Source organism: Glycomyces tritici, from assembly GCF_030403505.1.
Genome location: NZ_JAUEMJ010000004.1, coordinates 573572 through 631242, shown reverse-complemented (window position 1 = coordinate 631242; position 57671 = coordinate 573572). Strand labels below are relative to the sequence as shown.

Below are 57671 nucleotides of genomic sequence, written 5' to 3'. Positions count from 1 at the left end.
CCGCCGGGTGCCTGGCGCGAGTCGCGCCCATATCCTGCAACCGCCTGGGAGCGGCCAGCCGGCGCCGGGGCCGTCTCGACGCCGAAAGCTGCTGGCACTGTTCAAGAAGCCACTCACCTATGTCGTTGCGGTCGTGTTGGGCGCCGCGCTCGTCGCAGGCATTCAGCAGATCATCACGACTACGACGGCCAAGACGATCGAGCAGGCGTTCACCGATCCGCTGTTCGCCTTCGATGTCAAGATGCTCGAACCCGCCCCCTACGGTCAGTCAGGCCACACGATCCCCGGCACTGTCGCGGACGCCGATCTCGCGGCGTTCACATGGGACCCGATGTATTACGGGCTGCCCACGGCCGCCTGGACCATCGAGCAGGGCGGCTCGTTCGCCGGGTGGGGGCAGTGGGAGGTCGTCCTTGAGGGGAAACGGGATGAGACGGTGACGGTCACCGACCTCTATCCGACCCAGGTCGAGTGCGCAGACCCGGAGGGCGGGACGTACTTCCCCTTCTCGCTCCAGGGAACGGGGGAGAAGATCGGGCTCGCGGTCGAGATCGACGATCCCGGCGCCAAGCTCAAGCAGTTGCCGTTGGACGAGCCGCTGAGCTTCGAGCCCCCCGATCTCGAGGCGCTCCCGGCGTTCTCGGACGCCACCACGATCACATTGGATCGCGGGGAGAAGGAGGTCATCACCTTCACGGCCCATGCCGACGAGCAGTACTGCGAGTTCGCGCTAGCCGTGGAGTACCTCGCCGACGGCGAGCGCCAGACCTCCCGTATCGCCCCTGAACAGCCCGGGCACTTCGCCGTCGCCCCGGTCCTGGAAGTCGCCGACTACGCCACGATGGTACTGCCCTGGATGGCCTGCACCGACGAGCAGCCGCACGCGGTGACCGGCACGGAGGCGGCCGCAATCTACGCAGAACTGGACCGCAACCCTGGTGTCCCGGTCGACTGCGTCTGACAGTGACCACCACTTGGGCGCGCCGCCGCAGCTTTCGGCGAGACGGTCAGCCCTCTATGGCCTCGTGGCTTCACGACGGGCACGACGGCAGACCTGGTCTGTCATGCTTGCTTGGTGCCCTACCTGGGATTGGAACCCAGACGGTGCGGGTTTTGAGTCGGGTTGGAAACCTCGCGCCGGCTTACGCGTTGTTGGGTCCTCGGCTCTTGGAGTTCGCTTCCGCGCGGCAGGCCCCGCTCGGTGGGGATGCTCGATATGGTCGCAATAGGACCGGCCCGGCTCGGGTCGCGCGTGGGCAGGGGGCCTCAGTCATGGGAAACGGTTACTTCGTCGCCTGGTGGAATGTGGAGAACCTTTTCGATGAGGAACATTCGCCCAGGCGGAGCGAGAAACTGCAGCGTGCGCTGGGCGAGTCGTTGGTGGGTTGGACGGCGGCGCTGCGGGACCGGAAGGTCGCCCAGCTGGCATCGGTGATCGCGCTGATGAACGGCGGCGCGGGCCCGGATCTGCTGGGGGTGTGCGAGGTCGAGAACGAGTTTGTCATGGGCCTGCTCACCGATGCCGTGCGAGCGGCGCTGCCGGGGCGCGATTATCGGGTGGTGCATGCCGATACGGTCGACCAGCGCGGCATCGATGTCGCGTTCATCTTCGATGCGGACCTGTTCTCCGTCCCTGCGGGGGAGGTGTTCCAGCATGTGGTGATGCGCCGGACCGGCACTCGTGAACTCCTGCAGGTCAACTTCCAGACCGCCGAGGGGTTGACGTGGGCGGTGTTCGGCAATCACTGGCCCTCCCGGTCAGGCGGGCAGTTCGAATCGGCCGCCTATCGTGCGGTCGCCGGTGAGACCCTCGCCTATTTCCATCAGCGGGCCTTGGAGGTTCATGGTGCGGATACGCCGGTGCTGGTCATGGGCGACTTCAACGACGAACCGTCCGATCTCTCGCTGACGCAGCATGCGCTGTCGACCCGGCAGCGCTCGAAGGTGCTGGGTGCGATCAAGGCGCCGCTGCTGTGGAATCTCATGGGTCCGGTGATCGGTGCCGACGACGGGACGGACGCTGAGGGTATCCCGGTGCCGGCGGGGACGTTCTATTTCCAGAACTTCGCGAATGTGCTCGACCAGTTCCTGGTCGGCAAGAACATGATCGGCCCCGCCGCCCGGCTTCGCGCCCACCCGGCCACGGTCGCGATCGTCACCCGCCCGGCGGCGATGATCGGCACCGGCACCTACCCCGCGCCGGTCCCCTTCGGCGGCATGGGCAAAGACGTCAACCAAGACGGCTACTCCGACCACTACCCGATCACCATGCACGTCGATCACCACGAGCCTGAGTAAGGAGCGATCATCCAGCGTGCGCTGACAGGCGCCGCGCGCGAGCAGGCCTCGCGGCTCGAAGCGGAGGACTCATCGGGCCGCAGCTCGCCGTGACATGAAGATATATATCGGCAACGAGCTAACCGCTCTCCTGCCCATGATCTTCGGCGACCGGATAGCTCGACCGGTCGCTATTTGAGCGGTCTTTGCGGAGGGCGCGATTGTGCACTGGCTCTCTTGTGGTTGTTTCCCGTCGGCCTGTCATGCCCCGAGGCGCAGATCGCCTTGCTGCGCTTGGTGCCCTTCCTGGGATTTGAACCCAGACTGTGCGGGTTTTGAGTCCGCTCTCGCTGCCAGTTGGAGTAGTTGGGCCGGCACCGGGTTCGCCACCACATTCGCTGTCGAATGGACCTTCGACCTCGATCCGACTTCGGTCGACCCTGAGGGCTCGCTGCTGACCCTCCCGGCGGTCGGCATCACCGCGCAGGGCATCGACAGCGGCTGGACCAAGGACCGCCACCAGGAACTCACCCTCGAACTGCTCGACGTCATGGGCGAGGCCGTGACGGCCCAGAAGATGACCTTCGAGGAGTCCTACAACAACGGACGGACCTGGAAGGCGGTCGACGTCGACCACGAGGGGAGCACCGGCACCGTCGACATCGACCACCCCCGGAACGCCCAGTACGTCTCCACCCGCCTGACCGCAACCGACGAAACGGGCACCGAAGTCACCCAGACCACGATCCGCGCCTACGGACTCCACTGAAAGCGAGGCAATGAGCGCTGGACACTCCATGACGACTAGTGGCTTGACCGGATTGGTTGATCGGGTAATTCCTAGCAGGTTGTCTGTTTCGTTGTTGCCGCGAGCCGCGCGTGGAGGCGATACCGGCGGGAAACCGGCAGGCGCGGCGCGAGGGCCCCCGTGATTCGCTCCCGCGCCGTATCGTCTTCATTGTCTCGCGTCCCCGTCTAGTCCCTGTCTCGTCCCCATTGGTCGCTGCGGATCGCTTCGGCCCGGCGACCTAGGTCCGGCATTTCACTGCCGCCCACCGATCCCAGGAGTGCACCCTTGACTGCCCCTCAGTCTTCCCCTTCGACTGCTCCGTCGACCATCCCCTCGAACGGGCCGCGACCTGCGGCGGGCCGAAACCGGAAGCAGATCTTCACCTTCGTGTCCATCGGGCTGGCCCTGGTGGCAGTGGCCGCCGTCTACCTGGTTGTCAGGGGTACCGATGACGACGCACCGAACGACGCAACGAACGACGCCGGGACGACCGGTGCGACGTGCATCGACGATGCGGCGCACGTCATCGACGAGAAGGCTGGTCTCTGCTTCACCCTCCCCGAGGGCTGGACGCGGCTCTCAGAGGAGGAAATGACGGAACAGGAGTTCGAGGTTCCCACCACAGTGGTCAGTTCACCAGGGAGCGAGGCCCGAATGCTCGTCCTCGCGCGGGACGCGGATGAGGACGTTCTCCCGGAGGACGAGGTCGCAGTTACGATCGATGCCTTCGTCGGTGCGGGAACCGACGCTCCGGATATCGAGCCTGTGTCCGGCACCGTCGACGGGTACCCGTCCGCCACGGCTTCGGGTTCGCACGACACCCTCGGGTGGATGTCCACGACGGCCATCAGGGTTGAGGATCGGATCATCTTTACGAGCAGCTTGGTACTCGGTCAGGAGCCGGAGCTGATAGCGCAGATCGAGGCGATCCAGGAGTCGTTCAGCCTCACCTGACGATGGCGATGCTCGCGTCCCCGGTACCAGGGACGCGAGTATGGCCGCCGTCGTCTGGCTGGCGCTCATTCCACTCGCCGGGGTCGTCGCCGCCGAGATCGCGGCCATGCGGCAGGCCCGATCGAGTTGAGCCCGGGCACAGGGCCGGTGCTAGTGGCTTATCCGGGAACGTTGGGTCGGTAATCGGGGTGGCGGATCTTGGAGTTGATCGCGAATCTGGTTTTGGGCCTGGCGTTCTGGTTGCGCCATCTGACGTAGTCGCCGATGGCTTTAGCCTTGCTCGGCATGGGATCGGTGGTCGGTGCCGTTGAGCGCGACCTCGCGTAGCAGCAGGCGGGTGACCACGAGTTTGGCTGCGCTAACGGCGAGCGCGCAGGCGATCGCGGTGAACGTGATGATCAGCCAGGGGGCGGGGGTGGGCATGTCCACAGCGTAGCGTCGAACGCGACTCGTGCTCAGCCCTTGCGATCCCGGGCCCTGGGGATGGCGGAGGACGGGCGGGAAGCGCCCCGCCCTCCACGGGTTCAGTACTTCTGCGAGGCGAGTCGTTTCAGCAGCCACCAACCGACCACTCCCGCGTAAACGGCTCCCACTACGAGATAGGGCCACGGATTGCCGCCGTCCCAGACTTCCCAGAAGGCCTTGGCAGGCCAGTAGGTCGGGATGATGCCGAAGCCGAGCATCGCCGGGTGGTCGGAGAAGAACGGCACCATGGGGAGGCCGAACAGCAGCATGCCGATCGCGCGGACGATCGCGAGCCCTTCGACCTTGTTGCGCGCCAGTGCGGCTAGGCCGAAGCCGACCATCGCTGCATTGAGTCCGCACAGGACGGTGATCGGGACGGACGCGGCGACGATCGCGGCCGGGACTTGCCCGGTCAACGCCATCGCGGCTATGAGCGAGACCGCGGTAGCGGAGACCGTGGTGGCCGCGCGGTAGAGCGGGTAGCCCATCGGCGGCGCGGGCGTCACCCGCAGGGCCGCGAGGGTCCGCTGATCCTTGTCGTCCATCAGCAGCATCCCGCAGACCGCGCCGAGGACGGCGATCGGTCCGACCACGATGAAGGCACTGAGGATGAGCGGGTAGTACGGGACCAGGTCGAAGCCGTGGTCGCGGTCCAGGTAACGGGTGAACATGGGCAGCAGCCACATCGTGGCCGCGTAGATGAACGGTCCGAAGACGATCCCGGCGAGGAGGCTGTCGCGGCGGATGTTCCGCAGGTCGTTGCGGCCGAAGGTCGATACGGCGCTGGGCATGTCACTCACCGCCTTCGCTGGCGGCGATGTGCCGGTCGAACATCTTGCGAGAGAGGAGACCGAGCGCGGCGAGCACGGCGACCGGGTACGCGAGGGCGTAGAGCCACTGCCAGGCGGCCAGGTCGACCCGGCCGAACGAGTGGCCCATCAGCAGCAGCACCCCCTGGGTCGGGATGAGGTAGGTGATCGGGTGTTCCCACAGGCCCGAGTAGTTGATGAGCGGGACATTGAGGACCGCGAGCACCAGTGTGGACGGGATGATCCACTCGCTGATCGAAGTGAACGGCGTCGCGGAGATGAAACTGCACGTCAGGAACAGCAGTGCGCACAGCACCACGCCGGCCGTGAACGAGAACGGCTCGAAGTCGAGGCCGACGCCTGAGAACGCGATGATCAGCGACAGGAGCAGGCTCAGCGCGGCGAGCGCGGTGAGCTTCGCGGTGTAGTAGGCGCGGAAGCGCAAGGGGGAGACCAGGAGTGCGAAGAGTGTGCGCTCGCCGCGTTCGAAGAACACGGCCCCGGCGATGAAGAAGAACCCGACCAGGGCCAGGTCGCCGAAGATGATGTAGGTCATCGAGGCGGCTTTGAGCTGCCCGGGGATGAGGTAGACGACGACCTCCCAGAGGAGCGCCGAGAACGCCGCCGCGTACAGGAACCCGTACCGCCATTGCAGGCGCACCTCGAGCCGCAGGGCCTGGGTGAGGACGCCGGTCATGACAGCTTCCGTCCGGTGACGTCAATGAAGACGTCCTCCAGGTCGGCCTCCTGGGAGTGCACGGATTCGATCGCGGCGTCGTTCAGCAGCGAGCGGAACGCCTCGTCGCCGCCGAGTCCGTCGAGCGGGAAGTCCTTGGTGGCCAGGTCGTCTGAGTCGCTGGCGCGGTAGGTGACGGTGACTTGGCGCCGACTGCGGGAGAGTTTGTGCTCGGTGGGGGAGGCCAAGGCGGCGATGCGCCCGTCGACGACGAACGCGACCCGGTCGCAAAGTTGGTCGGCGGTGGTCATGTCGTGAGTGGTGAGGAAGACGGTGCGGCCCTCGTCGCGCAGTTCGCCCACGATGTCCTTGACGATGCGGGCGTTGGCGGGGTCCATGCCGGAGGTCGGTTCGTCCAGGAACAGCAGTTGCGGGCGGTGCAGGAGGGCGCGGATGAACACCAGGCGCATCTGCATGCCCTTGGAGTACTTGGCGACGCGGGTGTGGGCGGCGTCGGCGAGCCCGACCCGCTCGAGCAGCGCCATGGGGTCCTCGTTGGGGCCCTTATACAGCGAGGCGAAGAACTGGAGGTTCTCCAAGCCGGTGAGCTTGAGGTAGTGGTTGGGCAGCTCGAAGGAGACCCCGATCCGCTCGTAGTACTCCGATTTCCAGACGGCGGGGTCCTTGCCCCACACCGCGACCGAGCCGCCGTGGCCGGTGAGGAGCCCGGTGAGGATCTTCTGCGTGGTGGACTTGCCGGCGCCGGAGGGGCCGAGGAAGCCGAAGACCTCGCCGGCGTCGACGGTGAAGTCGATGCCGCGCACGGCCGGTTCGGGGGACTTGGGGTAGGTGAAGGTGAGGCCTTCGATGTCGATGACGTGGCTCAACGGGGTCACTGCTTTCGCTGTTCGTGCCAGAGGGTTTCGATGCGTTCGTACTGCTCGGCGAGGAAGGTGTACATCTCCTTGGCCTCCTCGAGGCGCTGACGGGACTCGGGAGGCGCGTCGGCCAGGAGGTCGAGCCCGCGGTCGGTCTGCTTGATCCACTCGCGAGCCTGCTTGGCCTTCTCAGCGGCCTCGTCGAGCCAGAAGCCGGGGCGCAGCCGCCAGTGGGTGCGCCGTGAACCGGGGACGGCGTGGCGCACGACGGCCTTGTTGGCCGCCAGCATCTTCATCGCCATGCTCACCGAGCCGCGGCTGATGTCCAGTTCCTCGGCGAGCTCTTCGGCCGTCTGGTGCGGCGGTTCGCAGACCAGGAGCCAGCCGAGGATGCGCCCGGGGATGCGGGGGAGGCCGTAGTTCTCGAAGTAGAGGCCGATCTCGTCGGCGTAATCGTGACGGCCGGTGCGTTCGCCGCTCATGGCGTCTCCTTTCGGCGGATCATCCCGACAGTACGCTGCTCGGTCAGAAATTTCAATAATGATTGAAAAGTTGAACTGCTAGCTGAGGTGCATGGCCAAAGACGGTCCGTTTGGTGAATTGTTGTACTGCGGTAGGGTCGGGGCTGGTGTGCCGGGAAGTCTGGTCGGCGTGGTTTTCCACTGCCCTACGATCGGAGCCCGCTTGCGCACCCTCTACAAATCGAAGGCCGACCGCGAAGTCGTCGCACGGTGGTGCCGGTCCCGGCTCGACGCCTGGGAGGTGCCGCACCGTCGCGAAACGGTCGATGTCGGTGACGCCCAGGTGCATCTGACCCACGTCGGCGTCGGACCCGCCCGGGTCTTGTTCGTACCGGGCACGAACTTCAACGCCGCCAGCAGCCTCACCATCGCCGAGTCCCTCGCGCGCCGCTGGGGCGTCATTCTCGTCGACCTTCCCGGTCAACCGGGCCTGAGCAGCGGCGAGCGCCCCCGCGCGGCGCATCGGGAATGGTACGGGCGCAAGCTCACCGCGGTCCTTGACGCGATCGACGCCGAACCAGTGACCGCTGTGGGCCACTCGCTGGGCGGCTCGGTCCTGTTGTCGTGCGATTCCGACCGGATCACCGGGCGAGTGCTTCTCGCTCCGGCAGGTGTCGTCCCCCTGCACGTGGACCTGCGCATGATGGTGCCCTCGCTGTGGTGGCTGCTCGCCCCGACCCTCGAACGGACCGAGGCGATGCTGGAAGGTTTCACCGCGCCGGGAACCTCACCGCCGGAGGCGATCGCCCATTGGCTGCATCTGGTCGCGGCTCATTGCCGGTCCACGCTCGCGCCGCCGCCGCTGCCGGAAGAAGTCCTGCTTCGGCATCGCGGCGCACCGCTGATCGTCGCGACCGGCGCCCACGACCGGTTCCTGCCCCGCGCGCGCCTGGGACCCGCGGTCCGGGACAAGCTCGGCGTCGACCTGTACGTCATCGACGACGCCGGACACCTCGCCGCCGACGAACAGCCCGCAGCGGTCACCACGCTCGTAGCCCTCATGCTCGCTGACCCCGACGCCCCTCTGGCTCGCTTCACCCGAAAGGACGACCGGTGACCCGGCACCCGAAACGACCGCAATCCGGCTGCGGATCACGGTCAGCCTGCTCATCATCAAATTCGCCTTCACCGTCCCCGCGCAGCAGGGCCTGGTCAAAACGGCGTCTTCGGGGGCTCGCGCTCTTGGCGGCGGCGCACTCCTCGCCCGCCGCTGCCCGACCGCCCTATCCACCGTCGAACGAAACCTGGAGCATCGATGACCGACATCGACCCCGCACCACCCGCTTACACCAGCGGATGCGGCAACGTCACCGTCGTGGACGGCGGCAGTCCGACCCCGATCGTCCGACTCGCCACGGAGGCCGTGCGGATGCCCGCACGCGATCTGGCCGAACTCATCACGTACACCGCGCGGGACGCCGCCGACGCGTCGCGGTCCGCCGCGGACTCGCTCCCAGGTTCGGCCGTCGATGCGTTGGCTGAACTCAAGGACCTGCGCGACGGCCTGCGGGAGAACGGATTGAACGCCGTCATCGAGCGCAATCGGGCCCGGTTCGGCGCCGACGACGATCTGCCCCCTGAGGACCCGCGGGTCCAGTCGCGGTCAGCGCTCAGCTCCGAATACCCGATCGGCAACCTCGACATGGCGATCGCGATGCTTGAACGATTCCAAGGCGCACAGGGAGGCCGGGCACCCGAGGCCGCGCTCGACGAGTCCATCGGCACTGCCACCAGTCCCGAAGGTGACGTGACGGTCGAGTCCGACGGCGAATACCCGATCGCCCGCCTCCTGCTCGGCATCCACGCCCGCGAGCTCGGCCCGGACGCCCTGGCCCGGGAGATCAACGAGACCACCGCGCGCGCCGCCCAGGACCTGGCGGAGCGTCAGCGTGCGGGCATCGACGCCATGGGGCTCCCGTTGACCATGGACCAGGTCGACGGCATGCCCGCCGAGGCCCGGGCATTTGCGCGCAAATCGATCGGTCAGGCGGCGTTCCTGCGCCAAGACCACGATGAACAGATCCGCCGGCTTCGAGGACAGTGAGGACGACATGCCGAAAGTAGACCCCGAGACCATCCGCCAACTGGGCACCAACATCAAGAGCAACGTCACCCCCACCCTGGAGGAGGCCAACGAGCTCCTGCCGAACCTGCGCGGCATCGACCAGGCGCTGTACACGTCCGTCGACCCCTCGCTCGCCATGGTCTACACCACGGCCGTGAGCTACATGAACGAGATGGTCCAGGGCGCCGCCGAGTGCTTCCAGACCATGAACGACAACCTCGAAGGCTGCGCCACCGCCTGGGAGGACGCCGACGCGGCGGGCGCCGCCGACTTCAAGTGACCACCGCATCCCTCTGAACCGTAAGGAACCGCTCGATGTCAATCGGTGCACCCGAACCCGAGTCCTTCCAGGGCATGATGGACACCTTCGCCGTCATGGCCCCGGCCGCGGCGGTCGAGATCGTCCTGCCCGCCTTCACCTTCGGCCCCTGCTGCACGCAGATCGCCCGCATCATCTACATGAACCAGTGCAACCCCGGCCAGATCATGATGGTCGGCGCCTACTGGTTCCAGCTCGCCGAGAAGTACATCACCGCCGCCCAGGCCCTTCAGGACGAGATCGACGCGATGGACGCCGAATCCTGGGACGGGGACGACTGCCAGGCCTTCATCGACCAGGCCGGAAAAGTCCAGACCCAGCTGTGGACCATCGCCACCTTCGCGATCGAGGTCGGCATCGGCCTGTTCTCCATCGCCGCCCTGCTGGCGGTCATGGTCACCGCTTACACGGCCCTCGCGATGATCCTCATGGCCATGGCGCTGGTGTACTGGCCGCTCCAGGCGTTCCCGCTCACCGCGGCCGCCGCCCAGGCGGTCCGGGCGGCGGCGATGACCGTCGCCGCCACCGGTCTCACCATCCTGAAGGCCCTCGACACCGCGCTCACGGTGCTGGGCAAGGGGCTCGCCGCCGGGATCGGGGCGGGCATGGGCCTCTCCTGGACCGTCCTCGCCACCCAGGGCAACGTGGTCAACCCCCTCGAGCTGGTCGGCCCCACCGCGTTCAACATGGCGCAAGGGCTCGCTCAGTTGGGGCTGCGGAACGCGATGGCGCCCTCGGGCGGCAAGCACGTCGCCCCCGGTTTCGCTCACCTGTTCATGGGCGGCCAGGGCGTCTACAACACCGGGCTCAACGTCAATGACATGGCCCAGGACGGCAGCGTCGACGGTAAGAACGACCCGCGGGCGGAGACCGGCCTCGACCCGGGCAACCTCGACTTCATCCCCACGATCGAGGCCCCCGGGTGGGCCGACGACGACGCCCCCGACTGGGGCTGAACGATTGGACCAAGGGAGACCGGTAGCGCATGAGCACTGACGACCTCATTGGGTGGGTCTTCGGACTGCTCGCCATCGCGCTGCTCGTTTGCTGGCCGGTGCTGCCGGGGACGCGACGCTTCACCGCGTTCAAGACCTTCCCGCCGTTCCGCGCCTGGGCCGCCCGGCCGCATCCCGATGCGGCCGTGGCGGTCCAGGCCGGGCGCCGGATCGACCTGTCACCGAGTGACACCGATGCCGCCAACGCCATGGTGGTGGTCCGCACCGCCTGGGGGAACCAGCACTCACGTGAATGGAACCCCTCGCTCCAAGTCTCACGGCCATTGGTCCCGCTCGTGAGCGTCGACGGCGTTCCGGCCTCATGGGGCTGGGGGACGACCAAGCTCACGCTGCCGCCGGGCGAGCACCTGATCGCGGTCACCAGCAGCCATTCACGCTGCTACAAGACCGTGAACCTCGAACGAGGCCAACGGATCGACCTCGACTACACGAGCGTCATCGGCGCCAGCGCCCACCGCCACTACGAGGCCGGCAACCAGGCCTACGACCTCACGCGGTTCCGCGAGCGGCGACGCGGTCCGGGTAGCACCGGCTGGTACTTCCTGATCGTCCTGGGCGGCATGGCGCTCATGGGCGGTGCGACCGCGGCGGCGCTCGCGAACCCGTCCGGGTTCTCGTCCGCCATCGGCAACACGGCCGTCATCGGCGCCATCGCGGTCGGACTCGGCGTGGGCGTCGCCGTCATCGCCGGATCACTGGCGAAGCAGGCGCGACTGCGCAGGGTCATGGTGGCCGATGCGCCTGCGGATCGGGACCCGCAGGGACTCCGCATCCTCGATGCCGATGCGCCCGAACGGATCGCACCCGCACCGGGATGGGCCGGGCTCGGGCTCCACCTGCGATTCATGATCGACGCGTATCCACCGGAGGTGCTGGCGGCGCTCGCAGGAGGCGGGAAGCTGAGCGTGATGCAGCGGTGGCGGGCGATTCGCATCGGCGAACCCGAAGCACCGGGCTGCAGGCCATGGGTCCCCGCTCCCGAGGTGTTCGTCGACGGCAAGGCGGTGCGGGCGAGTTGGACCCGGATGTGGCTGCAGCTCCAGCCCGGCGAGCACGAACTGGTGGTGCGCGTCGCGGTGCCGCATCGGCAGATCGGCCCGCACACGGTCGTCGACCTGGACAGAGCCGTGTTCCGGCGGACGATCCACCTGACCGCGGGGGAGACCCGCGAGGAAGTCCTCACCGCCGAGATCACCGCGGTGCCGCGCCTCGACCGCCTGGAACTCGCTGAATACCGCGCCCGTCTGCGCTGAGGGGCGCCGGAAGCCCGCCAGAAGTGCGTCGTGTTGGCTGGAGCCGGTCAAGAGCCAGCGGATGACGCGGCTCGGCTCGAGGCTGTGCGCAGTCGCGGTTCCTCGGTGACGAGCGGCCCGCGCGTGGGCCGACGAGGTGAGCAAGTAGGGCCTGTTCGTGCCGTTCGCCATCATCTTCGCGATCGTGTGCGTCGCCGGAGCCGCCCGGGTCGTACCGTGTTTCAGCAGGCAGGGCGTCAAGACCGCGTAAGGATTCACCTCGGCTCGTATGGACGCCGTCAAACACTCTAGGCAATCGAAGCGTGCGGGCGTTCACTCGGATTCGCCGACCTCCATCCCCCGAGTCGGCGACGCGGCAACGGCCGCGCCCCCTGCTTGAAAAGTGAAGGATTCGATGCCCGATCTCGCATATCTCGCCCTGACGGTGGTTTGTTTCGTCGTCCTGGGTCTCATCGTGAAGGCGGTGGAGAAGCTGTGAGCGCCGTCAACGCCATCGGTCTCGTCCTCGCCGTGCTCGTCGGCGCCTACCTGGTGTACGCCCTGCTGAAGCCGGAGAAGTTCTGATGAGCGAGACCACCGCGGGCGTCATCTTCATCGCCGCGATGATCGCGGCCCTCGCCGCAACCTACAAGCCGCTCGGCGATTACATGTACCGGGTCGCCACTCGCGAGCACCACCGGAAGGTCGAGCGCGGGATCTACCGCGTCATCGGCGCGCGGCCCGGCATCGAGCAGAACTGGGCCGGGTACGCGCGCAGCGTCCTGGCGTTCTCGGCCGTCAGTATCGTCTTGCTCTACCTGTTCCAGCGCCTCCAGCACTGGCTGCCGCTCGACAACGGGTTCCCCGGGGTTGAGCCGGGCCTGGCCTGGAACACCGCGGTCAGTTTCACCACGAACACCAACTGGCAGGCCTACTCCGGCGAAGCGACCATGGGGATCCTGATCCAGGCCGCGGGCCTGGCGGTGCAGAACTTCGTGTCGGCCGCGGTGGGCATCGCCGTCGCGGTGGTCCTGGTGCGCGGGTTCGCCCGGAAGGCCACGGACAAGCTCGGGAACTTTTGGGTCGACCTGACGCGGATCGTCCTTTGGGTGCTGCTGCCGATCAGCTTCGTCGCCGCGATCGTGCTCATCGCCGGTGGTGTAGTCCAGAACCTCACCGACGTCACCTCCGCGACCACCGCGGCCGGGGACACGCAGTCGCTCACCGGCGGGCTCGTCGCCAGCCAGGAAGCCATCAAGGACCTGGGCACCAACGGCGGCGGGTACTTCAACGCCAATGCGGCGCATCCGTTCGAGAACCCCACCAGCTGGACGAACTTCCTCATCGTTTACCTGCTGCTGGTGATCCCGTTCTCGCTGCCGCGCACGTTCGGGCGCCTGGTCGGCGACAACCGGCAGGGCTACGCCATCGCAGCGGTCATGGGCGTCCTGGCGATTGTCTCGGTGAACCTAGTCGTCGGTTTCGAGAACCTGGCGAACGGCACCGTGCCGCAGGCCGTGTCCGCAGCGATGGAAGGCAAGGAAGTCCGCTTCGGCGTTCCCGACTCCGGGCTGTTCGCGGCCGCGACCACATTGACCTCCACCGGTTCGGTGAACTCGTTCCACGACTCCTACACCGCGTTCGGCGGCGGCGTCCTCATCCTCAACATGATGCTCGGCGAGGTCGCTCCCGGCGGCGTCGGCGCGGGCCTCTACGGGATGCTCGTCCTCGCCGTGATCACGGTGTTCATCGCCGGCCTCATGGTCGGACGCACGCCGGAATACCTGGGCAAGAAGATCGGCGCCCGCGAGATCAAGCTCGCGAGTCTGTACTTCCTGGTGACGCCGGTACTGCTCCTGGCAGGGGTGGCCGCCTCCATCGCGGTCCCGGAAAACCTCGAGTCCATGCAGGAGGCGGGCCCGCACGGGCTCTCCGAGATGCTGTACGCCTTCGCGTCGGCCTCGAACAACAACGGGTCCGCGTTCGCAGGCTTCGGGGCGAATACGCCCTGGTTCAACACCGCGCTGGGTCTGTGCATGGTGTTCGGCCGGTTCCTGCCGATCATCCTGGTGCTCGCCCTCGCCGGATCGTTCGCGAAGCAGAAGCCCGTCCCGGCCACATCGGGCACCTTTCCCACCCACAAGCCCTTGTTCGTCGGCATGGTCGTCGGCGTGACCCTCGTCCTCGTCGCGCTCACGTTCCTGCCCGTCCTCGCCCTCGGCCCGCTGGCCGAAGGCCTGCAATAGGAGTCGTCGCAATGTCATCAATGGCAACCAAGCCATTCAAGACCGTGGCGCCGCGTAAGAAGGCACAGGCCCCCAACGGCCTGCTCGATCCGAAACAGTGGGTCAAGTCCGCCCCGGCCGCGTTCCGCAAGCTCGATCCGCGCCTGATGTGGCGCAACCCGGTCATGCTCATCGTCGAGATCGGCGCCGCGTTCACCACGGTGCTGGCGATCGTCGACCCGGGCGTGTTCGCCTGGACCATCACCGTGTGGCTGTGGCTGACGGTCCTGTTCGCGAACGCTGCCGAGGCGATCGCCGAAGGCCGCGGCAAGGCCCAGGCCGACAGCCTCCGCAAGGCCAAGACTGACACCGTCGCCCGAAGACTGCAAGTGCAGGACCATCAGATCGACTCCCCCGACGTCGCCACAGTCGACGTGCCCGCCACCGAATTGCACCGAGGCGACCTGGTCTTGGTGGTCGCCGGTGAGACGATTCCGGGGGACGGCGACGTCGTCACGGGCATCGCCAGCGTGGATGAGTCGGCGATCACCGGCGAGTCCGCTCCGGTCATCCGCGAATCGGGCGGCGATCGCTCGGCGGTCATGGGCGGCACGAAGGTCCTCTCGGACTGGATCGTCATCAGAGTCACTGCCGAACCCGGGAAGTCCTTCCTGGACCGGATGATCGCACTGGTCGAAGGTGCTGAGCGGCGCAAGACGCCGAACGAGATCGCGTTGAACATCCTGCTCTCGGCGATGACGCTCATCTTCTTGCTGGCCGTGGTCACCATGCAGCCCGTGGCGATCTTCTCCAAGGACTACATGGTCGCCGCCCCGAACTCTGCCGTCCTCAACGAGGATGGCGTTACGGGAATCGTCCTGATATCGCTACTGGTGTGCCTGATCCCCACCACGATTGGCGCGCTCCTGAGCGCGATCGGCATCGCCGGGATGGACCGGCTCGTGCAGCGCAACGTGCTCGCCATGTCCGGCCGGGCCGTCGAGGCCTCCGGCGATGTCGACACGCTATTGCTCGACAAGACCGGCACCATCACGTACGGCAACCGCCGCGCTTCCGCGTTCCTGGCCGTCCCCGGCATCGCCGGCTCGCATCTGGCCGACGCCGCGCAGTTGTCGAGCTTGGCCGACGAGACGCCGGAGGGCCGCTCGATCGTGGTGTACGCCAAGGAGGGTTACGGGCTTCGGGAACGGGACACCGGCGAGCTCGCCGGCGCCGAGTGGATCGAGTTCACCGCCCAGACCCGCATGAGCGGCGTCGACGTCGACGGCACGCAGATCCGGAAGGGCGCTGCCTCCTCCGTCATCGATTGGGTCAGGAACAACGACGGTGACCCGAATCCGCGCATCGAGGACCTCGTCGACCAGGTCTCCCGCGAGGGCGGGACACCGCTCGTAGTCGCCGAACGGCACGAAGGGTTCCCCGCCGAAGTCCTCGGGGTCGTCTATCTCAAGGACGTGGTCAAGGAGGGCATGGCCGAACGCTTCGCGAGGCTGCGCGCCATGGGTATCCGCACGGTCATGGTCACCGGCGACAACCCGCGTACCGCCAAGGCCATCGCGGCCGAGGCGGGCGTGGACGACTTCCTCGCCGAGGCCAAACCCGAGGACAAGATGGCGCTCATCAAGCGCGAGCAGGAGTCCGGGCGCATGGTCGCCATGACCGGCGACGGCACCAACGACGCCCCCGCGCTCGCGGCGGCCGACGTCGGGGTCGCGATGAACACCGGGACCTCGGCGGCCAAAGAGGCCGGGAACATGGTCGACCTCGACTCCGACCCGACGAAACTCATCGAGATCGTCGCCATTGGCAAGCAGCTCCTCATGACGCGCGGCGCGCTGACGACCTTCTCGATCGCCAACGACATCGCGAAGTACTTCGCGATCATCCCGGCGATCTTCGCCGTGATCTACCCCGGGCTCGACGCGCTCAACATCATGCGCCTCGCCAGCCCGGAATCGGCGATCGTCTCGGCGGTGATCTTCAACGCGCTCATTATCATCGCGCTCGTCCCGCTGGCGCTCAAAGGCGTCGCCTACAAGCCCGGGGCAGCCTCGGCGCTCCTGCGCCGCAACCTCCTGGTCTACGGCCTCGGCGGCATCATCACCCCGTTCATCGGCATCAAACTCATCGACCTCGCGGTCGCGCTCATCCCAGGGATGGCATAAATGGCACGTCTACCTCGCTGGATCACGCAACACCTGGCCGCCCTTCGGACCGTCCTGGTGTTCACCGTCCTTACTGGAATCATGTATCCGCTGGCGGTCCTCGCGGTCGCCCAGATCCCCGGCCTGAACGACAAGGCCGACGGGTCGCTCCTCTACGACGCCGACGGCAATGTGATCGGCTCCTCCCTCATCGGGCAGTCCTACACCGATGAGGAGGGGAACGCGATCCTGGATTACTTCCAGTCGCGCCCGTCCATGGCCGCCGGCGAGACCGGTGACTACGACCCGCTCGTTTCTGGCGCCTCGAACATCGGGCCCGAAAACGTCGTGGACACCCTGCCCGACCCCGCCCTCGGCTGGGACGGCGACGCGAACGCATCGAAGAGCCTGCTCACGAAGGTCTGCGAGCGGTCGTTCGCCATCGGGGAGCGCGAAGGCGTCGACGGCTCGCGGCCGTACTGCGCGCCCTCGGGCGCAAGCGCGGTCGGCGCAGTCCTCGGCGTCTTCTACTCCGAAGGCACCTCGGGTGAGGTGACCCGCGTGGTGAGCCTCAACGAAGCCTGCGGCACGACCGAGGCGCCGTTCCTCCACGAGTACGAAGGCGTGCAGGTCGAATGCGCCGAGTACGGCACCTCCTACGCCGCTGCGGTCATCACTCCGATCGAAGGAGACGCCCCGGCCGAGCCGGCCGTCCCGGCCGACGCGGTGACCGCCTCGGGTTCGGGCTTGGACCCGCACATCAGCCCCGAGTACGCGGAACTGCAGGTCGAGCGGATCGCCGCCGAGCGGGACGCGAGCGCCGAAGACATCGAAGCGTTGGTCGAGGACAGCACCACCGGCCGGTTCCTCGGCTTCATGGGCGAGCCCGCGGTGAACGTCGTCGAGCTCAACCTCGCACTCGACGAACAATTTCCGCTTAACTGAAAGAACAGGGACCACACCGGCCCCGAGAGGATTCATCAGCACTGTGGCTACGACACGTGGACAACTCCGGATCTATCTCGGGGCCGCACCCGGCGTCGGGAAGACCTTCGCCGCGCTCGAAGAGGCCCACCGCCGTGCCGCCCGCGGGACCGACGTCGTCATCGGCTTCGTCGAGACCCACGGGCGGCCCTCGACCGCCGAGCTGATCGGCGACCTCGAGGTGATTCCGCGGCGGACGATCGAGTACCGCGGTTCGTCCTTCGAGGAGTTCGACGTCGACGCCGTCATTGCCCGTGCCCCGGCAGTGGCGCTCGTCGACGAGCTCGCGCACACCAACGTGCCCGGCTCACGCCACGAGAAGCGCTGGCAGGACATCGACGAACTCCTCGAAGCCGGCATCGACGTCATCTCGACGGTCAACGTCCAGCACCTCGAATCCCTCAACGACGTCGTCGCCGCCATCACCGGTGTGCCGCAACGCGAGACCGTCCCGGACGAGGTCGTGCGCCGCGCCGAACAGGTCGAACTCGCCGACATCACCCCCGAGGCACTGCGCCGGCGCATGGTTCACGGCAATATCTACCCGCCGGAGAAAGTGGACGCGGCGTTGTCGAACTACTTCCGCGTCGGCAACCTGACGGCCCTGCGCGAGATCGCGCTGCTGTGGTTGGCCGACAAGGTCGAGGATCAGCTGGAGCAGTACCGGACCGACCAGGACATCACCGACATGTGGGAGTCCAAAGAGCGCGTCGTCGTCGCGCTGTCGGGCGGCGACGAGGGCGACACCCTCATTCGCCGCGCCGCCCGCATCGCCGCCCGCTCAGGCGGTGCGGACCTCAGAGCGGTGTACATCGCTTCGGGCGACGGGCTTACCAGCGCCCGCGCCGCCCGCAACCTCGCCCAGCAGCGGAACCTCGTCGAAGACCTCGGAGGCTCCTACCACCAGGTGGTGGGCGATGCGATCCCTGAAGCGCTGCTGGAGTTCGCGCGCGGGGTGAACGCGACGCAGCTCGTACTCGGGGCCTCCCGGCGCGGGCGCTTCGCGCAGGCGATCTCCCGCGGCGTCGGCGTGACCACGACGGCGAAGTCGGGCCCGATCGACGTCCACCTGGTCACGCACGAGCATGTGGCGAATGTCCGGCGTTCGCGCCCGGGCCGCGGACTCATCGGCACCGGCCGACGCCGCCTCGGCATGCTCCTCGCGGTCGTCGGCATTCCAGCGCTCGTGGCGGCCCTGACCCCATTCCACGAAGAACTCTCGTTGACCACGATGATCCTCATCGTCCTCACCGCCGTCATGGGGCTGACCCTCGCCGGCGGCATGTGGCCCGCCCTCTTGGCCGCGCTGCTGGGGTTCTTCCTGCTGAACTTCTTCTTCACCGTCCCGTACTACACGTTCAAGGTCAACGACCAGGAGCAGCTGATCGCCCTGTTCATCTTCGTCGCGCTGGCGCTCGGCGGGGCTGCGGTCGTGAACCTGTCGGCCGCGCGGGCACGCCTGGCGGCGCGGGCCAGTGCGGAGGCGCAGACCCTCGCCACCCTCGCCGGGAACGTGCTCCGCGGCGGCAACCGCCTCGACGACCTCCTTGAACAACTGCGGGAGACGTTCGGCCTGGACTCGGTGACGCTGCTGGAGCGGACCGAGCCGGGCGCGGGACCCGACGAGCGGCACGAGGCCAAGTCCTGGCGGCCGGTCGCGTGCGCTGGAGAGGCGCGCGCGAATCCCGGCGACGCGGACAACGACATCCCCATCAACGACGATCTCGCGCTCGCGCTGCAGGGGCACATGCTCGAGGCGGCGGACCGGCGAATCGCGCAGGCGTTCGCCATGCATGCGGCCGCCGCGCTGGAGCGCGAGCGTCTGGAGCATCAGGCCAAGGCGGTGCAGCGGCTGACGGACGCGGACAAGCTGCGGACCGCGCTGCTGGCAGCGGTCTCGCACGATCTCAGGACGCCACTCGCGTCGGTGCGTGTCGCGGTCTCCAGCCTGAAAGCCAGCGAGAATCTGTTCACACCCGCAGAGCGGCAGGAGCTACTGGACTCTGCCGAGCAGTCACTGGCGCAGCTGACGAGCCTGGTGGACAACCTGCTGGACATGAGTCGCCTCCAGGCGGGCGTGCTCGGTGCGAACTCGGTGCCGATCGCACTCGACGAAGCAGTGCCGACCGCCTTGGACGAACTGGGCGAGCAGGCTGCTGACGTGCGGCTCAACATCCCCGTGGACCTGCCCGAAGTAGCGGCCGATCCGGGCCTCTTGCAGCGGATCCTGGTGAACGTCATCGCCAACGCCCTGCGGTTCAGTCCGGAGGACCAGCCGCCGCAGCTGGTGGCGGGCGCGCATGGGCGAACGGTGGAACTGCGGGTGATCGACCGGGGCCCGGGCGTCCCCGACGAGGACCACGAGACGATGTTCCGCCCGTTCCAGCGACTCGGCGACCGCGACAACACGACCGGAGTCGGACTAGGACTCGCGCTCTCGCGGGGCCTGGCCGAGGCCATGGGCGGCACACTCCTGCCCGAGGCGACCCCCGGCGGAGGCCTGACGATGGTGCTGGCGCTGCTACGACTCGAGGACCACCGCGAGAACGAGAGCGGGGACAAATGATCAGGGTGCTGGTAGTCGACGACGAGCCGCAGATCCTCCGGGCGCTGCGCATCAACCTGACCGCCCACGGCTACGAGGTGGCCACTGCCGATACCGGCACCGAAGCACTGCGCAAGGGCGCGGAGGTCAAACCGGATCTCATCCTGCTCGACCTCGGACTGCCCGATATGGACGGTCGGGAGGTGGTCGAGGGCGTGCGCGTCTGGTCCAAGACGCCGATCTTCATCCTGTCGGGCCGCGCGGCCAGCGCCGAGAAGATCGCCGCCCTGGACGCGGGCGCGGACGACTACGTGACGAAACCGTTCGACATCGGCGAACTCCTCGCGCGTGTACGCGCCGCGACGCGACGCGTGGGCCCTGGCAACGAATCGCCGATCACGGTGATCGGTTCGGCCACTGTCGATATCGCCGCAAAGAGGGTCGACCGTGAAGGGGAGGAGATCCACCTGACCCGCACCGAGTGGCAGATCCTGCAGATCCTGCTGCGCAATCCGGGGAAGCTCGTCAGTCAGCACGAACTGCTCCACCGGGTCTGGGGTCCGAAGTACGACACCGAGACCCACTATCTGCGCCAGTACATGGCCCAGCTCCGCCGCAAACTGGAAGCCAATCCTCCCAGGCCGGTGCACTTCCTGACCGAGCCGGGCATGGGCTACCGCTTCCGCCCCTAGAGGACACAGAGACTCAGTCGCTCAGGCTCGCTCGGTCTCCCAGCGGTCCATGAGCGCGGGGAGCTCCTTGGCGAGCCAGGAGAAGAACTCGTGCATGTCGCGCAGGCGCTCGCTCCGCTCGGGCGGTGCGTCCTCGAACAGGGCGAGGCCGCGGGCAGTCACCTGGGTGAAGACCGCGTACTGGCCGCTCTGCTGCTTGATCAGGTCGGCCATCGCGCCGGATCGGATGGTGTAGAAGTCGCCGCGCACTCCCGGTTTGGAGGTCTTGCCGACCCACCCTGCGGTGGTCAGAAATTTCAATGCGGTGGAAATTGAACCTTTGGATGCCTGGAGGGCCTCGGCGATCTGCCCGAACGTCTGAGCGGGTGGGTCGCACACCAGGAGCCAGGCCATGACACGGCCGGTCATGCGGACCAGCCCGAGGCGTTCCATGGCGAGTGCGAAGTCCTCGACGAACGCGAGTGTCTGGGGGTCGGCGCCGGTGGCCGCTTGGTCGGGGTCGGACATGGGTTCAGTATCCCTTCCTTCATCGGTGAACGTGAAAAGCGGGGTGAACCGGCTTGCGGGTTCACCCCGCTCGGGCGCTTCAAGCCTCGGCCGCCTGCTTCTCGACGTTCCGATCCGGGTAGAGCGGGATCTTGCGCCACTTGGCGAAACCTATGGTGAGGGCGTTGATGACCAGGAGGGCGATGGCGTAGATCGGGACGACGTGCATGAAGCCGGCGAAGTCGGTGTTGACCCACACCCAGGCGGCCTTGTAGGCGACGCCGACGTTGACGACCCACAAGCCGATCCCGATCGAGTGGCGCCAGAAGGCCCACACGAGGCCGCCGAGGAAGATCGGGATAGTGCCGAGGCTGATCACGGTCTGCCAGCTGGGCTGGGCGAACAGCTCGGCCTCCATGTCGAGGATGGCCTGTGCGGCCGGGTCCACTTCGGCCGGTTCCGGGAACCAGAAGAAGCTCGAGAGCATTGCGACTATCGAGAGGCTCATCCACCAGCCTTGGCGGCGCCAGGCGAAGAGCGCGATGGGGATGAAGAACAGCGGGCGGATGTACCAGCTGATGGGGTTGAGGTGGCGGGGCCAGGCCCATTCGAAGAACTCGGTGACCAGTTCCATGACGTGCTCCTTCCGGGGAACCGCACTCACGAAGTTCCGCAAGTACAATAAGTTCAGTAAATATTGAACTTACAGAACCGTCAAGAAATCATTCATGGAGTGTGGGTGCGGTCACGCGAGCGCATGGGTCCGACGCCTAGCCGACCAGCGGGCGCTCCTCGGGGAAGGAGTAGAGACGGTGCCGACTGCGCAGCGCGAGCGCGGTCGCGAGCGAGACGATGCCGACCCTGCCGGCGAACATGAGAACGATCATCACCAGTTGGCTGAACGGCGGCAGCGCGGCGGTGATGCCGGTCGACAGGCCCACGGTCGCGAACGCCGAGATCGACTCGAACAGCACCTGATCCAAGGAGAACTCGGTCTCGATCATGACCAGCGCGGTCCCGACCGCGACGATCGCGACGCCCAAGAGTGCCACGGTCAGTGCCTGGCGCTGTGTCGAACCGGGGATCTTGCGGCCGAACACCGCGACGTCGGGTTCGCCCCGGATCTCCGACCAGATGACCACCGCCAGCAGCACGAATGTGGTGACCTTGATGCCGCCGGCGGTGCTGGAGGAGCCGCCGCCGATGAACATCAGTGCGTCGGTGACCATCCACGTCTCATGTGTCAGGTCGGCCATCGGGAGGTTGTTGAAGCCCGCCGTGCGGGGCATGGCGCCCGCGACGAACGCCGCCCAGAGCTTCTCGCCGACGTTCATCGGCCCGAGCGTGGCCGGGTTGGTCCACTCGAAGACCGCGTAGGCGGCGAAGCCCACGGCCAAGAGGACCCCGGTGGTCACCATCGTCAGTTTGGTGTGCACCGACCAGCCCGGGATGGGTCGGCGGCGCCGGTCGCCGCGCATCGCGCGCGTCAGGCGGGATTTGCGCAGCACTTCCACGATCACGGGAAATCCGATGCCGCCGATGATCAATGCCGCGGTCACCGGGGCCGTCACGAACGGATCGGTCACCCACTGCATGAGGCTGTCGGCCTCGAGGCCGAACCCGGCGTTGTTGAACGAGGAGACCGAGTGGAAGACCCCGTACCACAGCGCCTTCCCGACCGGGAAGTCGTAGTAGTAGCGGAACCGCAGGAACAACGCCAATGCCACGACCGCCTCGACGGACACGGTGATCACTGCGACTCGCCGCACGACCGCGCCGATGTCGCCCAGGCTCAACGCCTGGTTCTCGCTCGCCGCCAGCAGGCGGTTGCTCAACCGCATCCGCCCCACGGTCAGAATTCCCAACAAGGTCGCGGCCGTGATGATGCCGAAACCGCCGACTTGGATGAGCACCGTGATGACGGCTTCGCCGAATCCGGACCAGTAGGTCGAGGTGTCGACGACGACCAGCCCGGTCACGCACACCGCCGACACCGACGTGAACAGCGCCGTCAACGGCGGCGCGGCCTCCGGGGTCTCGGTGGACACCGGCAGCATGAGCAGTCCCGCCCCAGCGAGGATGAACGCCAGGAAGGCCAGGGGCACCAGTCGCGCCGGATGTCGCAGAGCTCGTCTCACAAGCGCTGATTATGCTCGGCCGCCTTTTCCCTGACGCGCGAACCGTGATGACGTAAACCACCAGCTAGATGCAGTCGGCGCGCTTGGATATGCCGCCGAGGGGAAGCGTCAAGAAAACATATGGATTTACGAAGGTCCGGTGTTAGCGGCCGGGCAGGGCGGGAGGCTGCCAACCCCAGAGGCGATCGAGCGCCTGCGCAGAGACCTTGGCGAACACCGCCGGCGTCATGAGCCGCAACGTCAGTGACAGAAGGCGCCGGTTCAGCGCGCTGCCCATGAGCGCGTCGTGGCCGTTCTTATGGGCGGCTTTCGCTACCCACTGCGCGCGCGGTCGCCGTTCCCGGTCATATCGCGCGAGCGCCGTTACCGCATCGCGGGTCTCGGCGAGGGCCGCGGCCAGTACGACGGCGTCCTCGATCGCCATGCCCGCACCCTGACCCAGATCCGGACTCATCGGATGCGCCGCATCGCCCAGCAACGCGATGCGGCCGTTCACGAAAGTCGGCAAGGGGGCATGGTCGAGATCGGTGATGTCGTGGTGCAGCACCCGATCGACCGGCGTCGCGTCCAGGAGTCCGTGGACCAGGCCATGCCAGTCGGCGACCCGCTCGCGGACCGCTTCCCGCTCGTCCGGATACCGGACACGGGGGGCCTCCGCCTGGGCGCCGAGCGCCCAGTAGACCCGGCTCCGGGTCAGCGGCATCGTCAAGAAGTACCGGTCCGCGCCGAGGGTCATGCATCCCTCATTCGCGGCCAGGTCGAGGTCGGCGATGCCGCGCCAGACGGTGTAGTTCCAGAACGCGGGATCGGGCGTGTCCGGCCACAGGAGTCTGCGGGCGGTGCTGTGGACGCCGTCAGCGGCGACGACCAGGTCGGCGCTGAACGTCTCGGACTCGGTCTGGACTTCGGCCTGCTCCGCGTTCTGCGCGAAGCCGGTCACTTTCATTCCTGTCCGGATCGACTCCGGCGGAACGGCATCGCGGAGTACGCCATGCAGGTCCGCGCGATGGAAGCCCAGCAGCGGATGCGGGCCCCCCGAGGGGGCGCGCATCAGATGACCGCCTGAGGGGTCGCGGAGGTTGGTCGTGGCGAAGAACGGCGTCCCCGCTGCACGCGCCCGGTCACCGACACCGAGCGCGTCCAACGCGCGCAGGGCGTTGGGCGCCTGCGACATCCCGGCCCCGATCTCGCCCACTTCGGGCGAGCGCTCCAGCACGGTCACGTCCCAGCCGATGCGGCGCAGGCCGATCGCAGCGGCCAGCCCGCCGATGCCCGCTCCAACGACAATTGCCGAACCGCTCATCGCTTGTCTCCCTTGCGCTCAGGTGGCGGGGCTTGTTCGAAGACCTCGGCCATCCAGTCGAAAACGTTCTGCGCTTCGCGCACGCGGTCGGCGCGTGTGCTTTCAGTGCCCAGTAGTGTCAGGCCGTCGGCGGCGACCTCGCGGAATGACACGAGTGAGGCGATCTGGCGGCGCACCACCGTTTCCCAAGCGCCGTCCCTGAGTCGGTAGTAGCCCGTGCGTTCGCCCGGCCGCGTCCGCCGCTCGATGAATCCGACGGTCATCAGCACGCGCATGTTCGTCGTCAGTGATGCCCGGCTGGCCCCGATCGCCTCGCTGATCTGGCCGGCCGACTGCTCGGCGGGCTCGCAGACCATCAGCCAGCCGAGCACCCGTCCCGCGATTGGCGGCACTCCGTCGTTCGCGAGGAACATCGCGACCCGCTCAACCCAGTCGAGCAGCTCATCATGCGAGGGCGCATCACCCTCGGAGGGCTGCTTCAAAGACGATTCACTACTTACATCATGTGCCATGAATTTCAGCATAAACTGTAATTCGGATTGACACAAGAACCCCCGCCCGAGCGGGCCCGCTACCGGCTCGGGGCCAAGCGCTTCTGCCGATGCCGCTGATGCGCAGCGCGATGGAGTAATCCCACGCGATACCACCGGTAACCGACGGTGTCGGGGCGGCGATGCGTCTGGGGTAGGGTGTGGCCTGGTGTGCCGGGAAGTCTGGTCGGCGGGAAATGATCCTGCCCTCTGATCGGAGTTCCTGCCCGTGCAGTCCACGAAAGAGCCCTGGACCTCGCCGTTGTGGCGTTCGCGCCCGGCGTTCCTCTATTCCAGCAAGCCGCTCGCCCGTTTCGTCGGGCGCCCGGCCGCCGCGTTCCTCCATATCGAGCCCGCTTCGGGGATCGTGCTGCTGGCGTGCGCGGTCATCGCGATGGTCTGGGCGAACTCGCCGTGGGCCGCCTCGTACGAGTGGTTGTGGGGCCTGGACATCAGCCTGCACATCGGCGGTTTCGAGCTGTACCACTCGCTGCGCGACTGGATCAACGACGGGCTCATGGCGATCTTCTTCTTCGTGGTGGGCATGGAGATCAAGAGCGAGATCGTCTCCGGTGAACTGCGGAGCCTCCGCAACGCGGTCGCCCCGATCGCGGGCGCGATCGGCGGCATGGCCGTCCCCGCGATCATCTACGCGGCGTTCAACGCCGGCGGCGCGGGCGCCGGCGGCTGGGGTGTCCCGATGGCCACCGACATCGCGTTCGCCGTCGGTGTTCTCGCCCTGTTCGGATCCCGGATCCCCGCGGCGGCAAGGGTGTTCCTCCTTACGCTCGCAATTGTGGACGACCTGGGCGCGATCGCGGTGATCGCTGTGTTCTACACCGAGGAGGTCTCGATGGGCTGGCTCGCCGCGGCCGGGGTCATCCTGGTGATCGCGATCGGGCTGCGCCTGCTCAACGTCTGGTCCGCGCCGGTCTACCTCGTCGTCGGCACCGCGCTGTGGTTGGCGATGCTCGAATCCGGTGTCCACGCCACCATCGCGGGCGTCATCATGGGCCTGATCATCGCCGCCAAGCCCCTGTTCGATCCGGCCGCCGCGCACGCCCGGGCCCAGGAGCTGGCCAAGGAAGGGCTCACGGCAGAGGAGACCGAGCAGGTCGTGCGGTTGCGCCGCGACGCGCTCGCGCCGACCGACCGGCTCCAGGCGGCCAACCACCCGTTCTCCTCGTTCGTGGTGCTCCCGCTGTTCGCGCTCGCCAACGCCGGGGTGGTGCTCTCAGGCGACCTGCTCGCCACGGCCGCGACGTCGGCGGTCACCCTCGGCATCGTCCTCGGGCTCGTGCTGGGCAAGACGGTCGGCATCACGCTCGCGACGTGGATCGCGGTGAAGACGGGCGCGGGCCGCCTGCCGACCGGCACGAGCTGGCCGCTGCTGGTCGGCATCGCGGCGGTCGCCGGGATCGGGTTCACGGTGGCGCTGTTCATCACCGAGCTCGCCTTCCGCGGTGAAGGCACCGAGCTGCTGACTGCCGAGGCGAAGATCGGCGTGCTCGCCGGGTCCCTCATCGCCGCGCTCCTGGGCGCCGGGCTCGTCGCCCTCACTGCTCCGAAAGCCCAACGTACGCAAGCTACGTGACCGAATAGCAGCTCCGCTTGACAGGTCCTGACCGGACGACAATCCCGAGGAGCGAACCAGTCGCCCACGTTACGGTTGAGGGGAGCATGAGGAGGCCGAGATGTTCCTGAAACGACGCCCCCGCAGACCGGCCGGGAGCTCATCGATCCGGCACTGTTCGAGCGGCTGTGCCGCAGGATCGTGCTCGACTACGGTCGGGACGAACGCACTGCCGCGCGAATCATGGACCAGGCGCTGGCGTTCGTCGCCGCGTGCGCGAACGCGCCCCGGCCGCTCGCGCCCTCGGCGGAGGTCGACCTCGGTTGGCACACGTTCCTCTTGTACACCAACGAGTACGCCGACTTCTGCGAGCGCATCGGGGGCCGGTTCATCCACCACCGCCCCGATGACGATCCGACCGCACCGGTCGGGGCCGAACCGCCTGCGGCCACGGCCGCGATGATCGGACGACTGGGCTTCCAAGTCGACCTCGCGCTTTGGGCTGCGCCGAGCCGCCCCGGCGCAGAGGGCTGAGGGCTCATACGCCGCCGCAGCCACCGGCATCCCCGCCGCCGCCGACGCCTCCGCTTCCATACCACACATGGCTCGTCGGCTGCGGCTCGATTCCTGAAGAGCGCGTTCCGCGGCCGTTCCAGCCGTAGGCGACTTCGAAGTCATACCCGTAGAACGCCTTCCAGAGAGAGGCGAAGCCGCTCGGCAGATCGTGCTCCGCGTCGAGATCCTTCCAGAGTTCGGCGAGCTCCCGATCGCAGTGCTCGACGGAGGCCCGGTCCCAGACCACTTCGAGGGTCTCCCCGCTCGCTTCGGTCGTCAGGTGCCGCCGGCCTAGGTCAGGCAGGTGCACGAGCTGGTGAGCGTCCCCCATGTAGTCCACTTCCGAAGCGTCCCAGTACTTCGGTATCGGGCGGTCCGGCAACGCGTCCACATGGTAGACGTGAATTCGGTGTCCGTCGTTGACGACCAGCCAGACGCGTTGGTTCGCCCACCGCAGCAGCCGCTCCGAGGGGTCGGCTAGAGAGGCGGGCGCCCCGCACCGGGCGTCCTCGATGTCTTCGAGCACTGGCGCATACGCATCGCCGGCCTCGTTCAACCGCTCCATCGCGCGGCGCTGCGCGGGGACCGCTCTCGCGATGCGGTCCGCATGCGAAGGCTTCCGATAATCGAGCAGTGCGGCTTCTGCGGCCCATTCACTTAGGTCCGCCAAAATCTGACGCTCCTGAGACAGGTACTCCTCGGCGGCCGAGAGCCAGCCCCGCAATCGCTCGATCGGTTGCGGCAACCAGCCAGTGAAGCGAGGTCGCAGACCGAAGGGCTCGCGCCTCAGGAGATCGTCCGCGTCGTGCGAGCGCTCGATCGGAACCTGCGGGAACGGGATCCCGAAGAGGATGGGCCGACGCGACTCGGCAAGCACGCTACGGCAGCACCAGCGAGTGTTGACTTCGAAATACATCACATAGACAATGGGATGGCGTGACTTGAGATGCCACTTGGTGGTGGCGCGGCCGGCGTACCAGCTGCCCTCGATGAGGCGTGCCTCCGGCCCTTCGAGCGTTTCGCGAAGGAGCGGCAGGTCACTCATGAACTGGTCGGGGCTGCTCGGAAGATACGAGGGGAACCCGCAGAGATCGCGGCGTCGCTTCCGGGAGAGACGCAGGGCGAGGGGGGCGTTCATACCGTAAGCATGGCAGCGCCGCAAGGAGAACGGGTCCCCAACGGCCACCTACGGAAACGCAGTAAACGTAGGGTGCCCTACCTGGGATTCGAACCCAGACTGTGCGGGTTTTGAGTCCGCTCTCTCTGCCAGTTGGAGTAGTAGGGCCGTACCGGTGGTCTGGCCGGAAGCGATGCTACCTACAGACCACGGAGGTTCGGAAGGGTCTGGTGGCGGTCGTGGCCGGGGGAGGAGCGGGGTGTTCACGCGGAGATCGTCTCGGCGTTGAGCTCGTTGCCGTCCCTGTCGTACGTCGCCTGGACAAGGAAAGAAGAGTCGTGTTCGCCAGTTCAGGGGCGTATGGGTCTGTGACATGACCCGGGCAGGAGCCGAACCCACGCGCCTTGCAGCCTGAGGCGGACCTCAGTACTGAGGTCGATAACAGGAGATCTTCTTGAATCGGGCCTGGTCACAGCATGTCAGGGCCGTCTGGCGAGCGCGTGTGGGTTCGTAACCTTCACCGCCACTGAACTGGGTTTGCGGCCGGGGCGGAGAGGACGTGGTAGAGAACCTCCAGATGACGTGACCGCGCTGTTGCAGCTGAGGGGCGCGCAAACGGCCGTGCAGCTATCGGTAGTCGCGTGCCCCAACGGCAGCAGTGCTTCTCAACATGGTGCGACACGATGTGCGACGGTGGTCCTTCGAACGGATGAATCCGCGCGGTGCGTGACCGATCTGCCCGACATCAGTCGCTGGTGGACACTGACTCAAGTGCATGGCCTATACGGTCCATGTACAGCGTCCCACTCCGCTGCACCCCGCCCCTCCACCCCGCCGCGCGGGAGCCAGGAGTGCCCGATGTCCATGCCAAACCCGTCCGCCCGGCCCTTCTTCGATCTTCCGCCAGTGCGGATCCTCGTCGTGCTCGGCGTGGTCTACGTCCTTGCTGGTGCCTTGTACGCCATGGCCTCGATCCCGAACCTGCTTGTGATCATTGCCCGCATCGATAGCGGGCCGACCTACGTGGACCGTTCGCTCGCGTTCCTTCGGGAAACTGCCGGGCAGTGGGCGGACGCCCTGACGATCGCTTCCTACAGCGGCACCGGCCGCCTGTGTCTCCAGCTCGCGCTGTTCGCGCTGCCGCTGATGTGGATCGCGGCGCTCATCCGCTCCGCCCGTGCACGCAGCCCGCGACCGATCCAGATCACCGTCCTCGCCGGCCTGCTCGGGCTCATCGGTATCCCCATCGCCGCCTGGATCGGCTGGCTCCTGTGGGCGGCGTGGCGTATCGCCGGGTACGTCATGGACTTCATCGCCTGGATCGCACCATGGGTGACGCGGATCCTCTTGTGGATCCTTGTCGCCGTCATGGTCGTCGCCGCCATCGCCGCTGTCGTCTACATCGGGAGGATCCTCGTCAGACTCATCCTCGCGCTGACGCAAGGCCGACGCTGGATCGGTGCGCTTCTCGTCGTAGCTGCTGTAGCGGTGGTCGCCGGTGTGCTCGCCGCAGGTTGGCTTGACGGGCTTCTCGCCCTCATCGCGCACGCCTTCGCTGTGGCCTGGGCAGGTCTGGTCGCGGGCATCGAATGGATTGTCGCCCTCGTCGCCCCCGTGTTCGGGTTCATCGGCCGCGTTATCGCCGTCGTCGCGGTGTTTCTGGTAGCCGCCGGTCTGTTCACGGCACTGTTCGGGCAGATCGGCCGCATCGTGTGCCTGCCGGTCGCCGCTGCGGTCAATGCCGGTGCCACCCAAGGCAAAAGCGCCGACCTTGCCGCCGGTGTCGGTGTCGCGGGCTCCATGGTAGCGACCGCTGCCGTGCTCGACCCGACCTTCGGACACTGGTTCGCAGTTACCTGGAAGGTCACGCCCGTCTTCACGCATCTGCCGGTCCCGACTGGCATCTACGCGTTCCTCATCCCCGATTCAGCCGAAACGCTGCTCCGTCCTGCGTTCACCGGGTTCGCGTCGTTCCTGGACGTCGGATTGCTGCTGCTGTTGATGGTGATCGGCACGTTCAGCCTGCTGTTCTCCGTGAAGACGTGGCAACCGGGCGCTCGCGGGACCCTGTGGGTGCCCGTCATGCTCGGCGTAGGTCTCGCCATCGCCGCCGCACTGTTCCTCATTGCGATCCTGCTGTTCGCGGCATTGAACCGCGGCGACGATTGAGGGTGGCCGGGCCGGTGCTTGGTGGGCGAAACGGCCAGGCCCTCCACTCGCGACATAGGTGCCGGCGGGGGCGACGCGAGCCGCATCTGGCCGCTCGCCGGGCATGGCGATATGGAACGCCCACCAAAACCCCAGCATGATCCGTCATAACAGGGTTCGTGTTTGCCTACTGTGCCCGAGGAACCCCCCTAGCCTTGTATGCATTCTCGTTCAGGTCGATCTCCGCCGCTCGGTCGCGACGTCGAGGTAATCCTCTGCGTCGCCGCCGAGAAGCGCGAAATGCCAGATGTCGTACCCATGCTCTACGGTGTCGCCATGGCAGACCCACGAGCCCGCCGCCCGAACCTCGCGCTGGACAACCCCGCCTTGGCAGCACAATGGCACCCGGTTAAGAACGGGGACATGACGCCAGCTGACATACCCGCCTGTTGGAACGCGAAAGCTTGGTGGACCTGCCCCGAGTGCGCACATGAATGGGAAGCGTACGTCTCCAACCGGAACAAATCGGTCAACCCACGGGGATGCCCGCAATGCGCAAGTCGGGCACGATTCGGCTTCCGCAATCCTCCCCCGGGGAGAAGCCTTGCCGACGTCCGCCCCGATGTCGCCGCTGAATGGCACCCGACCCGTAACGGGGGCCTCGCCCCAACCGACATTCTTCCCGCAGTGTCCAAACGATCCATATGGTGGCAGTGCCCGCGAGGTCATGAATGGCAGACCTCCCCGGCAATGCGGACTGGCCAGAACACACGCTGCCCCAAATGCATTCCGCAAGGCACGTCTCGGTTTGAAATCGAACTATTTCATGAACTCCGCGCAGCCGGGTGCCCCGTCGTGCACGACCTGCGACTTCCTGAAGGAAGCCGGTGGCGTCAGGTCGACATTGCAGTCCCCGAATGGCACCTTGCCGTCGAGTTCGACGGGCACCTGTACCACCGAACCAGTCAAACGCGTGACAGCGAGAAGACCGCGCACCTGATCGCTCTCGGATGGACGGTCGTTCGCGTCCGTCAAGGTCTTGAGGCTCTCACTGACCAGGACCTAGGCATCACAATCACCGCTACTGTCCTGGAGACGGCGCATCTCCTGCTCGCGCACCTGGCCAGCCTCGGGTATCCCGTGAACGCTGGAGAATACTTGGCGGCCAGGATTCGCCTGGGTGCAGATGCCGCTGCCGCCGACTACGAGTGCCGCGTGCAGCGTTCGCTGGCGACCGACCATCCCGAACTAGTTTGTGACTGGGATATTGCCGCTAACGGGACAGGGCCCGAGGCGTATGGGTCCGGTGCACAAGAGCGAGTGTGGTGGCGCTGCCACTCCTGCGGACACCAATGGCAAGCCGCGGTCGCCGGCCGCGCGAACGGTTCCGGGCCTGGCTGCGCGACCTGCAAGCAAGCGAAGCGGAAACAGCCGAAACCGCCGCCGCCGGGGCAGAGCCTCACGGACCGGCACCCGGCGATCAGCGCTGAAGTGGCCGCGGACTTGAACGAGGGCCGCACCGGCGCGGACTTCATGCCCGCATCACAGTGGAAGATCTGGTGGCGGTGCGCGCGCGGGCACACCTGGGTCCAGAAAGTGGCCGACCGGACCATCAAAGGCGCCGGCTGCAAGGAATGCCGGAAGCTGGACGCGCCCCTGCGGTACCGCCCGGCCGAGTTCGAAGACTCCCTCGCGGCGGATCCGGAAATCGCCGCCGCGTGGCACCCGACGCGCAACGAAGGGCGCACACCCCGGGATTACAAGATCACGAGTGACTACCGCGTGTGGTGGCAATGCCCAGACTGCGGACGTGAGTGGGAGTCGTCGGTTCGCAGCCGCACCAAGCAGCGAGGAGGCTGCCGCACATGCGTGTTCGCTGACAAACGCGGGCATCGGACTCCACCGCCAGGTGGATCGGCCGCCGAACTGTTCCCGAGAATCGTGCCCAACTGGCATCCAACCAAGAACGGCGAGCTCACCCCATGGAACCTCGTCCCTGCAGCGAACGTCACCGTGCACTGGTTGTGCGAGCGCGGGCACGAGACCTCGTCGCTCCTGTCGTCCCGAACGACCGGGGGCGCCTCCTGCCCCGAATGCGAACGGCAGGACCGGTGGGCCATCTACCATGCTGAACGGGCACACGTCGCATCGTTCGCCGCGGCCCGACCCGACCTCATCGACCAGTGGGACCGCGAAGCGAACCCTAAAGGGCCTGAGGAGGTCCGCAAGGAGTCGCGAACCTTGGTGTGGTGGCGGTGCCCGACATGCAGACACCGGTGGCAGGCGTCCCCAGTCGCACGTTCGCGAGCGGAAGGAACTGGATGCCGTTCTTGCATTCTCAAAACCCGTCACGAATCGAACTCGGCGGCCCCGGGACACAGCCTCGCAGATAGGTTCCCTGAGATTGCTGCAGAGTTCGCGGCCGACTTGAACGGCGACTGGACCCCGGAGCGGCTGCGCCCGTTCTCGAACCGGGTCATGTGGTGGCGGTGCACGAAGGGACACGAATGGGAAGCGGCCGTTAACCGGCGAACCGGCAGAGGAACTGACTGCCCGCAATGCCGAGGATCCCGTGTCCCGAAGTCACCACCGGAAGACCGACACTTCCAAACGACCCTCTGGTGACCGGGCTGGCATAGTACTGCGTTTGGCTTTCCTGTCTGGGGCGCGGATCGGTGCGCGAAGTCGGCGAGTTCTTCAACCGCTGCGCGCGATGGCCCCGGAGAGTCTCCGCCGCCCTCAATCTTGCCCCTAGGTGCCGCCGCAGACTGTGCTTTTCAGCGGGTGGGCCGAATCTCGTAGGATGTCATTCCCCGAGGGTTGGAGCCAGGATGGCAAGTGTTGACGAGGCGTCCGGAGCGGCCGGCGCATCCTCGGCACCGTCCTACGACCCGAAGGCCCGTGATCCTGCTCGCGTGGAGGCGATTCGGCGCGAAGGTTGGCCCCGCAACGTGAAGGGGCGCACGTCCGCCCTGGGTCTGCTGTACGACGGGGCCGGAAAGCCGGTGTTGCGCCAACCGTTGAGGCCGTTGAGCGGCGACCGCGTCTATGACACACCGGACCTGAAAGACGAATGGCGGCTGCGCGAGGTCGCGACTTCGTGGCATATCGAAGGCGGCGTCGCGGCGTACATGCGCAAGACGACAACTATGGTCATGACCCTGTGGTTGAACATCCCCACTTGCGGCGGCTACCGCCGGCCCGACCCCAACGGGTGCCATGAGAACTTGCCAAAGGTCCTGCCGCCGGGGTATACCCTCCACGTTCGGGTGGAAGGCGAAGATGGCAGCTACCAGCTCAACACGTACCGAGGGACTGGAGAGGCGTTGAAGCGCAGTGAATGATTACGAGCGCTACATCGTGACCACCGATGCGGTGCAGCTCGCCGAGCTGCGCGCGGCGGCCGATGAACTCGACACATATGAGCTCGGTGCGCGTGCTATGAGCCTTGGTCTGTTCCCGCCGGACTACGCCGAAGGCGAGCACCACAGCATCACCCTGTACGGACCTCCCGGGCACAAAGGGCCGCCGCTGCTGGTGTGGAGCGTCGGCCTGTACTCGCCAGACGCCGAGGACCTGTACGTGGACGACGACGAAGGCCAAGGTGATGATGGCGGCGTTGATACTGCTTGGGCCGGGCTCGGCGTCGGCATCGCAGCCTCAGCGCAAGGTGACAAGGATGACGAGGTCGGGTCCGGCCCGCGAGTGACGGCGGACCCTCCAATCACTAGGTCCGACAAGGGCGCAGCGTTGAATCATGATCAACCGCCACCTCTGGACAAGATTCGCCTACTCCCTTGGTGGGTAGCGTTGGCAGCGGTCTGCGCGGTTCTCGTCACTATCGTAGTCACATATGTTCTTGTCCTGTTTCAAATACCCGATGCAACACAGTCTGATGAGACTTTTGTCATCGAGACGGCGAAATTGCGGATATCTGCCATTCGCTACGCATTGACGGCAGGGGCAGGTGCCGTCGGCATCTTGGCGCTCCTTCTGGCTTTCCATCGCCAGCGCCAAGGGGAAAGGCAGCAACAACATAAAGAACTCGAGTCGGCGTCAATGCAAAATGACGCCCAACAGCGACGGATTACGGAGCTGCGCATCAAGGCTGTCGAGCAGCTTGGGTCCGAAAGTCCCGCAGTCCGAATAGGCGGTCTTCACAATCTTGAAAGACTCGGTGACCTTCACCCGGAACTTCGACAGATTGTTCTCGATGAAATCTGCGCGTATCTAAGGATGCCTCGCGTAAGAAGCGAGGTCGAGAAACAATCCCGTCTAGAGGAATTTCAGCTAGCAATCATCGGCAGTACTTCATCTGAAGAACAACACGTTCGACTCGTGGCCCAAGAGATTCTCCAACGCCACCTCAATCAACGTAAGCATCCCGGAGGCTTCTGGGAGCATACTCGAATGAATCTCTCTGGGGCAGTTCTTGATCGTATTGATTTCAATGGAGCCGAGCTGCGAAATGCGGATTTCGCACAGGCGAAATTTATCGGAAGGCCAAATTTTGAAGAAACTAGATTCGTAGGGAATGTCGTCTTTACCGAAGCTAAGTTCATGGCTGGTGCAAACTTCTTTAAGGCCATCTTTGAGGGAAGCGCACAATATCAACGAGTCGAATTTCTTCAAAGTGCCGTGTTCAGCTGGGCGCACTTCAGGCAAGATGCACTCTTCATGTACGGTTCGTTCGGGCAAGATGCTGAGTTCACCGGCGTCGAGTTCGACGGAAGATCGTACTTCAACTCGACTAGGTTTGAGACTAGCGCATCATTCAAAAATGCGCGGTTTGATGCAATCGCTTCTTTCCATTCGGCACGAGTAAAGAGTGTGGCAACCTTTGAAAATGTAGAATTCGAGAGTCACGCGACCTTCATGGAAGTGTATTTTGGTAGCGAGGCTAGATTCAAGAATGCAAAATTCACCGCAAGTGCAGACACAAGCTTCAATAAGACTGTGTTCTGTGAGAGGTCTGATTTCGAAAATACGTCTCTCCGTGAGTCTGAAATCTTCAGCCAGGCCCGCTTCAACCGGCTATACACACATACCCCCCCCAGTGGATGGAATATGCTCACAGGTACGGAGGACCCCGCATGGGGTTCGATCCAGATGTCTGAGTCTCCCCGCTGAGGAGTTGGTGGTCTCCTGGAGATTCACGAAGGCCTCGGTGCTGCTGCCGGTGCTCGCGTCCCACGCGCAGTTGTGGGAGGCACCGAGGCCGCTAATCAGTGCCGCCGCGCGCGATGCAAGTATCGAGCTCCAGAGGGACCCCCTTGCTCGAAACCGAGTTCGAGGACCTGTTTGCTTGGCTCGACCCGCCAACCCTGCCAAGCTGACTGGATGGGAGCTCCGATCCTAATATCGGACGGCGCTCGAATTGCGGGCCGCGGCCGGGCGTATTCTCCCGCTGGTCGAGCTCGGGTTGGACCGCCTTTGCTGAGTTTGGTGCCCTACCTGGGATTCGAACCCAGACTGTGCGGGTTTTGAGTCCGCTCTCTCTGCCAGTTGGAGTAGTAGGGCCGGTACAGTTGGCCTGGCCGGGGAGCGATGCTACCTGCAGGCCACGGATGTCCGAGGAGTCTGGTGGCGGTCGTGGCCGGGGGAGGAGCGGGAGGTTCACGTTGAGGTCACCTCGGCGGTGAGCTCGTTGCCGTCCCGGTCGTATGTCGCCTGGAGCAGGAAACTCGGGGTGGAGTCGTGTTCGGCCAGTTCGGGGGCGTACGGGTCTGTGACATGACCCGGGTGGGATTCGAACCCACACTGTACGGGTTTTGAATCCGTCTTCTCTGCCAGTTGGAATACCGGGCCGAGGCACCGGGCAGTGCGCCGGAGCCGGTGTAGATGATACCCGGTGCGGGGCGGGCGGCCGCGAACCGGTCCGAGTGGGCCGCTAGGCGGCAGCGGAAGAAAGCGGCCCGGTGGGATTCGAACCCACACCGTACGGGTTTCGAGCCCGTCCTCCCGGTCGGCCCGAGGCGGGTTGCCCCGCTCACGTTTCGGTTCCAACGTCCGAAACGCTCGGCATAGGAACGTGCGGGCCCGAAGCGCGGCGGCTAAGCTAGCGTCCTGGTGTGCCTGAAACGACGCACGCCCCTACGTCCATTCGCGCACGAAAGGTACGGACCCGCATGACGAGCAAGGCCGCCGAGGAGCCGCGCAAGCGCGTGCTCATCGCCGAAGACGAGGGGCTCATCCGCCTCGACCTGGCCGAGATGCTCACCGAGGAAGGCTATGAGGTCGTAGCCGAGGCCGCCGACGGTGAAGCCGCCGTCCGCCTCGCCGAGGAGCACCAGCCCGACCTGGTCATCTGCGACATCCAGATGCCGATCATGGACGGCCTCCAAGCCGCGGAGAAGATCGTCTCCGCGCGCATCGCGCCGGTCGTGATCCTCACCGCCTTCTCCCAGCGCGACCTCATCAGCCGGGCCACGTCCGCCGGCGCCATGGCCTATCTCGTGAAGCCCTTCCAGAAGTCCGACCTGGTCCCGGCCATCGAGCTCTCCCTCACCCGCTTCGCCGAGATGACCGCCCTTGAGAAGGAGGTCGCGAACCTCACCGAGCGCCTCGAGGTCCGCAAGCTCGTCGACCGCGCCAAGGGCCTGCTCATGACCCAGTACGGCATGCCCGAGCCCGACGCGTTCCGCTGGATCCAGCGCGCCGCGATGGACCACCGCCTCTCGATGCGCGCCGTCGCCGAGCGCGTCATCGCCGAAGCCGAGCAGAAGGAAGCCCAGGAAGCCGAGTAGGCCTCCCGAACTTCACGGCCCGCGGACCCCACCGTCCGCGGGCCGTTTCTGCATCCCCGAGCCACGCGGCCCCCGCTTGCCGCCGGGTTGTCGGAGGCACTCGATAGGCTCGTGGGGTGACTTCTTCGCAATCGCGCCTGCTCCTGATCGACGGCCACTCGATGGCATACCGCGCGTTCTTCGCGCTTCCCGCCGAGAAGTTCGCCACGGACGACGGCCAGGTGACCAACGCCGTCTACGGTTTCGCGTCGATGCTGATCAACCTGCTCAAGGCCGAGGAGCCCACCCACATCGCGGTCGCCTTCGACCTCTCGCGCCACTCGTTCCGCACCGACGAGTACGCCGCCTACAAGGACGGCCGCGGCGAGACCCCGCAGGAGTTCAAGAGCCAGATCCCGATCATCCAGCAGCTCCTGGACGCCTTCGGCATCTCCTGGCTCACCAAGACCAACTACGAGGCCGACGACATCATCGCGACCCTCGCCACCCGCGCCGGAGAGGCCGGGTTCGCCACGCTCATCTCCTCGGGCGACCGCGACGCGATCCAGCTGGTCGGCGCCGACACGACCCTGCTCTACCCGGTCAAGGGCGTCACCGAGCTCGCCCGCTACACGCCCGAGGCCGTCGAGGCCAAGTACGGCGTCACCCCCGACCGCTACCGCGACCTCGCCGCCCTCGTGGGGGAGAAGTCCGACAACCTCCCCGGCATCCCCGGCGTCGGCCCCAAGACCGCCGCGAAGTGGATCGTCAAGTACGGCTCGCTCGACGGCCTGGTCGCCAAGGCCGACGAGATCACCGGCAAGGCCGGCGAGAACCTGCGCGCGCACTTGGACGACGTGCTGCGCAACCACCGCCTCAACGGCCTCGTGTGCGACCTCGAACTCGAATCGGGACTCGACGACCTGGAGTGGGCCGGCTGGTCGGTCGCCGAGACCAACAGCCTGTTCGACGCCCTCCAGTTCCGCGCCCTCGGCGAGCGCCTCAACGCGAACCTCGCCTCCAAGGCCGTCGGCGCCGCCGCAGTCCCCGCCGTCGAGGTCGATCAGACCGAGGCCGCCGCGCTGGTGCCCGGCGGGCTCGCCGCCTGGCTCGGCGCCCGCGAAGGGACCGTCGCGATCGCGTTCACCGGGACCTTCGCGTCCGGGGCGGGCTCGTTCGACACGATCGCGCTGGCCGAGGGCGGCCAGGCGCTCTGGTTCGAGCCTTCCCAGCTCGACGCCGAGGACGAGACGACCTGGGCGGCCTGGCTCGCCGACCCCGCCAAGGGCAAGGTCGTGCACGACGCGAAGGCGTTCCTGTGGGGCGCCGACGCCGCGGGCTGGCCCGAGGTCGAGGGGATCAAGGCCGACACGGTGCTCGGCGCCTACCTGCTCAAGCCCGAGCAGCGCTCGTACGCGCTGGGCGACCTCGCCATGCAGTTCCTCGGCCGCGAGCTGGAGACCCCCGAGACGCCCGCCGCCGACGGCGCGCTCGTGGGCCTGGACGCGGCGATGAACGACGATTCGGCGAAGCTCGAGGCCGACTGCGCCGCCGCGGCCGTCATCGGGGACCTCGCCGCCGAGCAGACCGCCCGGCTGGCCGACCGCCACCAGGCGCGGCTCGCCGACGAGATGGAGTTCCCGCTCGCGGGCGTCCTGGCGCGCATGGAGATCCTCGGGATCGCCGCAGACGAAGGCCACTTCGCCGACATCGAGGCCGGGTTCGCCATGCAGTCGAAGGAGGCCACGGACCGCGCCCACGAGATCGTGGGCCGCCCCTTCAACGTCGGCTCGCCCAAGCAGCTCCAGGAGATCCTCTTCGAGGAGCTGAAGATGCCGAAGACCAAGCGCACCAAGACCGGCTACACCACCAATGCCGAAGCGCTGCAGCAGCTCTACGCGAAGAATCAGCACCCGCTCCTGGAGCAGCTGCTGCGGTTCCGCGACGTCGAGAAGCTCAAGCAGATCGTCGCCACACTGCGCGCGACCATCCAGACCGACGGACGCATCCACACCACGTTCCACCAGACCGTGGCCGCCACCGGGCGCCTCTCCTCGGCCGACCCGAACCTGCAGAACATCCCGGTCCGCTCCGAGGCCGGGCGCAACATCCGCGCCGGCTTCGTCGTCTCCGAGGGCTTCGAGTCCCTCATGACCATCGACTACAGCCAGATCGAGATGCGGATCATGGCCAGCCTCACCGGCGACGAGGGACTGATCGACGCGTTCGTCTCGGGCGAGGACATCCACCGCGCCGTCGCCGCGAAGGTCTTCTCCGTCGCGCCCGAGGCCGTCACCGCCGAGCACCGCCGCAAGATCAAGGCCATGTCCTACGGCCTCGCCTACGGCCTGTCCACGTACGGCCTGAGCCAGCAGCTCGCGGTCTCCACCGAGGAGGCGCAGCAGCTCTCGAACGACTACTTCGCGCGCTTCGGGAAGGTCCGCGACTACCTGCACCGGGTGGTCGAGGAGGCCCGCAAGACCGGGTACACCGAGACGATCATGGGCCGGCGCCGCTACTTCCCAGACCTCACCTCCGACAACCGCCAGCGCCGCGAGATGGCCGAGCGGGCCGCACTCAACGCCCCGATCCAGGGCAGCGCCGCAGACATCATGAAGACCGCGATGCTCGGCGTCGACCGCGCGCTGCGGTCCTCCGGGCTCGCCTCGCGGGTGCTGCTGCAGGTGCACGACGAGCTCGTATGCGAGGTCGCACCCGGTGAGTCGAAGGCGCTCGAATCGCTCGTGCGCGAGCAGATGTCGAACGCCGCCGAGCTCGCGGTGCCGCTCACCGTGCAGGCCGGTTTCGGCGAGTCGTGGGAGGCCGCCGCCCATTAGCGGGTCGAGGCGCCCGCTTGCCGGCCTTGGATGTCGTGGCTGCGGCCACGAGTCCCGGCCCGGACTGGCGCGGCGTTATCGCGCACGGTAACCTGGGATGGCCTGGGCATGTCCGCGTCCTCAGAATGGAGTAGGACGCGTTGCCAGCGGCAAGGGCGGCCCGGGAACGAACTGCGAGCATTCGCGTCTAGCGAGGGCGCGGGCGCGAGCCCACGATTCTTACGTATCCGGAGCACCAGCCCACATGACGAGCAGCATCGAGGCCACCTCGAGCAACGCTGAGAACAGCACGGTCGAAGAAGTCTTTTCCGACGAGGAACTCCTCGCGGCGATCGACGCGACCATCAAATACTTCAATGACGGCGATATCGTCGAAGGTACCGTCGTCAAGGTCGACCGGGATGAAGTCCTGCTCGACATCGGCTACAAGACCGAGGGCGTCATCCCCTCGCGCGAGTTGTCGATCAAGCACGACGTGGACCCCGAAGACGTCGTCTCTGTGGGCGATCACGTTGAGGCCCTCGTCCTCCAGAAGGAGGACAAGGAAGGCCGTCTGATCCTCTCGAAGAAGCGCGCGCAGTACGAGCGTGCGTGGGGCACCATCGAGAAGATCAAGGAAGAGGACGGCGTCGTTCGCGGCTCGGTCATCGAAGTGGTCAAGGGCGGTCTCATCCTCGACATCGGCCTGCGCGGCTTCCTGCCCGCGTCTCTGGTCGAGATGCGTCGTGTGCGCGACCTGCAGCCGTACGTCGGCCGCGAGCTCGAAGCCAAGATCATCGAACTCGACAAGAACCGCAACAACGTGGTCCTGTCGCGTCGCGCCTGGCTCGAGCAGACCCAGTCCGAGGTCCGCACCGAGTTCCTGCACCAGCTTGCGAAGGGCCAGGTCCGCAAGGGCACGGTCTCCTCGATCGTCAACTTCGGCGCGTTCGTCGACCTCGGCGGGGTCGACGGCCTGGTGCACGTCTCCGAGCTGTCCTGGAAGCACATCGACCACCCGTCCGAGGTCGTCGAGGTCGGTCAGCCGGTCGAGGTCGAGGTCCTCGAGGTGGACCTGGACCGCGAGCGCGTCTCCCTGTCGCTGAAGGCGACCCAGGAAGACCCGTGGCGCCAGTTCGCCCGCACCCACGCGATCGGTCAGATCGTCCCGGGCAAGGTCACCAAGCTCGTCCCCTTCGGCGCGTTCGTCCGCGTCGAGGACGGCATCGAGGGCCTGGTGCACATCTCCGAGCTGGCCGAGCGCCACGTGGAGGTGCCCGAGCAGGTCGTCAAGGTCGGCTCCGACGCCATGGTCAAGGTCATCGACATCGACCTGGACCGCCGCCGGATCTCGCTCTCGCTCAAGCAGGCCAACGAGGCCTACGTCGAGAACGAGGAGCAGTTCGACCCGACGCTGTACGGCATGGCCGCGCAGTACGACGACCAGGGCAACTACATCTACCCGGACGGCTTCGACTCGGAGACCGGCGAGTGGATGGAGGGCTTCGACGAGGCCCGCGAGGAGTGGGAGCGGCAGTACGCCGAGGCCCGCACCCGCTGGGAGGAGCACGGCAAGCAGATCGCCGAGCGCGTCATCACCGAGGCTCCCGCCAAGCCCGCCGAGGGCGAAGCGGCCCCCAAGGGTGAGAAGGGCGCGAAGAAGACGACCTCTGAGAAGAAGTCGGCTCCTTCGGCCGAGCCCCAGGGCACCCTGGCCACCGACGAGGCGCTCGCGGCTCTGCGCGAGAAGCTCGCCGGCAACTAGGTTCGTCGCTCGTTTAGCTGAAATACACACTGCCCGTCCCAGGCTGTTCGCCTGGGGCGGGTAGTGTTTTATTTGTGCTTAGAGTCGCATTGACAGGTGGCATCGGAGCCGGTAAGAGCACGGTCGCAGCGAAGCTGTCTGAGCTTGGGGCCCGCGTCGTCGACGCGGACGCCCTCTCCCGCGAGGTCGTCGCCCCGAACACCGAGGGGCTGGCCGCGGTGGTCTCCCGTTTCGGTCCCGAAGTGCTCGACGCCGACGGCGCGCTGGACCGCGCCGAACTCGCGAAGATCGTCTTCGACAGCCCGCCCGCCCGGGCGGAGCTCGAGGCGATCGTGCACCCGCGCGTTCGGGCCCGTGCCCGTCAGCTCACCGATGCCATGCCCGAGGACGCCATCGTCGTCCAAGACATTCCGCTCCTGGCCGAAACAGGTCAGGCGCCCGGCTTCCACCTCAACATCGACGTGGAAGCGCCGCGAGAGCTCAGGCTCGAACGGCTCGCCGAGCGGGGCCTGCCCCGCGCCGACGCCCTGCGCCGGATCGACGCCCAGGCCTCCGACACCGAACGCCGCGAGGTCTGCGACGTCGTCATCCACAACGGTGGCGACCTGCACGAGCTCGAGCACCGTGTCGAGCTCCTGTGGGTCGACCGCATCATGCCGTTCGCCGAGAACCTCCGCCAGGGCCGCTATGAGCCCCGGCCCGAGAAGATCCAGCTCGTCGAGACCGACCCGGAATGGTCGCGCCGCTTCGAGCACCACGCCGCGCGCCTGCGCCGGGTCCTCGGACCGAGCGCGGTCCGCATCGACCACGTGGGCTCCACCGCCGTCCCGGCCGTGCCCGCGAAGGACGTCATCGACATCCAGGTCACGGTGGTCGCGCTCCCGATCGTGGACGCCTTCGCCGATGCGCTCGGCGACGCCGGGTTCTACGGCAAGGTCGCGCACGATTCGCCCAAGCCCGAGTTCCCGAACCCGCTGGACTGGGAGAAGCGCTTCTACGGCTTCGCGGATCCGGGGAACATCGCCCATGTCCACTTCCGGCCGATCGACAGCCCCGGCCAGCGGTTCGCGCTGCTGTTCCGCGACTGGCTGCGCGCCGACCCGGCCGCCCGCCGGGACTACGCGCAGGCCAAGGCCGCGCTGGCGACCAAGGTCGATGCGACCGCGGACTACACCGAGGCCAAGGAGCCCTGGTTCGACCAGGAGGGCTGGCCCCGCGCGAACCGCTGGGCCGCCGAGACCGGCTGGCACGCCCCGGTCTGCTAAGCGGAGGTGAATGAGGAGGGGCCAGGCCGCACGGCCTGGCCCCTTCCATACCACTGTGGTCAGCCGATCTTCTCGGCCAGCTCCCAAGGGATCTCGACCATCGGGAAGTCCTCATCGGACAGTTCGGCGCTGGCGACGCCGTAGAACGACATCATCTCGACCTCGCGCAGCCGCTCGCCTTCGAGGTGGTAGCGGAACGCCGAGCGGCCCCCGGCCGCTTCGGCGTCGCCGGCGACCGGGAACTCGACGACGTGCACCGCCTCGCCGTCGACGTCGTCGACCCGGAGCAGGAACGCCTGCTCCGCGATGGCGTCCGCGTCCTCGGCCTCCTCGGCGGCCATCTCCAGGAGCCGGAAGACCAGCGATTCGACCGCGCCGAAATGGTCGGCCGCGTCCTCGTCGGCGAGCGCGTGCGCCTCCCAGCCTTCGGCGGGCGGCGACTCGGGCAGCTCGTCGCCCTCGGCCGCGGCGGTCGCGTAGCCGCCGGGCCGGGCCAGGAGCAGCCGCTGGCCGCTCGCGTCCGACAGGTGCAGGTACGCGGTCATGGTGCGCCAGTCGATCGAGCCGCGGCCCGTCGTCACCTCGCCGTCGCCGGTGGGCACGGTCAGCTCAACCTCGGCGGTGTCCTCCCAGTTGCCCTTGCGCACCTCCGCGATCGTCGCCGCCAGCTCCTCGTCGACGGGGGCGGGCGTGACCGCCGGGCCGCCCAGGAGGTCGGCGGCCGCGAGTCCGCTCGCGTCGAACTCGACGTCGCGCAGGAAGTCCACGGCCGAGAGGCTCTCCTCGCCCGTGTTCACCTGGAAGCGGCGCAGGTTCCCGTCCGCGTCGAGCGAGTACAGCGCCTCAGGCTTCGCGCCCTGCTGGGGCGCACTCTCGTCGGTCTCGACCATGATCGGCGCGCGGAAGGAGTCGACCGGCTCGCCGTCGATGACCCCCTCCTCCCGCCACGTGGCCTGCGCCGCCAGCTCGGCGGGGTCGTCGGCCTCGGCACTGCTCAGCGTGAACAGCGAGGACGCGAGGATGTCGATGGTCGTCTCCAGCGGCGTGCCCGCGCCCGCGAGCATCTGCCGGGTGGTCCAGCCGTCCTCGGGGACGCGCAGCTCGCTGAAGGCCGCCTCGTCGTCCGCGCGGGTGGCGATGAGGCCCGGGACGGCCTGAATCAGCCGGTGGCCGCCCTCGGCGTCCGGAACGCGCGCGTACAGCATCGGCGTCTGCCAGTCGACGAATCCGTCCGCCGTGACCGTCTCGCCGCCGGTGGGCACGCTGATGCGCACCGCGACCGGCTCGGAGCCGTGGTTGCGCTCGCGCATCCCGGCCAGCAGCGCGGCCTCCTCCTCGCTCACGGGGCGCTCGGCGCTCGACCCGCCGGGACTGCACGAGACGGCGAACCAGCCGGCGACGGCGATCGCGACGATGATGGCCATGGCCCACATCAGGGCCGATTTCCAGGGGACTGCGGTAGTGGAGCTCACGCAGGGACCAACGAGCCGGACCGGGAAAAGTCACCGCCGATCGCGAACTGTGTCGTACCCCGGCGCTACGGTTGGGCCGTGGCATTCGATATTCCGCGCGCCGAAGGGCGCTTCGAGGTGGTAGCCGACTGGGAGCCGTCGGGGGACCAGCCGACCGCGATCGCCCAGCTGACCGAACGGGTCGAACGAGGCGAGCGGGACGTGGTCCTGCTCGGCGCGACCGGCACCGGCAAGTCGGCCACGTCCGCGTGGCTCATCGAGAAGCTCCAGCGCCCCGCGCTGGTGATGGTCCACAACAAGACCCTCGCCGCGCAGCTGGCGAAGGAGCTTCGCGAGCTCCTGCCGAACAACGCGGTCGAGTACTACGTCTCGTACTACGACTACTACCAGCCCGAGGCGTACGTCGCGCAGTCCGACACCTACATCGAGAAGGACGCCTCGATCAACGAGGAGGTCGAGCGGCTGCGCCACCGCGCCACCTACTCGCTGCTGACCCGCCGCGACGTCGTCGTGGTGGCCACCGTCTCGGCGATCTACGGCCTGGCCACGCCCGCCGAGTACCTGGAGCAGGCCACCGAGGTCGCCGTGGGCCAGGAGTGGGACCGCGACAAGCTGCTGCGGCGGCTCGTCGACGTCCAATACGGCCGCAACGACGTCGCCTTCACCCGCGGTACCTTCCGGGTGCGCGGCGACACGATCGAGATCATCCCGGCCTACGAGGAGCTGGCGATCCGCATCGAGATGTTCGGCGACGAGATCGACCGGCTCTACTACCTCCACCCGATCACCGGCGACGTGGTCCGCGAGGTCGACCGGGTGCTCATCTTCCCCGGCTCGCACTACGCCACGGGCAACGAGCGGATGGCCCGCGCGATCCGCGACATCGAGGTCGAGCTCGAGGAGCGCCTCGCCGAGCTCGAAGAGCAGGGCAAGCTCCTGGAGGCCCAGCGGCTGCGGATGCGCACCGTGTTCGACCTGGAGAACATGAAGCAGATCGGCACCTGCAACGGCATCGAGAACTACTCGCGGCACATCGACGGCCGCGCCGCCGGCACCCCGCCGCACACCCTGCTCGACTACTTCCCCTCCGACTTCGTCACCATCGTCGACGAGTCGCACCAGACCATCCCCCAGATCGGCGCGATGCACGAGGGCGACGCCTCGCGCAAGCGCAACCTCGTGGACTTCGGCTTCCGGCTGCCCAGCGCGCTGGACAACCGGCCGCTGCGCTTCGACGAGTTCCGCGAGCGCGTGGGCCAGAGCGTCTACCTCTCGGCCACCCCGGGCAAGTGGGAGATGGAGCAGACCAAGGGCCAGTTCGTGGAGCAGGTGATCCGCCCCACCGGCCTGGTCGACCCGCATGTCGAGGTGCGGCCGACCAAGGGCCAGATCGACGACCTCATGTACGAGATCAACGAGCGCGCCAAGAAGAACGAGCGCGTGCTCGTCACCACCCTCACCAAGAAAATGGCCGAAGACCTCACGGACTACTTCATGGACAACGGCATCCGGGTGCGCTACCTGCACTCGGAGGTCGAGACGCTCCGCCGGGTCGAGCTGCTGGGGGAGCTGCGGCGCGGCGACTACGACGTCCTCGTCGGCATCAACCTCCTCCGGGAGGGCCTCGACCTGCCCGAGGTCTCGCTGGTCGCGATCCTCGACGCGGACAAGGAGGGGTTCCTGCGCTCGGGGACCTCGCTGATCCAGACGATCGGGCGCGCGGCCCGCAACGTCTCGGGCACCGTGCTCATGTACGCCGACAAGCTCACCGACTCCATGAAGGCGGCGCTCGACGAGACCGACCGCCGCCGCGAGAAGCAGATCGCCTACAACAAGCTGCACGGCGTCGACCCGCAGCCGCTGCGCAAGCGCATCGGCGACATCATGGAGGACCTCTACGAGTCCGCGGCAGACACCGCGAAGCTGGTCGAAGAGGACCCGTGGGCGACCCTTCCGAAGAGCAAGCGGGAGCAGGGCGCCGGCAAGGTCCGCTCGGAGATCCTCAAGCAGCTCGATGAGCGCAACGAGCAGATGCTCGCGGCCGCAAGGGAACTCAGGTTCGAGCTCGCAGCGGCCTACCGGGACGAGATCACGGATCTGAAACGCGAACTCCGCCAGATCGACGAGGCCGGAGCGTAGAACGAGACGAGCGGCCCGCGCCGGAAGGCGCGGGCCGCGCGCTGCAAGTACTTCTCGATCGACGTCGCCGTGGCGGTCGCTTACACCGAGACGAGCGGCCCGCGCCGGAAGGCGCGGGCCGCTCGCTGCAAGTACTTCTCGATCGACGTCGCCGCTGCGCTGCCTGGTCGACGTCGTCGAAGTGCTGCTCATTCGACATCGTCGCCGTGCTGTTTATTCGACGTCGTCGCTGTGCTGCTTATTCGACGTCGTCGAAGTGCTCCACCAGCGGGGGCTGGGCGAAGTACGGGCCGATGGCCTCGCGCCACTTGACGTACCGGTCGGTCTCGCGGAAGCCCTGCTCATGCGCTTCGACCGAGTCCCACTCGATGAGGAGCACGAAGCGGCTCGGCGACTCGACGCCCTGCGTCATGCGCAACGTGCGCAGGCCCGGGGAGACCTTCACGAGTTCGCGGGCGGAGCGGTACGCCTCCTTGAAAGCGTCCTCCTGCCCGGGGGTGACCTTGATTTCAGCGACTTCGAGAACCATGAGCGGAGCCTTCCACAGCTGCCGCCCCAACGGCCCCAGCAGGCGTAGTGTCGAGAGTGAAGTCACATATCCGACTGGTGACAAGTCGGCTTCCGGCAGGCAGAATAGTCCCGTCTGTTCAGAATCAGGTATGTGGGGAGTATCCCGCAGCGCTCGCCGCTGTTAGCGTCGTCGTCAATGCACGGGACCGCGATCGGTCCCCGGTGGCGCTGGTCCGCAGGGACCGGGAGAGACCATGTGACCCTCCAAAGGCAAGGAAGGCAACACATTGGACCTCCCCCCGTGGGCCTGGGCTCTCACGATGGTGGTGCTGGCCTCCGTGGTCGTACTCGACCTCGCGATGGCCATCCGCAACCCCCACAAGCTCTCGACGAAGGAAGCGGCCTCCTGGGCCGGCGTCTACATCGGCGCGGCGCTGGTCTTCGGCGTCATCATGTTCGTCACCCAAGGCGCGACTTACGGCGGGCAGTTCTACGCCGGCTACCTGACCGAGCTGGCGCTCTCGGTCGACAACCTCTTCGTCTTCCTGCTCATCATCCAGGGCTTCCGGGTCCCGCCGGTGCTCCAGTCGCGTGTGCTGCTGGTCGGCATCGTCCTCTCGATCATCCTCCGCGGCGGCTTCATCGCGGTGGGCTCCGTGCTCATCGCGAAGTTCAGCTGGGTCTTCCTCATCTTCGGCGCGATCCTCATCTGGACCGCGATCGGGCAGCTCCGCGAGAACGCCCACGAAGGCGAGGAGGGCGAGGAGCACTACGAGAAGTCGCGCTTCATGAAGTTCGCCGAGTCGAAGATGCGCGTGAGCGCCGACTACCACGGCAGCAAGCTCTTCACCCGCATCGACGGCGTCAAGTTCGTGACGCCGCTGCTGCTGGCGATGATCGCGATCGGCTCGACGGACATCCTGTTCGCCCTCGACTCGATCCCGGCGATCTTCGGCCTCACCCAGGAGCCGTACCTGGTCTTCACCGCCACGATCTTCGCGCTCATGGGCCTGCGCCAGCTGTACTTCCTGCTGGCCGCGATGCTCAAGTCGCTGAAGTACCTGCACCTGGGTCTGGCGGCGATCCTCGGCTGGATCGGCGTCAAGCTCGTCATGAACGGCCTGGCGGAGAACCAGCTGCCGTTCATCAACGGCGGCCACCACATCGAGTGGATGCCGCACATCCCGACCACGATCTCGCTCGGCATCATCGCCGGCGTGCTGGCCGCGGTCGTGATCGCCAACTGGTTCCTGCTGCGCCGCCAGGGCAAGTCCTTCAAGGAGCTCTTCGCGGAGTCCGAGGCCGAGATGGACGCCGCCGCCCCCGCGGTGGCGGGCGTCGATAAGTAAGCACGCAAGCGCACAGCAAGCGGAACGGCCCGCCTCCCCGGAAGGGAAGGCGGGCCGTTCCGCTTGCGGCGTTCTCAGGCCTGCACGGGCAGGCGGCGGCAGGCGGTGATGCCCGCCAGCTCGGAGTCCTTGAGCGATTCGACGACGACCTTGCCGTAGACCGAGGACGAGAAGATGACCTCGGGCAGGTCGGTCTGGCTGCGCTCGGCCATGATCGCCGGGGTCCTGGAGTCGCCGCCGTGCTCGAGGAACACCAGGTCGCCGGGGTGGAGGTCCTCGAACTGGACGGCCTCGCCGGATTCGATGAGCGCGTCGTTGAAGCGCGGCACGTCGATGCCGAGCTGGCGGTAGACGATCCACACCAGGCCGGGGGCGTCGATGCCGTAGGCGCTGACGCCGCCGTGGAGGTACGGGATCTCCAGGAGCTGCTGGGCGAGTTTCACCGCGTCGAGCCCGGCCGCGATGAGCGCGGTCGAGGGCGCATCGGTGACGGGTTCGTTGGCGAGGTCGCGCTGGGGCACCCAGCCGGGCTGCCGCGGCCCGGGCAGGCCCACGGGGACCCAGCCGCGGTAGGCGGCGCCGACGACCCGCAGGCGGGTGCCGAGGGTGACGCCCGGGATGGCGACGTCGCCGCCCGGTTCCTCCCGCACGGCGGTCGCGGTGGCGCTCACGAAGTGCTCGACGCCCTCATTGTCGTTCTCGGCGGGGTGCACGAGCTGGTCGAGCGGGACCCAGCCGGAGGTCTCCTGCTGCGGGCAGGAGACCTCGGCCCAGCCGTCGGCGACCTGGAGGACTTCGACGCGGGTGCCGAGGAGGCACTGGGTGCGCACGCGCCCCTTGAGGCCGTTGGCGCGGATGTCGTTGGTGAGCCGGGCGACCCATTCCCGGATGGCGGACGGCACGCCGAGTGCGAGGCGGTCCTCCGGTCCCGGGGCCGAGGGCTGGGCCCAGAGGGTCGCGACTGCGACGGCGATCAACGCCGGTTGTCCAGGTGCGATCGGCACGGTTGGTTCTCTCCGGATGGCTCGAGCGGTTCGTCGTATGAAACGCGAGCAGGGGGGACCTCCACCAGCCCGCCGCGTTCTTCGCAGCACCGACCACCCACTGTAGCAAGTGTATTCGGATCGCGACGCTGCGGTCTGAGGGTGATGTCCGATGCCTATCGCACGCAATGGCCGCGAACCATGCGAAAGGTCCCGCGTGTCCGCGCTGTGGCAAGATTTTTGCCATGACCGCAGTGCACGAAGCCCTCAGCCGCCTGTCCGCCGCCGCCGACGCGGGGGAGGCCCCGGCCGCCGCCGACCTCGAAGCGGTGCTGGCGAGCGCGGACGCCGAGCTCATGGACGTGGTCGCCGCGGCCGCGCGGCACCGGTTCCGCCACTTCGGGAACACGGTCAAGCTCAACTACCTGGTGAACCTCAAGAGCGGGCTGTGCCCCGAGGACTGCAACTACTGCTCGCAGCGGCTCGGTTCGAAGGCCGACGTCCTCAAGTACACGTGGCTGAGCCCGGAGCAGGCCGCCGAGCAGGCCGCGGCCGGCGTCTCGGGCGGGGCCTCGCGGGTGTGCCTGGTCGCAAGCGGGCGCGGTCCGACCGATATGGACGTCGAGCGCGTCGGCAAGACCATCGCCGCGGTGAAGAACGCCGCACCCGGCGTGGAGGTGTGCGCGTGCCTGGGCCTGCTCAAGGAGGGCCAGGCCGAGCGCCTCGCCGACCTCGGCGCGGACGCCTACAACCACAACCTCAACACCGCTGAGGACTCCTACGCCGAGATCTGCTCGACCCACACCTTCGGCGACCGGGTGGACACCGTGAACGCCGCGCACGGCGCGGGCCTGTCCCCGTGCTCGGGCCTCATCGCGGGCATGGGGGAGTCGGACGCCGACCTCGTCTCGGTCGCCTTGGGGCTCAGGGGGCTCGATGTGGACTCGATCCCGGTGAACTTCCTGCTGCCCTTCGACGGCACGCCCCTCCAGGACACGTGGGAGCTCGACCCGCGCCGGTGCCTGCGCATCCTCGCGATGGTGCGCCTGGCGAACCCGGCCGCGGAGGTGCGCCTCGCGGCGGGCCGCGAGGTCCACTTGCGGCACATGCAGGGCGTGGCGCTCCAGATCGTCAACTCGATCTTCCTGGGGGACTACCTGACCAGCGAGGGCCAGGCGGCGAAGGACGACCTCGCGCTCATCGCGGACGCGGGCCTCGTCCCCCTCGGTCTTGACGCCGCCCCCGAGGCGGTCCGCGAGGCGGTCAAGCCCCGCAAGCGCGGGGCGGGCACCGACGTGGCCCCGAACGCCTGATCCGGGGACGGTGTCGGACCCCGTCCGTACGATCGGGGCGGGGCGCCGTGCACCGCGGCCGGCGCCGGACAGGAGGCACCGGTATGGAGCGCTATCTGATCTCGTTCGACGACGGGGCGATGACCTTCCCCGAGGAGGACCTGCCCGAGGTGAGCCGGGATTCGCGCGCGGTGGTCGCGGCGGCGAAGGAGGCCGGCGTCTGGATCTTCGGCGCAGGGCTGGAAAGCCAGCGCGCGAGCATCGTGGACACAGACGGCACGGTCGCCGAGGGGCCGTTCCCCGAGACCAAGGCGGTCCTGGGCGGGTTCGCGATCATCGAGGTGGACTCCGGCGAGGAGGCCCTGGCGTGGGCCGCCCGGTTCGCGAAGGCCTGCCGGTGCGCGCAGGAGGTCCGGGTCCTCCTCTACGACCCGGACTCCTGACCCCGGTTCAGACCAGGGGTGCGGTGGACTCGCGGACGACGAGCTCGGTGGCGAGCTCGAGGCGGGGCGAGTCGATGTCGTTGCCGGCCGCCATCTCCAGGACCGTGCGGGCGGCGAGGGCGCCCATCTCGGCGAGGGGCTGGCGCACCGTGGTCAGCGGCGGGCTGGTCCAGCGCGACTCGGGGAGGTCGTCGAAGCCGATGATGCTCACGTGCTCGGGGATGCGCAGGCCCGCTTGGCGGATCGCCTCGTAGGCGCCGAAGGCCATCTGGTCCGAGGAGGCGAAGATCGCGGTCGGCGGCTCGGGGAGGCGCATGAGCGAGGACGCGGCGTCGAAGCCGGACTGGTGGTAGAAGTCGCCGTCGTAGATCAGCGTCGGGTCGTAGGTGAGGCCGGCCGCGTCAAGGGCGGCGCGGTAGCCGTCGAAGCGCGCCCGGGAGCAGAGCACCTGCTTGGGGCCGTGGATGAAGCCGATACGGGTATGGCCCAAGGAGATCAGGTGTTCGGTCGCGGCCAGGCCGCCGGCCCAGTTGGTGGCGCCGATCGCCGGGGCGTCCATCGTCGGGCCCCCGGAGGGGTCGAGCACGACCATGGGGACCCCGAGGTGGCGCAGCTGCTCCAGGATCGGGGAGGCGAGCTGGGAGACCACCAGGATGACGCCGTCGGAGGCGCGCGTGCGGAGGTTGTCCAGCCACTGCTCGGTCGAGGCGCGGCGGCGGTGGACCGCCGAGACCACGGTGCCGACGCCGGCGGCGTGGGCCGCGTCCTCGACGCCGCGGATGATCTCCACGGCCCAGGGGCTGTCCAGTTCGTTGAAGACGAGGTCGACCAGGCGCGCGCGGCTGGGCGCGCGGGTGGAGCGGCGGCGCTGATAGCCGCGCTCGTTCAGCAGTTCCTCGACGCGTTTGCGCGTCTCGGGGGCGACGTCCGAGCGTCCGTTGATGACTCGCGAGACCGTCGGCACGCTGACGCCGGCCTCGTCGGCGATGGCCCGGATCGTGATGCGCCCATGTTCGTCTTCGCTCAAAGGTCCTCCTGGTCGTTCCTGCCCAACCGTAGTGCCGACATCTTATAGCTGTGCCCCAGGGCTCCCGGATTCCACCCGAAACTTTCGAGAACTTCGCTCGATAAAACGTCCTGGGCAAACGCATCCCACGCTTAAATCAAGCCTAGAAGTAGCCCGTCATCAATGTTATGGTGTGCAAACCTGTATCGAAAACGATCAGAAAAGTTTCAGAAACTATCGGCCCGGAACCAGCAGTTCCAATGCTCCGGGCCGCTTGAGTGGAGCAGCATGGACACCGACACCCCCGCGGACGCGGCCGAACGCGCCGCCGGTCTTGTCAAGCGGATGACGCTCGAAGAGAAATGCGCGCAGCTGTACAGCCTGTGGCGCGGCGTCGACGCGGACGCCGCCGACATGGCCCCGCACCAGAGCGAGCAGAACAGCGGCGTCTCCGAGGACGAGGCCATCGCGCACGGGTTGGGCCAGCTGACCCGCCCCTTCGGTTCGGCCCCTGTCCCGGCCGCCGAAGGCGCGGCCAACCTCGCCGCCCTGCAGCAGCGCATCCGGGCCTCCAGCCGCTTCGGCATCGCCGCCCTGGCCCACGAGGAGTGCCTCACCGGTTTCATGGCCCACGGCGCGACCATCTTCCCGACCGCCCTCGCCTGGGGCGCGACCTTCGACCCCGAGCTCATCGGCGCGATGGCCCAGCAGATCGGCGCGACCATGCGCAGCGTGGGCGTCCACCAGGGCCTCGCCCCCGTGCTGGACGTCGTCGCCGACTCGCGCTGGGGCCGGACCGAGGAGACGATGGGCGAGGACCCGTACCTGACGGGCACGCTCGCCACCGCGTACGTCTCGGGCCTCCAGGACTCCGGGATCGTCGCCACGCTGAAGCACTTCGCCGGCTACTCCGCCTCGCACGCGGCCCGCAACTTCGGACCGGTCTACATGGGCCCGCGGCAGTTCGCCGAGACTTACCTGACCCCGTTCGAGATGGCCGTGCGCATCGGCCGCGCCGGCTCCGTGATGCCCTCCTACGCCGCCAACGACGGCATCGCCTCCCACGCCAACCCCGAGCTGCTGCAGAGCATCCTGCGGGACGAATGGGGCTTCGAGGGGACCGTGGTCTCCGACTACTTCGGCGTCAACTTCCTCAACTCCCTGCACAGCGTCGCCGCCGACCGCTCCGAAGCGGCCGTGCTGGGCCTCGCGGGCGGCGTGGACGTCGAGCTGCCGAGCGTCGACTGCTACGGCGAGCCCCTGCAGTCCGCCGTCGCCGCCGGCCGCATCGACGAAGGCGTGATCGACCGCGCCGTCGAGCGCGTGCTCACCCAGAAGATCCAGCTGGGCCTCCTCGAGGAGCTCCCCGAGCCCGCCGCGGAGATCGACCTCGACCCGCCCCACGCCCGCGTGCTGGCCGCCGAGGTGGCCCGCAAGTCGATCGTGCTCCTGTCCAACGACGGCACGCTGCCGCTCAAGGCCGAGCCGGGGCGGATCGCGCTCGTCGGCCCCGTCGCGGACGACAAGGCCGTCATGCTCGGCTGCTATGCCTTCCCGAACCACCACGGCCGCAACGATGCCGCGTCCATCGACTCGGACGACCCGTACCCGCACGTGGACATGGGCGTCTCGATCGCCACGCTCCTCGAGCGGCTCAAAGCGGACCTCCCGGCCGCGGTCGTCGAGCACCTCGCCGCCGGCTCCGTCCTCGACGCCTCCGACGCCGAGATCGCCGCCGCGGCGAACGCCGCCGCCGCTGCCGACCTCGCGATCGTCGCCGTCGGCGACCGCTCCGGGCTCTTCGGCCGGGGCACCTCCGGCGAGGGCTGCGACGCCCCGACGCACGCGCTGCCGGGCCGCCAGGCCGAACTGCTCGAAGCGGTGCTCGACTCCGGCACGCCCACCGTGGTCGTCGTGATCTCGGGCCGCCCGTACGCGCTCGGCACGGCCCCGGACCGGGCCGCCGCGATCGTGCAGGCGTTCCTGCCCGGCCAGGAGGGCGCCGGCGCGATCAGCGCGGTGCTCACCGGAGCGGCCGAGCCCGAAGGGCGCCTGCCTGCGGGCGTTCCGGCGCGCGCGGACTCCCCGCCCGCCACCTACCTCGCCCCTGAACTGGCCCGGCGCTCCTCGGTCTCGTCGGTGGACCCGACGGCCCGCTACGTGTTCGGCCACGGCCTCTCGTACACCGAGTTCACGTGGGACGAGGCGGCGCTCGTCTCCGGCGCCGAGGTCGGCCCGGACGAAGTCGTCGAGCTCGCGGTCCGCGTGCGCAACACGGGTGAGCGCCACGGCACCGAGGTCGTGCAGCTCTACCTCCACGACCCGGTGGCCTCCGCGGTTCGCCCCGTGCAGCGCCTGGTCGGTTTCGCGCGGCTCGACCTGGCTCCCGGTGAGGCCGGCGAGGCCCGCTTCGCCATGCCCGTCGAGCTGGCCGCGTTCGTCGGTGCGGACGGCGGGTGGGTCGTCGAGGCAGGGGCGCTCGAGCTGCGTCTCGCGCGGTCGGCGGCGGACACTGTGGCCTCGCTGAACGTCGAGGTGACGGGCACCCGGCGCCTGGAGCCGGGCACCCGGGCCCTGGCGACCCAAGTCACTTCCGCGTCCGTTGTCGGCTAGTATTCACTCAGACGCTGGAAAGCGTTTACAGACCCTGTGACGAAGGAGTCCACTGTGTCCTCCCCCTACCGCCTCGCCGTAGTCGGCACCGGCGGCATCGCCCACCTGCACGCCGAGCAGCTGCGCGATCACTGTCAAGGCCGGATCGAGCTGGTCGCGGCCGTCGACCCCGACACCGACCGCCTCAACGCGTTCAAGCAGAAGTTCGGCGTCGCGAGCGGGTACGCCTCGATCGAGGAGCTGCTGGCCGCCGAGACCCTCGACCTGGTCGACCTCTGCACCCCGCCCGTGGCGCACGCGCCCGGTGCCATCGCCGCCCTCGAAGCCGGCGTCGGCGTCATCTGCGAGAAGCCCCCGGCGCTGAGCCTCGCCGAGTTCGACCGGATCGCCGCCGCCGCATCCGCCTCGAAGGGCGACTTCGCGCTCATCTCCCAGCACCGCTTCGGCTCCGCCGCCGAACGCGTGCGCGACATGACCGCCTCGGGCGTCCTCGGCCGCCTCGCCGTCGCGAAATGCGACACCCTCTGGTACCGCCCCGAGGAGTACTTCGCGGTCGAATGGCGCGGACGCTGGGAGACCGAGGGCGGCGGCCCCACCATGGGCCACGGCATCCACCAGATCGACACGCTCCTCTCCCTGGTCGGGCCTTGGTCCGAAGTGGTCGCCACCGCCCACCGCCACCGCCGCATCACCAACACCGAGGACGTCTCGCACGCGATCGTCACCCTCGAGTCCGGTGCCTCGGTGGTCATCACGAACTCGCTGCTCTCCCCGCGCGAGGTCTCGCAGATCCGGCTCGACTTCGACAACGCCACCGTCGAACTCGACCACCTCTACGGCTACGGCGACGACAACTGGAGCATCCACCCGATCGACGCGGCCGCCGAAGAGGTCCACCTCGCCTGGGCGGGCGAGCCCCGCGGCCGGAACTCGGGCCACTACGCCCAGTTCCTGCGCATCGCCGACGCCCTCGACGGGAAGGCCGCCCCGCCGGTCACCGTCGAGGAGGCCCGCCGCACCCTCGAGCTCCTCGCCGCGATCTACGCCTCCGCCTTCACCGGCAAGCGCGTCCGCGCCGGGGAGATCGACCCGACCTCGCCGTTCTACCAGCGCATGGACGGCTCAGGCGCGCCCTGGCCCGACCGCAAGTGACCGCCCGACAGAGCCGCCAAACCGAGCAACGACTGGAGAGCACACCGATGACGCTGCACCTCGACGACAACGGCACCGCCGTCTCGATCAACAAGGGCGACTTGACGATCCTGCGGTACGTCTACCGCCCCGACAACGCCCAGTTCGAATCCCCGCGGCCCTACTTCGAACCGCTCTACGACCTCGCCGGCAACCAGGTGAGCCTCTACCGCCCGCACGACCACGTGTGGCACAAGGGCATCGCGCTCTCCCTGCCGAACGCGGGCCCCGAGAACTTCTGGGGCGGCGCGACCTTCCGCCGCGGCAAGGGCTACGTGGACGAGAAGAACGACGGCGCCATGGTCCACAGTGAGTTCACCGAGCTCACCTCGGACGAGCACGGTGTCAAGGCCGTGGAGCGCCTCGACTGGATCACCCAGGACGGCCGCCACTTCTTCTCCGAGACCCGCACCTTCGCCGTCACCGTCCTCGCCGACGACACCTGGGTGCTGTCGTTCACGACCGCGTTCACCAACGACACCGAGAACACGGTCGTCATGGGCAGCCCCACCACCGAGGGCCGCGAGAACGCGGGCTACGGCGGCTTCTTCTGGCGCGGACCGCGCTCCTTCACCGAAGGCACCGTCTACACCGCCGAAGGCGAAGGCGGCGACGAGAAGATGGGCGAGCGCGGCGACTGGCTCGCCTACCGCGGCAAGCACGACTCGGTCGACGCCGTCTCCACGCTGGTCTTCACCGACCACCCGGAGAACCCGACCGCGCCCGTCAAGTGGTTCGTCCGCACGACCCCGTTCGCCGCGGTCTGCCCCGCGCCGTTCTTCGACACCGAGCTGCCGATGGAGCCCGGCGACACCGTGACGCTGCGCCACGCCGTCGCCATCTGCAACGGCGACACCGGCATCGACGGCGCCGCCAAGGCCGCTGCGCTCGCCGCCGCCGAACTGGACCGGTTGGGGTAGCGATGAGCGGCTTCCCGGGCGGCACGGCCGTCTCCCTCGTCTCGGTCTACGACTGGCCCGCGGCCGACGGGCAGGCGGGCGGCAGCCCGCACCTCCACACCGCCTCCACCGAGGGCTACGTCGTCGTCGGCGGCACCGGAGCGGTGGAGACGCTCTCGGGGAACGGCTTCGAGCGCCACGAGCTCAAGCGCGGGACCGTCCTGTGGTTCACCCCCGGGACGGTCCACCGCGCGGTCAACGGCTCGGGCGACCTCCAGGTCGTCGTGGTCATGCAGAACGCCGGCATCCCCGAGGCCGGGGACGCCGTGTTCACCTTTCCCGAAGCGACCCTTGCCGACCCGGAGGCCTACCGGGCCGCCGCGACGGCACCGGCCGCCGAAGGGCTCACCGAGAGCCAGCGCGGCGAGGCCACCCGGGCCCGCCGGGACCTCGCGATCGACGGCTACCTCGCCCTGCGCGAACGCGTCGAGGCCGAGGGCCCCGCGGCCATGAAGCCCTTGTGGGACAAGGCGGCACAGCTCGTCTCGGGCCGCGCCGAGACCTGGCGGCGGATCTGGGCGGCAGGGCCCAAGGCCCAGGCCGACGCCACGGGCGCCCACCTGGACGCCCTCGAGCGGGCCGACGCGACCCACCTGTGCGACGCCCACGCCGGCAACGCCGGGGACGCGGTGGGCAAGTGGGGCATGTGCGGACGACTGGAGACCTGGGACCTGCGCCCC

At 67.7% G+C, this 57671-nt stretch carries 49 protein-coding genes, 4 tRNA genes and 1 pseudogene (2 of these 54 running past the window's edge); 34 read left to right on the top strand and 20 right to left on the bottom strand.

Features of this window, described 5'->3' with window-relative positions:
* Both QWI33_RS16945 and QWI33_RS16940 read left to right on the top strand, forming a co-directional pair.
* On the top strand, positions 1-961 hold the 3' portion of the coding sequence (locus QWI33_RS16945; protein WP_289958318.1) for a hypothetical protein. Its footprint begins 23 nt before the window's first position; the window shows 961 of its 984 coding nt (coding positions 24-984); its start codon lies off the left edge, out of view; it ends in the stop codon at positions 959-961.
* 311 nt (positions 962-1272) lie between these two features.
* On the top strand, positions 1273-2298 hold the full coding sequence (locus QWI33_RS16940) for an endonuclease/exonuclease/phosphatase family protein (RefSeq protein ID WP_289958317.1): 1026 nt from the start codon (positions 1273-1275) through the stop codon (positions 2296-2298).
* A 274-nt stretch (positions 2299-2572) separates the two neighbouring features.
* On the opposite strand, the gene QWI33_RS16935 is transcribed toward QWI33_RS16940, so the two are convergent.
* A tRNA-Leu gene (locus tag QWI33_RS16935) sits at positions 2573-2649 on the bottom strand.
* 178 nt (positions 2650-2827) lie between these two features.
* On the opposite strand from QWI33_RS16935, the gene QWI33_RS16930 reads away from it, so the two are divergent.
* Complete coding sequence (locus tag QWI33_RS16930) at positions 2828-3046, top strand: hypothetical protein (RefSeq protein ID WP_289958316.1); 219 nt, start codon at positions 2828-2830, stop codon at positions 3044-3046.
* A gap of 408 nt (positions 3047-3454) precedes the next feature.
* Entirely contained in the window at positions 3455-4021 is a 567-nt protein-coding gene (locus QWI33_RS16925) for a hypothetical protein (RefSeq protein WP_289958315.1), read from the top strand.
* 270 nt (positions 4022-4291) lie between these two features.
* On the opposite strand, the gene QWI33_RS16920 is transcribed toward QWI33_RS16925, so the two are convergent.
* The 5 genes from QWI33_RS16920 to QWI33_RS16900 all read right to left on the bottom strand — a co-directional run bounded on the left by QWI33_RS16920 (position 4292) and on the right by QWI33_RS16900 (position 7331).
* Entirely contained in the window at positions 4292-4444 is a 153-nt protein-coding gene (locus tag QWI33_RS16920) for a hypothetical protein (RefSeq protein WP_289958314.1), read from the bottom strand.
* Positions 4445-4545: 101 nt separating this feature from the next.
* Positions 4546-5277 carry an Rv2686c family ABC transporter permease subunit gene (locus QWI33_RS16915; RefSeq protein ID WP_289958313.1) on the bottom strand — a complete coding sequence of 244 codons (732 nt, stop codon included), beginning with the start codon at positions 5275-5277 and terminating at the stop codon, positions 4546-4548.
* Between the two features lies 1 nt (position 5278).
* Positions 5279-5992, bottom strand: a complete 714-nt coding sequence (locus tag QWI33_RS16910; RefSeq protein WP_289958312.1) for a fluoroquinolone export ABC transporter permease subunit — start codon at positions 5990-5992, stop codon at positions 5279-5281.
* A complete protein-coding gene (locus QWI33_RS16905) occupies positions 5989-6858 on the bottom strand; it encodes an ABC transporter ATP-binding protein (RefSeq protein ID WP_289959008.1) in 870 nt (289 codons plus the stop codon). Before QWI33_RS16905 ends, QWI33_RS16910 begins: the two co-directional genes overlap by 4 nt.
* 5 nt (positions 6859-6863) lie before the next feature.
* Positions 6864-7331 carry a GbsR/MarR family transcriptional regulator gene (locus QWI33_RS16900; RefSeq protein ID WP_289958310.1) on the bottom strand — a complete coding sequence of 156 codons (468 nt, stop codon included), beginning with the start codon at positions 7329-7331 and terminating at the stop codon, positions 6864-6866.
* Between the two features lie 202 nt (positions 7332-7533).
* On the opposite strand from QWI33_RS16900, the gene QWI33_RS16895 reads away from it, so the two are divergent.
* The 11 genes from QWI33_RS16895 to QWI33_RS16845 all read left to right on the top strand — a co-directional run bounded on the left by QWI33_RS16895 (position 7534) and on the right by QWI33_RS16845 (position 20613).
* On the top strand, positions 7534-8427 hold the full coding sequence (locus QWI33_RS16895) for an alpha/beta fold hydrolase (RefSeq protein WP_289958309.1): 894 nt from the start codon (positions 7534-7536) through the stop codon (positions 8425-8427).
* A 198-nt stretch (positions 8428-8625) separates the two neighbouring features.
* The gene (locus QWI33_RS16890; RefSeq protein WP_289958308.1) at positions 8626-9414 is read left to right on the top strand and encodes a hypothetical protein; all 789 of its coding nucleotides are present in this window, start codon (positions 8626-8628) and stop codon (positions 9412-9414) included.
* 7 nt (positions 9415-9421) lie between these two features.
* Entirely contained in the window at positions 9422-9715 is a 294-nt protein-coding gene (locus QWI33_RS16885) for a hypothetical protein (protein ID WP_270110192.1), read from the top strand.
* Positions 9716-9750: 35 nt separating this feature from the next.
* Entirely contained in the window at positions 9751-10710 is a 960-nt protein-coding gene (locus QWI33_RS16880) for a hypothetical protein (protein WP_289958307.1), read from the top strand.
* A 29-nt stretch (positions 10711-10739) separates the two neighbouring features.
* Positions 10740-12023 carry a hypothetical protein gene (locus QWI33_RS16875; protein WP_289958306.1) on the top strand — a complete coding sequence of 428 codons (1284 nt, stop codon included), beginning with the start codon at positions 10740-10742 and terminating at the stop codon, positions 12021-12023.
* 474 nt (positions 12024-12497) lie between these two features.
* Entirely contained in the window at positions 12498-12587 is a 90-nt protein-coding gene (gene kdpF, locus QWI33_RS16870; RefSeq protein ID WP_289958305.1) for a K(+)-transporting ATPase subunit F, read from the top strand.
* On the top strand, positions 12587-14248 hold the full coding sequence (gene kdpA, locus QWI33_RS16865; RefSeq protein WP_289958304.1) for a potassium-transporting ATPase subunit KdpA: 1662 nt from the start codon (positions 12587-12589) through the stop codon (positions 14246-14248). Before kdpF ends, kdpA begins: the two co-directional genes overlap by 1 nt.
* A gap of 20 nt (positions 14249-14268) precedes the next feature.
* A complete protein-coding gene (gene kdpB, locus QWI33_RS16860) occupies positions 14269-16413 on the top strand; it encodes a potassium-transporting ATPase subunit KdpB (protein ID WP_289958303.1) in 2145 nt (714 codons plus the stop codon).
* Positions 16414-17337, top strand: a complete 924-nt coding sequence (locus QWI33_RS16855; RefSeq protein WP_289958302.1) for a potassium-transporting ATPase subunit C — start codon at positions 16414-16416, stop codon at positions 17335-17337. It begins immediately after the preceding gene.
* A 43-nt stretch (positions 17338-17380) separates the two neighbouring features.
* Positions 17381-19942: a sensor histidine kinase gene (locus QWI33_RS16850; RefSeq protein WP_289958301.1), complete on the top strand. Its 2562-nt coding sequence runs from the start codon at positions 17381-17383 to the stop codon at positions 19940-19942.
* A complete protein-coding gene (locus QWI33_RS16845) occupies positions 19939-20613 on the top strand; it encodes a response regulator (RefSeq protein ID WP_353895479.1) in 675 nt (224 codons plus the stop codon). The genes QWI33_RS16850 and QWI33_RS16845 overlap by 4 nt, the downstream gene beginning before the upstream one ends.
* Before the next feature lie 21 nt (positions 20614-20634).
* Here the strand turns inward: QWI33_RS16845 and QWI33_RS16840 are convergent, their stop codons facing one another.
* The 5 genes from QWI33_RS16840 to QWI33_RS16820 all read right to left on the bottom strand — a co-directional run bounded on the left by QWI33_RS16840 (position 20635) and on the right by QWI33_RS16820 (position 25064).
* Positions 20635-21120 (bottom strand): GbsR/MarR family transcriptional regulator, encoded by a 486-nt coding sequence (locus tag QWI33_RS16840; protein ID WP_289958299.1) that lies wholly within the window; start codon positions 21118-21120, stop codon positions 20635-20637.
* Between the two features lie 79 nt (positions 21121-21199).
* Positions 21200-21733 carry a hypothetical protein gene (locus QWI33_RS16835; protein ID WP_289958298.1) on the bottom strand — a complete coding sequence of 178 codons (534 nt, stop codon included), beginning with the start codon at positions 21731-21733 and terminating at the stop codon, positions 21200-21202.
* Between the two features lie 136 nt (positions 21734-21869).
* Positions 21870-23237 (bottom strand): TrkH family potassium uptake protein, encoded by a 1368-nt coding sequence (locus QWI33_RS16830; RefSeq protein ID WP_289958297.1) that lies wholly within the window; start codon positions 23235-23237, stop codon positions 21870-21872.
* A gap of 142 nt (positions 23238-23379) precedes the next feature.
* Positions 23380-24540, bottom strand: a complete 1161-nt coding sequence (locus QWI33_RS16825) for an FAD-dependent monooxygenase (protein WP_289958296.1) — start codon at positions 24538-24540, stop codon at positions 23380-23382.
* Positions 24537-25064 carry a GbsR/MarR family transcriptional regulator gene (locus tag QWI33_RS16820; protein ID WP_289958295.1) on the bottom strand — a complete coding sequence of 176 codons (528 nt, stop codon included), beginning with the start codon at positions 25062-25064 and terminating at the stop codon, positions 24537-24539. Before QWI33_RS16820 ends, QWI33_RS16825 begins: the two co-directional genes overlap by 4 nt.
* 235 nt (positions 25065-25299) lie before the next feature.
* Here QWI33_RS16820 and nhaA point away from each other — a divergent pair, with 235 nt between their 5' ends.
* Positions 25300-26664, top strand: a complete 1365-nt coding sequence (gene nhaA / locus QWI33_RS16815; RefSeq protein WP_289958294.1) for a Na+/H+ antiporter NhaA — start codon at positions 25300-25302, stop codon at positions 26662-26664.
* 180 nt (positions 26665-26844) lie between these two features.
* On the top strand, positions 26845-27177 hold the full coding sequence (locus QWI33_RS16810; protein WP_289958293.1) for a glycine-rich domain-containing protein: 333 nt from the start codon (positions 26845-26847) through the stop codon (positions 27175-27177).
* Positions 27178-27181: 4 nt separating this feature from the next.
* Here QWI33_RS16810 and QWI33_RS16805 read toward each other — a convergent pair whose 3' ends face one another.
* Both QWI33_RS16805 and QWI33_RS16800 read right to left on the bottom strand, forming a co-directional pair.
* The gene (locus QWI33_RS16805) at positions 27182-28336 is read right to left on the bottom strand and encodes a hypothetical protein (RefSeq protein WP_289958292.1); all 1155 of its coding nucleotides are present in this window, start codon (positions 28334-28336) and stop codon (positions 27182-27184) included.
* A gap of 73 nt (positions 28337-28409) precedes the next feature.
* A tRNA-Leu gene (locus QWI33_RS16800) sits at positions 28410-28483 on the bottom strand.
* Positions 28484-29173: 690 nt separating this feature from the next.
* Here QWI33_RS16800 and QWI33_RS16795 point away from each other — a divergent pair.
* Complete coding sequence (locus QWI33_RS16795; RefSeq protein WP_289958291.1) at positions 29174-30484, top strand: hypothetical protein; 1311 nt, start codon at positions 29174-29176, stop codon at positions 30482-30484.
* A gap of 198 nt (positions 30485-30682) precedes the next feature.
* Positions 30683-31237: pseudogene (locus QWI33_RS29420) on the top strand (zinc-ribbon domain-containing protein); the annotation flags it as partial.
* A gap of 45 nt (positions 31238-31282) precedes the next feature.
* On the opposite strand, the gene QWI33_RS16790 reads toward QWI33_RS29420, so the two are convergent.
* Positions 31283-31498, bottom strand: a complete 216-nt coding sequence (locus QWI33_RS16790; protein WP_289958290.1) for a hypothetical protein — start codon at positions 31496-31498, stop codon at positions 31283-31285.
* A gap of 105 nt (positions 31499-31603) precedes the next feature.
* Between QWI33_RS16790 and QWI33_RS29415 the strand changes: the two genes are divergently transcribed.
* The 3 genes from QWI33_RS29415 to QWI33_RS16780 all read left to right on the top strand — a co-directional run bounded on the left by QWI33_RS29415 (position 31604) and on the right by QWI33_RS16780 (position 35593).
* Positions 31604-33088: a zinc-ribbon domain-containing protein gene (locus tag QWI33_RS29415; RefSeq protein ID WP_353895499.1), complete on the top strand. Its 1485-nt coding sequence runs from the start codon at positions 31604-31606 to the stop codon at positions 33086-33088.
* Between the two features lie 206 nt (positions 33089-33294).
* Positions 33295-33807, top strand: a complete 513-nt coding sequence (locus QWI33_RS16785) for a DddA-like double-stranded DNA deaminase toxin (protein WP_289958289.1) — start codon at positions 33295-33297, stop codon at positions 33805-33807.
* Complete coding sequence (locus QWI33_RS16780) at positions 33800-35593, top strand: pentapeptide repeat-containing protein (RefSeq protein WP_289958288.1); 1794 nt, start codon at positions 33800-33802, stop codon at positions 35591-35593. The genes QWI33_RS16785 and QWI33_RS16780 overlap by 8 nt, the downstream gene beginning before the upstream one ends.
* A gap of 313 nt (positions 35594-35906) precedes the next feature.
* Here QWI33_RS16780 and QWI33_RS16775 read toward each other — a convergent pair.
* Both QWI33_RS16775 and QWI33_RS16770 read right to left on the bottom strand, forming a co-directional pair.
* Positions 35907-35983: transfer RNA gene (locus tag QWI33_RS16775), tRNA-Leu, on the bottom strand.
* A gap of 214 nt (positions 35984-36197) precedes the next feature.
* Positions 36198-36271: transfer RNA gene (locus QWI33_RS16770), tRNA-Leu, on the bottom strand.
* 320 nt (positions 36272-36591) lie between these two features.
* Between QWI33_RS16770 and QWI33_RS16765 the strand changes: the two genes are divergently transcribed.
* From QWI33_RS16765 to coaE, 4 genes are all read left to right on the top strand, one after another.
* Positions 36592-37209 (top strand): ANTAR domain-containing response regulator, encoded by a 618-nt coding sequence (locus QWI33_RS16765; RefSeq protein WP_270113239.1) that lies wholly within the window; start codon positions 36592-36594, stop codon positions 37207-37209.
* A gap of 116 nt (positions 37210-37325) precedes the next feature.
* The gene (gene polA / locus QWI33_RS16760; RefSeq protein ID WP_289958287.1) at positions 37326-40025 is read left to right on the top strand and encodes a DNA polymerase I; all 2700 of its coding nucleotides are present in this window, start codon (positions 37326-37328) and stop codon (positions 40023-40025) included.
* Positions 40026-40269: 244 nt separating this feature from the next.
* Complete coding sequence (gene rpsA / locus QWI33_RS16755) at positions 40270-41769, top strand: 30S ribosomal protein S1 (protein WP_289958286.1); 1500 nt, start codon at positions 40270-40272, stop codon at positions 41767-41769.
* Between the two features lie 74 nt (positions 41770-41843).
* Positions 41844-43034 carry a dephospho-CoA kinase gene (gene coaE, locus QWI33_RS16750; protein WP_289958285.1) on the top strand — a complete coding sequence of 397 codons (1191 nt, stop codon included), beginning with the start codon at positions 41844-41846 and terminating at the stop codon, positions 43032-43034.
* A gap of 59 nt (positions 43035-43093) precedes the next feature.
* On the opposite strand, the gene QWI33_RS16745 is transcribed toward coaE, so the two are convergent.
* Positions 43094-44506 carry a hypothetical protein gene (locus QWI33_RS16745; protein WP_289958284.1) on the bottom strand — a complete coding sequence of 471 codons (1413 nt, stop codon included), beginning with the start codon at positions 44504-44506 and terminating at the stop codon, positions 43094-43096.
* A gap of 78 nt (positions 44507-44584) precedes the next feature.
* On the opposite strand from QWI33_RS16745, the gene uvrB reads away from it, so the two are divergent.
* A complete protein-coding gene (gene uvrB / locus QWI33_RS16740; protein WP_289958283.1) occupies positions 44585-46645 on the top strand; it encodes an excinuclease ABC subunit UvrB in 2061 nt (686 codons plus the stop codon).
* Between the two features lie 238 nt (positions 46646-46883).
* Here the strand turns inward: uvrB and QWI33_RS16735 are convergent, their stop codons facing one another.
* Positions 46884-47174 (bottom strand): antibiotic biosynthesis monooxygenase family protein, encoded by a 291-nt coding sequence (locus tag QWI33_RS16735; protein ID WP_289958282.1) that lies wholly within the window; start codon positions 47172-47174, stop codon positions 46884-46886.
* Positions 47175-47442: 268 nt separating this feature from the next.
* Here QWI33_RS16735 and QWI33_RS16730 point away from each other — a divergent pair, with 268 nt between their 5' ends.
* Positions 47443-48504 carry a TerC/Alx family metal homeostasis membrane protein gene (locus tag QWI33_RS16730; RefSeq protein WP_289958281.1) on the top strand — a complete coding sequence of 354 codons (1062 nt, stop codon included), beginning with the start codon at positions 47443-47445 and terminating at the stop codon, positions 48502-48504.
* 74 nt (positions 48505-48578) lie between these two features.
* On the opposite strand, the gene QWI33_RS16725 is transcribed toward QWI33_RS16730, so the two are convergent.
* Entirely contained in the window at positions 48579-49508 is a 930-nt protein-coding gene (locus QWI33_RS16725) for a C40 family peptidase (protein ID WP_289958280.1), read from the bottom strand.
* Positions 49509-49732: 224 nt separating this feature from the next.
* Here QWI33_RS16725 and bioB point away from each other — a divergent pair, with 224 nt between their 5' ends.
* Together bioB and QWI33_RS16715 are read left to right on the top strand one after the other, a co-directional pair.
* The gene (bioB, locus tag QWI33_RS16720; RefSeq protein ID WP_289958279.1) at positions 49733-50800 is read left to right on the top strand and encodes a biotin synthase BioB; all 1068 of its coding nucleotides are present in this window, start codon (positions 49733-49735) and stop codon (positions 50798-50800) included.
* An 83-nt stretch (positions 50801-50883) separates the two neighbouring features.
* On the top strand, positions 50884-51222 hold the full coding sequence (locus QWI33_RS16715) for a YciI family protein (protein WP_289958278.1): 339 nt from the start codon (positions 50884-50886) through the stop codon (positions 51220-51222).
* A 7-nt stretch (positions 51223-51229) separates the two neighbouring features.
* On the opposite strand, the gene QWI33_RS16710 is transcribed toward QWI33_RS16715, so the two are convergent.
* Positions 51230-52249, bottom strand: coding sequence for a LacI family DNA-binding transcriptional regulator (locus QWI33_RS16710; RefSeq protein ID WP_289958277.1), 1020 nt, complete (start codon positions 52247-52249; stop codon positions 51230-51232).
* A gap of 267 nt (positions 52250-52516) precedes the next feature.
* On the opposite strand from QWI33_RS16710, the gene QWI33_RS16705 reads away from it, so the two are divergent.
* The 4 genes in view from QWI33_RS16705 to QWI33_RS16690 are tightly spaced (at most 54 nt apart) and all read left to right on the top strand, a layout consistent with a single transcriptional unit that may run on beyond the window.
* Positions 52517-54841 carry a beta-glucosidase family protein gene (locus QWI33_RS16705; RefSeq protein WP_289958276.1) on the top strand — a complete coding sequence of 775 codons (2325 nt, stop codon included), beginning with the start codon at positions 52517-52519 and terminating at the stop codon, positions 54839-54841.
* A 54-nt stretch (positions 54842-54895) separates the two neighbouring features.
* The gene (locus tag QWI33_RS16700; protein ID WP_289958275.1) at positions 54896-55993 is read left to right on the top strand and encodes a Gfo/Idh/MocA family protein; all 1098 of its coding nucleotides are present in this window, start codon (positions 54896-54898) and stop codon (positions 55991-55993) included.
* Positions 55994-56040: 47 nt separating this feature from the next.
* Complete coding sequence (locus QWI33_RS16695) at positions 56041-56952, top strand: DUF6807 domain-containing protein (protein ID WP_289958274.1); 912 nt, start codon at positions 56041-56043, stop codon at positions 56950-56952.
* A gap of 2 nt (positions 56953-56954) precedes the next feature.
* A protein-coding gene (locus QWI33_RS16690) for a cupin domain-containing protein (protein ID WP_289958273.1) crosses the window boundary here: on the top strand, positions 56955-57671 show its 5' portion. Its footprint extends 3 nt past the window's final position; only the first 717 of its 720 coding nucleotides appear in the window; the start codon lies at positions 56955-56957; its stop codon lies off the right edge, out of view.

Excerpts from the sequence above, each read along its gene's own strand:
- QWI33_RS16940 (WP_289958317.1), top strand. The coding sequence starts at position 1,273 with ATGGGAAACGGTTACTTCGTCGCCTGGTGGAATGTGGAGAACCTTTTC.
- QWI33_RS16930 (WP_289958316.1), top strand. The coding sequence starts at position 2,828 with ATGGGCGAGGCCGTGACGGCCCAGAAGATGACCTTCGAGGAGTCCTAC.
- QWI33_RS16920 (WP_289958314.1), bottom strand. The coding sequence starts at position 4,444 with ATGCCCACCCCCGCCCCCTGGCTGATCATCACGTTCACCGCGATCGCC.
- QWI33_RS16915 (WP_289958313.1), bottom strand. The coding sequence starts at position 5,277 with ATGCCCAGCGCCGTATCGACCTTCGGCCGCAACGACCTGCGGAACATC.
- QWI33_RS16910 (WP_289958312.1), bottom strand. The coding sequence starts at position 5,992 with ATGACCGGCGTCCTCACCCAGGCCCTGCGGCTCGAGGTGCGCCTGCAA.
- QWI33_RS16900 (WP_289958310.1), bottom strand. The coding sequence starts at position 7,331 with ATGAGCGGCGAACGCACCGGCCGTCACGATTACGCCGACGAGATCGGC.
- QWI33_RS16890 (WP_289958308.1), top strand. The coding sequence starts at position 8,626 with ATGACCGACATCGACCCCGCACCACCCGCTTACACCAGCGGATGCGGC.
- QWI33_RS16885 (WP_270110192.1), top strand. The coding sequence starts at position 9,422 with ATGCCGAAAGTAGACCCCGAGACCATCCGCCAACTGGGCACCAACATC.
- QWI33_RS16880 (WP_289958307.1), top strand. The coding sequence starts at position 9,751 with ATGTCAATCGGTGCACCCGAACCCGAGTCCTTCCAGGGCATGATGGAC.
- QWI33_RS16875 (WP_289958306.1), top strand. The coding sequence starts at position 10,740 with ATGAGCACTGACGACCTCATTGGGTGGGTCTTCGGACTGCTCGCCATC.
- kdpA (WP_289958304.1), top strand. The coding sequence starts at position 12,587 with ATGAGCGAGACCACCGCGGGCGTCATCTTCATCGCCGCGATGATCGCG.
- kdpB (WP_289958303.1), top strand. The coding sequence starts at position 14,269 with ATGGCAACCAAGCCATTCAAGACCGTGGCGCCGCGTAAGAAGGCACAG.
- QWI33_RS16855 (WP_289958302.1), top strand. The coding sequence starts at position 16,414 with ATGGCACGTCTACCTCGCTGGATCACGCAACACCTGGCCGCCCTTCGG.
- QWI33_RS16845 (WP_353895479.1), top strand. The coding sequence starts at position 19,939 with ATGATCAGGGTGCTGGTAGTCGACGACGAGCCGCAGATCCTCCGGGCG.
- QWI33_RS16840 (WP_289958299.1), bottom strand. The coding sequence starts at position 21,120 with ATGTCCGACCCCGACCAAGCGGCCACCGGCGCCGACCCCCAGACACTC.
- QWI33_RS16835 (WP_289958298.1), bottom strand. The coding sequence starts at position 21,733 with ATGGAACTGGTCACCGAGTTCTTCGAATGGGCCTGGCCCCGCCACCTC.
- QWI33_RS16825 (WP_289958296.1), bottom strand. The coding sequence starts at position 24,540 with ATGAGCGGTTCGGCAATTGTCGTTGGAGCGGGCATCGGCGGGCTGGCC.
- QWI33_RS16820 (WP_289958295.1), bottom strand. The coding sequence starts at position 25,064 with ATGCTGAAATTCATGGCACATGATGTAAGTAGTGAATCGTCTTTGAAG.
- QWI33_RS16805 (WP_289958292.1), bottom strand. The coding sequence starts at position 28,336 with ATGAACGCCCCCCTCGCCCTGCGTCTCTCCCGGAAGCGACGCCGCGAT.
- QWI33_RS16795 (WP_289958291.1), top strand. The coding sequence starts at position 29,174 with ATGTCCATGCCAAACCCGTCCGCCCGGCCCTTCTTCGATCTTCCGCCA.
- QWI33_RS16785 (WP_289958289.1), top strand. The coding sequence starts at position 33,295 with ATGGCAAGTGTTGACGAGGCGTCCGGAGCGGCCGGCGCATCCTCGGCA.
- QWI33_RS16765 (WP_270113239.1), top strand. The coding sequence starts at position 36,592 with ATGACGAGCAAGGCCGCCGAGGAGCCGCGCAAGCGCGTGCTCATCGCC.
- rpsA (WP_289958286.1), top strand. The coding sequence starts at position 40,270 with ATGACGAGCAGCATCGAGGCCACCTCGAGCAACGCTGAGAACAGCACG.
- QWI33_RS16735 (WP_289958282.1), bottom strand. The coding sequence starts at position 47,174 with ATGGTTCTCGAAGTCGCTGAAATCAAGGTCACCCCCGGGCAGGAGGAC.
- bioB (WP_289958279.1), top strand. The coding sequence starts at position 49,733 with ATGACCGCAGTGCACGAAGCCCTCAGCCGCCTGTCCGCCGCCGCCGAC.
- QWI33_RS16715 (WP_289958278.1), top strand. The coding sequence starts at position 50,884 with ATGGAGCGCTATCTGATCTCGTTCGACGACGGGGCGATGACCTTCCCC.
- QWI33_RS16705 (WP_289958276.1), top strand. The coding sequence starts at position 52,517 with ATGGACACCGACACCCCCGCGGACGCGGCCGAACGCGCCGCCGGTCTT.
- QWI33_RS16695 (WP_289958274.1), top strand. The coding sequence starts at position 56,041 with ATGACGCTGCACCTCGACGACAACGGCACCGCCGTCTCGATCAACAAG.